Annotated in this window: 55 protein-coding genes, 1 pseudogene and 1 riboswitch (1 of these 57 only partly in view); of the genes and pseudogenes, 17 read left to right on the top strand and 39 right to left on the bottom strand. The window is 72.8% G+C overall.

Annotation, left to right across the window (positions count from 1 at the left end; genetic code table 11):
* Positions 1-579: 579 nt before the first annotated feature.
* The gene (gene tyrS / locus AB0B39_RS28730; protein WP_357575925.1) at positions 580-1,872 is read right to left on the bottom strand and encodes a tyrosine--tRNA ligase; all 1,293 of its coding nucleotides are present in this window, start codon (positions 1,870-1,872) and stop codon (positions 580-582) included.
* 106 nt (positions 1,873-1,978) lie between these two features.
* On the opposite strand from tyrS, the gene AB0B39_RS28735 reads away from it, so the two are divergent.
* The gene (locus AB0B39_RS28735; protein WP_234588831.1) at positions 1,979-2,362 is read left to right on the top strand and encodes a PaaI family thioesterase; all 384 of its coding nucleotides are present in this window, start codon (positions 1,979-1,981) and stop codon (positions 2,360-2,362) included.
* A 96-nt stretch (positions 2,363-2,458) separates the two neighbouring features.
* Here the strand turns inward: AB0B39_RS28735 and AB0B39_RS28740 are convergent, their stop codons facing one another.
* The 3 genes from AB0B39_RS28740 to AB0B39_RS28750 all read right to left on the bottom strand — a co-directional run bounded on the left by AB0B39_RS28740 (position 2,459) and on the right by AB0B39_RS28750 (position 5,081).
* Positions 2,459-3,802, bottom strand: coding sequence for a hemolysin family protein (locus AB0B39_RS28740; protein WP_357497796.1), 1,344 nt, complete (start codon positions 3,800-3,802; stop codon positions 2,459-2,461).
* A 127-nt stretch (positions 3,803-3,929) separates the two neighbouring features.
* Complete coding sequence (locus tag AB0B39_RS28745; protein ID WP_234588825.1) at positions 3,930-4,571, bottom strand: YgjV family protein; 642 nt, start codon at positions 4,569-4,571, stop codon at positions 3,930-3,932.
* Between the two features lie 9 nt (positions 4,572-4,580).
* Entirely contained in the window at positions 4,581-5,081 is a 501-nt protein-coding gene (locus AB0B39_RS28750; RefSeq protein WP_234588824.1) for a GNAT family N-acetyltransferase, read from the bottom strand.
* A 159-nt stretch (positions 5,082-5,240) separates the two neighbouring features.
* Between AB0B39_RS28750 and AB0B39_RS28755 the strand changes: the two genes are divergently transcribed.
* Positions 5,241-6,137, top strand: coding sequence for a universal stress protein (locus AB0B39_RS28755; protein ID WP_357575874.1), 897 nt, complete (start codon positions 5,241-5,243; stop codon positions 6,135-6,137).
* A 72-nt stretch (positions 6,138-6,209) separates the two neighbouring features.
* Positions 6,210-7,091 carry a universal stress protein gene (locus AB0B39_RS28760; RefSeq protein ID WP_357575875.1) on the top strand — a complete coding sequence of 294 codons (882 nt, stop codon included), beginning with the start codon at positions 6,210-6,212 and terminating at the stop codon, positions 7,089-7,091.
* On the opposite strand, the gene AB0B39_RS28765 is transcribed toward AB0B39_RS28760, so the two are convergent.
* From AB0B39_RS28765 to AB0B39_RS28785, 5 genes are all read right to left on the bottom strand, one after another.
* Entirely contained in the window at positions 7,021-7,719 is a 699-nt protein-coding gene (locus AB0B39_RS28765) for an FMN reductase (RefSeq protein ID WP_357575876.1), read from the bottom strand. The two genes, AB0B39_RS28760 and AB0B39_RS28765, sit on opposite strands and share 71 nt — an antisense overlap.
* Positions 7,716-8,858: an LLM class flavin-dependent oxidoreductase gene (locus AB0B39_RS28770; RefSeq protein ID WP_357575877.1), complete on the bottom strand. Its 1,143-nt coding sequence runs from the start codon at positions 8,856-8,858 to the stop codon at positions 7,716-7,718. Before AB0B39_RS28770 ends, AB0B39_RS28765 begins: the two co-directional genes overlap by 4 nt.
* Before the next feature lie 123 nt (positions 8,859-8,981).
* Entirely contained in the window at positions 8,982-9,257 is a 276-nt protein-coding gene (locus tag AB0B39_RS28775) for a ubiquitin-like small modifier protein 1 (RefSeq protein ID WP_357575878.1), read from the bottom strand.
* Positions 9,258-10,343: an exo-alpha-sialidase gene (locus tag AB0B39_RS28780; protein ID WP_357575879.1), complete on the bottom strand. Its 1,086-nt coding sequence runs from the start codon at positions 10,341-10,343 to the stop codon at positions 9,258-9,260.
* A gap of 89 nt (positions 10,344-10,432) precedes the next feature.
* Positions 10,433-11,074, bottom strand: coding sequence for a DNA-3-methyladenine glycosylase (locus tag AB0B39_RS28785; protein ID WP_357575880.1), 642 nt, complete (start codon positions 11,072-11,074; stop codon positions 10,433-10,435).
* A gap of 93 nt (positions 11,075-11,167) precedes the next feature.
* Between AB0B39_RS28785 and AB0B39_RS28790 the strand changes: the two genes are divergently transcribed.
* Positions 11,168-11,641, top strand: coding sequence for a DNA-binding protein (locus AB0B39_RS28790; RefSeq protein ID WP_357575881.1), 474 nt, complete (start codon positions 11,168-11,170; stop codon positions 11,639-11,641).
* 193 nt (positions 11,642-11,834) lie between these two features.
* Positions 11,835-12,188, top strand: a complete 354-nt coding sequence (locus AB0B39_RS28795; protein WP_234588815.1) for an MmcQ/YjbR family DNA-binding protein — start codon at positions 11,835-11,837, stop codon at positions 12,186-12,188.
* A gap of 43 nt (positions 12,189-12,231) precedes the next feature.
* Here the strand turns inward: AB0B39_RS28795 and argH are convergent, their stop codons facing one another.
* From argH to argC, 8 genes are read right to left on the bottom strand one after another with little or no spacing between them, the layout of a single operon-like run.
* On the bottom strand, positions 12,232-13,695 hold the full coding sequence (argH, locus tag AB0B39_RS28800; protein WP_357575926.1) for an argininosuccinate lyase: 1,464 nt from the start codon (positions 13,693-13,695) through the stop codon (positions 12,232-12,234).
* A 17-nt stretch (positions 13,696-13,712) separates the two neighbouring features.
* Complete coding sequence (locus tag AB0B39_RS28805; RefSeq protein WP_357575882.1) at positions 13,713-14,915, bottom strand: argininosuccinate synthase; 1,203 nt, start codon at positions 14,913-14,915, stop codon at positions 13,713-13,715.
* Positions 14,912-15,427, bottom strand: a complete 516-nt coding sequence (locus AB0B39_RS28810; protein ID WP_234588813.1) for an arginine repressor — start codon at positions 15,425-15,427, stop codon at positions 14,912-14,914. The genes AB0B39_RS28805 and AB0B39_RS28810 overlap by 4 nt, the downstream gene beginning before the upstream one ends.
* The gene (gene argF / locus AB0B39_RS28815; protein WP_357575883.1) at positions 15,424-16,359 is read right to left on the bottom strand and encodes an ornithine carbamoyltransferase; all 936 of its coding nucleotides are present in this window, start codon (positions 16,357-16,359) and stop codon (positions 15,424-15,426) included. The genes AB0B39_RS28810 and argF overlap by 4 nt, the downstream gene beginning before the upstream one ends.
* Positions 16,356-17,606, bottom strand: a complete 1,251-nt coding sequence (locus AB0B39_RS28820) for an acetylornithine transaminase (RefSeq protein ID WP_357575884.1) — start codon at positions 17,604-17,606, stop codon at positions 16,356-16,358. Before AB0B39_RS28820 ends, argF begins: the two co-directional genes overlap by 4 nt.
* Positions 17,603-18,508: an acetylglutamate kinase gene (gene argB / locus AB0B39_RS28825; protein ID WP_357497773.1), complete on the bottom strand. Its 906-nt coding sequence runs from the start codon at positions 18,506-18,508 to the stop codon at positions 17,603-17,605. Before argB ends, AB0B39_RS28820 begins: the two co-directional genes overlap by 4 nt.
* Positions 18,505-19,677: a bifunctional glutamate N-acetyltransferase/amino-acid acetyltransferase ArgJ gene (argJ, locus tag AB0B39_RS28830; protein WP_357497771.1), complete on the bottom strand. Its 1,173-nt coding sequence runs from the start codon at positions 19,675-19,677 to the stop codon at positions 18,505-18,507. Before argJ ends, argB begins: the two co-directional genes overlap by 4 nt.
* A 40-nt stretch (positions 19,678-19,717) precedes the next feature.
* On the bottom strand, positions 19,718-20,719 hold the full coding sequence (gene argC, locus AB0B39_RS28835; protein WP_357497769.1) for an N-acetyl-gamma-glutamyl-phosphate reductase: 1,002 nt from the start codon (positions 20,717-20,719) through the stop codon (positions 19,718-19,720).
* Positions 20,720-21,368: 649 nt separating this feature from the next.
* Between argC and AB0B39_RS28840 the strand changes: the two genes are divergently transcribed.
* Genes AB0B39_RS28840 through AB0B39_RS28865 form a run of 6 tightly spaced genes read left to right on the top strand, consistent with a single transcriptional unit; the run spans position 21,369 to position 26,491 of the window.
* A complete protein-coding gene (locus AB0B39_RS28840; RefSeq protein WP_357575885.1) occupies positions 21,369-22,535 on the top strand; it encodes a glycosyltransferase in 1,167 nt (388 codons plus the stop codon).
* Positions 22,532-23,851, top strand: coding sequence for an aromatic ring-hydroxylating dioxygenase subunit alpha (locus tag AB0B39_RS28845; RefSeq protein ID WP_357575886.1), 1,320 nt, complete (start codon positions 22,532-22,534; stop codon positions 23,849-23,851). The genes AB0B39_RS28840 and AB0B39_RS28845 overlap by 4 nt, the downstream gene beginning before the upstream one ends.
* Positions 23,848-24,357 carry an aromatic-ring-hydroxylating dioxygenase subunit beta gene (locus AB0B39_RS28850; protein ID WP_357575887.1) on the top strand — a complete coding sequence of 170 codons (510 nt, stop codon included), beginning with the start codon at positions 23,848-23,850 and terminating at the stop codon, positions 24,355-24,357. The genes AB0B39_RS28845 and AB0B39_RS28850 overlap by 4 nt, the downstream gene beginning before the upstream one ends.
* 7 nt (positions 24,358-24,364) lie before the next feature.
* Positions 24,365-25,576, top strand: coding sequence for an MFS transporter (locus tag AB0B39_RS28855; protein ID WP_357575888.1), 1,212 nt, complete (start codon positions 24,365-24,367; stop codon positions 25,574-25,576).
* Positions 25,573-25,965, top strand: a complete 393-nt coding sequence (locus AB0B39_RS28860) for a carboxymuconolactone decarboxylase family protein (RefSeq protein ID WP_357575889.1) — start codon at positions 25,573-25,575, stop codon at positions 25,963-25,965. The genes AB0B39_RS28855 and AB0B39_RS28860 overlap by 4 nt, the downstream gene beginning before the upstream one ends.
* Positions 25,955-26,491, top strand: a complete 537-nt coding sequence (locus AB0B39_RS28865; protein ID WP_357575890.1) for a hypothetical protein — start codon at positions 25,955-25,957, stop codon at positions 26,489-26,491. The genes AB0B39_RS28860 and AB0B39_RS28865 overlap by 11 nt, the downstream gene beginning before the upstream one ends.
* On the opposite strand, the gene AB0B39_RS28870 is transcribed toward AB0B39_RS28865, so the two are convergent.
* The 10 genes from AB0B39_RS28870 to AB0B39_RS28915 all read right to left on the bottom strand — a co-directional run bounded on the left by AB0B39_RS28870 (position 26,434) and on the right by AB0B39_RS28915 (position 35,593).
* Positions 26,434-27,090 (bottom strand): NAD(P)H-dependent oxidoreductase, encoded by a 657-nt coding sequence (locus AB0B39_RS28870; RefSeq protein ID WP_357575891.1) that lies wholly within the window; start codon positions 27,088-27,090, stop codon positions 26,434-26,436. The two genes, AB0B39_RS28865 and AB0B39_RS28870, sit on opposite strands and share 58 nt — an antisense overlap.
* A 270-nt stretch (positions 27,091-27,360) precedes the next feature.
* Positions 27,361-29,910 carry a phenylalanine--tRNA ligase subunit beta gene (pheT, locus tag AB0B39_RS28875; protein WP_357575892.1) on the bottom strand — a complete coding sequence of 850 codons (2,550 nt, stop codon included), beginning with the start codon at positions 29,908-29,910 and terminating at the stop codon, positions 27,361-27,363.
* Positions 29,911-29,950: 40 nt separating this feature from the next.
* On the bottom strand, positions 29,951-31,018 hold the full coding sequence (gene pheS / locus AB0B39_RS28880) for a phenylalanine--tRNA ligase subunit alpha (RefSeq protein WP_357575893.1): 1,068 nt from the start codon (positions 31,016-31,018) through the stop codon (positions 29,951-29,953).
* Between the two features lie 217 nt (positions 31,019-31,235).
* The gene (locus tag AB0B39_RS28885) at positions 31,236-32,033 is read right to left on the bottom strand and encodes an RNA methyltransferase (RefSeq protein ID WP_357575894.1); all 798 of its coding nucleotides are present in this window, start codon (positions 32,031-32,033) and stop codon (positions 31,236-31,238) included.
* Between the two features lie 83 nt (positions 32,034-32,116).
* Positions 32,117-32,509 (bottom strand): 50S ribosomal protein L20, encoded by a 393-nt coding sequence (gene rplT / locus AB0B39_RS28890; protein WP_091087503.1) that lies wholly within the window; start codon positions 32,507-32,509, stop codon positions 32,117-32,119.
* A 32-nt stretch (positions 32,510-32,541) separates the two neighbouring features.
* Positions 32,542-32,736, bottom strand: a complete 195-nt coding sequence (gene rpmI, locus AB0B39_RS28895; RefSeq protein ID WP_007458415.1) for a 50S ribosomal protein L35 — start codon at positions 32,734-32,736, stop codon at positions 32,542-32,544.
* Between the two features lie 20 nt (positions 32,737-32,756).
* A complete protein-coding gene (gene infC, locus AB0B39_RS28900) occupies positions 32,757-33,404 on the bottom strand; it encodes a translation initiation factor IF-3 (RefSeq protein WP_357497747.1) in 648 nt (215 codons plus the stop codon).
* Positions 33,405-33,794: 390 nt separating this feature from the next.
* Positions 33,795-34,268 carry a PH domain-containing protein gene (locus AB0B39_RS28905; RefSeq protein ID WP_355136426.1) on the bottom strand — a complete coding sequence of 158 codons (474 nt, stop codon included), beginning with the start codon at positions 34,266-34,268 and terminating at the stop codon, positions 33,795-33,797.
* A gap of 170 nt (positions 34,269-34,438) precedes the next feature.
* A complete protein-coding gene (gene hisG, locus AB0B39_RS28910) occupies positions 34,439-35,284 on the bottom strand; it encodes an ATP phosphoribosyltransferase (protein WP_234589783.1) in 846 nt (281 codons plus the stop codon).
* A gap of 45 nt (positions 35,285-35,329) precedes the next feature.
* Entirely contained in the window at positions 35,330-35,593 is a 264-nt protein-coding gene (locus AB0B39_RS28915; protein ID WP_234589761.1) for a phosphoribosyl-ATP diphosphatase, read from the bottom strand.
* 133 nt (positions 35,594-35,726) lie between these two features.
* On the opposite strand from AB0B39_RS28915, the gene AB0B39_RS28920 reads away from it, so the two are divergent.
* From AB0B39_RS28920 to AB0B39_RS28930, 3 genes are read left to right on the top strand one after another with little or no spacing between them, the layout of a single operon-like run.
* Positions 35,727-36,587: an ABC transporter substrate-binding protein gene (locus tag AB0B39_RS28920; RefSeq protein ID WP_357575895.1), complete on the top strand. Its 861-nt coding sequence runs from the start codon at positions 35,727-35,729 to the stop codon at positions 36,585-36,587.
* Positions 36,584-37,429, top strand: coding sequence for an amino acid ABC transporter permease (locus tag AB0B39_RS28925; RefSeq protein WP_234589748.1), 846 nt, complete (start codon positions 36,584-36,586; stop codon positions 37,427-37,429). The genes AB0B39_RS28920 and AB0B39_RS28925 overlap by 4 nt, the downstream gene beginning before the upstream one ends.
* A gap of 2 nt (positions 37,430-37,431) precedes the next feature.
* A complete protein-coding gene (locus AB0B39_RS28930; RefSeq protein WP_357497742.1) occupies positions 37,432-38,175 on the top strand; it encodes an amino acid ABC transporter ATP-binding protein in 744 nt (247 codons plus the stop codon).
* Positions 38,176-38,202: 27 nt separating this feature from the next.
* Here AB0B39_RS28930 and ribH read toward each other — a convergent pair whose 3' ends face one another.
* The 7 genes from ribH to rpe form a co-directional block, all read right to left on the bottom strand.
* The gene (gene ribH, locus AB0B39_RS28935; RefSeq protein WP_234589790.1) at positions 38,203-38,703 is read right to left on the bottom strand and encodes a 6,7-dimethyl-8-ribityllumazine synthase; all 501 of its coding nucleotides are present in this window, start codon (positions 38,701-38,703) and stop codon (positions 38,203-38,205) included.
* Between the two features lie 2 nt (positions 38,704-38,705).
* Positions 38,706-39,971, bottom strand: coding sequence for a bifunctional 3,4-dihydroxy-2-butanone-4-phosphate synthase/GTP cyclohydrolase II (locus tag AB0B39_RS28940; protein ID WP_234589746.1), 1,266 nt, complete (start codon positions 39,969-39,971; stop codon positions 38,706-38,708).
* A complete protein-coding gene (gene pnuC / locus AB0B39_RS28945; protein WP_234589744.1) occupies positions 39,968-40,657 on the bottom strand; it encodes a nicotinamide riboside transporter PnuC in 690 nt (229 codons plus the stop codon). Before pnuC ends, AB0B39_RS28940 begins: the two co-directional genes overlap by 4 nt.
* The gene (locus tag AB0B39_RS28950; protein WP_357575896.1) at positions 40,657-41,295 is read right to left on the bottom strand and encodes a riboflavin synthase; all 639 of its coding nucleotides are present in this window, start codon (positions 41,293-41,295) and stop codon (positions 40,657-40,659) included. Before AB0B39_RS28950 ends, pnuC begins: the two co-directional genes overlap by 1 nt.
* A gap of 1 nt (position 41,296) precedes the next feature.
* Positions 41,297-42,358 (bottom strand): bifunctional diaminohydroxyphosphoribosylaminopyrimidine deaminase/5-amino-6-(5-phosphoribosylamino)uracil reductase RibD, encoded by a 1,062-nt coding sequence (ribD, locus tag AB0B39_RS28955; RefSeq protein ID WP_234589740.1) that lies wholly within the window; start codon positions 42,356-42,358, stop codon positions 41,297-41,299.
* A gap of 161 nt (positions 42,359-42,519) precedes the next feature.
* A riboswitch (FMN riboswitch) is annotated at positions 42,520-42,690 on the bottom strand.
* Positions 42,691-42,768: 78 nt separating this feature from the next.
* The gene (locus AB0B39_RS28960; RefSeq protein ID WP_357497735.1) at positions 42,769-43,725 is read right to left on the bottom strand and encodes a response regulator; all 957 of its coding nucleotides are present in this window, start codon (positions 43,723-43,725) and stop codon (positions 42,769-42,771) included.
* Between the two features lies 1 nt (position 43,726).
* Entirely contained in the window at positions 43,727-44,407 is a 681-nt protein-coding gene (gene rpe / locus AB0B39_RS28965; protein WP_357497733.1) for a ribulose-phosphate 3-epimerase, read from the bottom strand.
* A 253-nt stretch (positions 44,408-44,660) separates the two neighbouring features.
* Between rpe and AB0B39_RS28970 the strand changes: the two genes are divergently transcribed.
* Positions 44,661-45,551, top strand: coding sequence for a septum formation family protein (locus AB0B39_RS28970; RefSeq protein WP_357497731.1), 891 nt, complete (start codon positions 44,661-44,663; stop codon positions 45,549-45,551).
* 84 nt (positions 45,552-45,635) lie between these two features.
* On the top strand, positions 45,636-46,526 hold the full coding sequence (locus AB0B39_RS28975; protein ID WP_234589718.1) for a septum formation family protein: 891 nt from the start codon (positions 45,636-45,638) through the stop codon (positions 46,524-46,526).
* A gap of 117 nt (positions 46,527-46,643) precedes the next feature.
* Here AB0B39_RS28975 and AB0B39_RS28980 read toward each other — a convergent pair.
* The 5 genes and pseudogenes from AB0B39_RS28980 to AB0B39_RS29000 form a co-directional block, all read right to left on the bottom strand.
* A pseudogene (locus AB0B39_RS28980) lies at positions 46,644-48,005 on the bottom strand (transcription antitermination factor NusB); the annotation flags it as partial.
* A 71-nt stretch (positions 48,006-48,076) separates the two neighbouring features.
* The gene (fmt, locus tag AB0B39_RS28985) at positions 48,077-49,003 is read right to left on the bottom strand and encodes a methionyl-tRNA formyltransferase (RefSeq protein ID WP_357497727.1); all 927 of its coding nucleotides are present in this window, start codon (positions 49,001-49,003) and stop codon (positions 48,077-48,079) included.
* A 5-nt stretch (positions 49,004-49,008) separates the two neighbouring features.
* Positions 49,009-49,569 (bottom strand): peptide deformylase, encoded by a 561-nt coding sequence (gene def / locus AB0B39_RS28990; protein WP_266249922.1) that lies wholly within the window; start codon positions 49,567-49,569, stop codon positions 49,009-49,011.
* Between the two features lie 45 nt (positions 49,570-49,614).
* Complete coding sequence (locus AB0B39_RS28995; RefSeq protein ID WP_357575897.1) at positions 49,615-50,883, bottom strand: cytochrome P450; 1,269 nt, start codon at positions 50,881-50,883, stop codon at positions 49,615-49,617.
* Between the two features lie 83 nt (positions 50,884-50,966).
* Positions 50,967-53,450, bottom strand: coding sequence for a tetratricopeptide repeat protein (locus tag AB0B39_RS29000; RefSeq protein ID WP_357497723.1), 2,484 nt, complete (start codon positions 53,448-53,450; stop codon positions 50,967-50,969).
* Between the two features lie 247 nt (positions 53,451-53,697).
* Between AB0B39_RS29000 and AB0B39_RS29005 the strand changes: the two genes are divergently transcribed.
* Positions 53,698-54,603 carry the 5' portion of a hypothetical protein gene (locus AB0B39_RS29005; RefSeq protein WP_357575898.1) on the top strand. Its footprint extends 375 nt past the window's final position, so 906 of the gene's 1,281 nt are visible here — the first part of the coding sequence; the start codon lies at positions 53,698-53,700; the stop codon falls past the right edge of the window.

A 54,603-nucleotide genomic window follows, 5' to 3' on the forward strand; every position in this document is an offset into this window, starting at 1 on the left:
CCACAAAGATTCGACCAGTCCGGGGTATAAATCATAATTGGCACTGGCTTTACAAGCACCCTGTTGAGTTCTCAAAGAACAACCACACACCGATCAGAAGACCCAACCAGTGGGCCACCATCCCGGGGCTTTTCGTTCCGGTGCTCAGCGCTTTCCAGCGCCAGGCACTTTTACTACGTTACCCGCTGGTTTCTGCCGTGTCAAACCGGTGTTTCGCGGTTCGTCGTGCTTTCTACCGTGTTGCGGGCACCATGTCTCGACCGGCTTGCGCCGCTCTCGTCACGGTGGTGGCAGGCCGGCCGCAGCGGTTTCCCGCTTGCTCGCCCGTTTCCCTGCCGGCTAACTACCTTACCCGGTCGGTTCCGCCGCACCAAATCCGCCTCGCGGCGTTTCCGTGGGCACCACCCGGCGGGATCCGGCCGGCGAACCAGCCCGACCCCGAGGTCGTCGCCGCGCTCCGGCCGCTTCAGGCTTTCGCCTGTTTCGTCCGGTCCGCGCTGGCAGAGAGAAAGTTACGCGTCCGGCCCGATGATCGTCAAATCAGCCGGACGCGTCCCCCGTCACATCGTCGACAACCGACTATTCGCCCAGCTCAACGCCTGCGAACGACCGCTTCCCCCGGCGCAGCACCAGGTACCGACCGTGCAGCAGGTCGTCCGTGGACACCGTGGCGTCCACCTCGGTCACCCGGTTGTTGTTCACGTAGGCACCGCCCTCGGCGATCACGCGCCGCGCCTCCTTGAGCCCCGTCACCAGCCCGGAGTCCCGCAAGAGGCCCGCCACATCCGGCAGCTCGCCAGGGATCCGCACCAGACCGGCCTCGGTCAGCGCCGCGCGCAGCGTCTCCGGGGCCAGATCGTCCAGCGAACCGCGCCCGAACAGCGCCTGGCTGGCGGCGACCGCCTGCCGGGTCTCCTCGGGGCCGTGCACCAGGGTGGTCAGCTCCTCGGCCAGCGCCCGCTGGGCCAGCCGGGCCGCCGGCCGCTCGGCCGTCGCCTTCGCCAGCTCCTCCAGCTCGTCGCGGGAGCGGAAGCTGAAGTACCGCAGGTAGCGGTCGACCTCCCGATCGTCGACGTTGAGCCAGAACTGGTAGAAGGCGTACGGGCTGGTCAGGGTGGGATCGAGCCAGACGGCGCCGCCCTCGGTCTTGCCGAACTTCGTGCCGTCGGCCTTGGTGACCAGCGGCGTGGTGAACGCCTGGACCGGCCCCGCACCCCGGCGCCGGACGTAGTCGACGCCGGCGGTGATGTTGCCCCACTGGTCGGACCCACCGAACTGAAGTTGGCAGCCGTGCCGGCGGTGCAGCTCGAAGAAGTCGTTGGCCTGCAGCAGCTGGTAGCTGAACTCGGTGAAGCTGATCCCCGTCTCCAGCCGCGCGCGCACCACCTCCCGGGCGAGCATCTTGTTGACCGGGAAGTGCTTGCCCACGTCGCGGAGGAACTCGACGACTGACATCTCGCCGGTCCAGTCCAGGTTGTTGACCAGCTGCGCCGCGTTCTCACCCGTGTACGACACGAAGGGCGCGAGCTGCTCGCGGATCCGCTCGACCCAGCCGGCGATCACCTCAGGCGGGTTGAGCGTCCGCTCGGCGCTCTCCTTCGGGTCGCCGATCTGCCCGGTCGCCCCGCCCACCAGGAGCAACGGGCGGTGACCCGCGAGTTGCAGACGGCGGGCAGTGGTGACCTGCATGAGCGAGCCGACGTGCAGGCTCTGCGCGGTGGGGTCGAAGCCCACGTAATAGGTGGTGGCCTCCCCGCCGTCGAGCAGCTCGCGCAGCTCGTCGAGGCCTGTCGAGTCCTGGATCAGGCCACGCCAGAGCAGGTCGTCGGTCAGGGAGTACCGCGTCGGCGGCGGGAGGCTGCTGTCGGTCACGGTCACCGATTCTCCCCCATCGCCGGCACCGACCCGTACCGGGTTTGGCGCAACCCGCTCCGGTTAGGCTTGCGCCCCGTTGATCGAGGAGGGTTTCGCCGTGGAGATGCCGGATCTGACGGGTGGTTTCGTCGCCCTGCTCGGCCTGAAGTTCGAGGAGGCGACCGCCGACCGGGTCGTCATCAGCTGGCAGGTCCGCCCGGAGCTGCACCAGCCGTTCGGCATCCAGCACGGCGGGGTGTACTGCTCGGTGGTGGAGACCGCGGCCAGCGTCGGGGGGTCGCTCTGGCTGGCCGACCGGGGCACGGTGGTCGGCGTGTCGAACCAGACCGACTTCCTGCGGGCCGTCCGGGACGGCGAGCTGCGGGCGGTCGGCACCCCGGTGCACCGGGGTCGCAGCCAGCAGCTCTGGCAGGTGGAGATCAGCGACGCCGACGAGCGGTTGGTCGCCCGGGGTCAGGTCCGGCTGCAGAACCTGTCCCGCGACTGACCGTCGGGCCCGGCCGCGGCGACCCCGGCGATCACCACGCCGACCCCACAGCCTGCGCGGCGGGCGGCGTGGTGCGCTCGCTCGCCCGACGGGTGCTCAGCTGCGGGCCTCGTCCAGCAACGGCTCGATCGACTGGTCGGCGTCGTCACCGTTGTCGTCGCCGTCCTCGGCGGGGACCCGGCTCACGCGTACCTCGGTGATGGCCCGGTGGTCGATGCCGGCCACCGTCAGCACCCAGCCGTCCAGGGTGACGTCCTCCCCGGCGACGGTGGGGATGTGCCCGAGGCGGGCCAGCACCAGCCCGGCGACTGTGGTGTAGTCACCGGCCGGGCGCGAGGGCAGCTCGACGCCGATGTCCGGAAGGTCGTGCACCGGGAACGTGCCGGGCAGCACCACCGCGCCGTCCGGCTCGCGACGCACCGAGTAGCCGTCCCGGTCGGTCTCGTCGTAGATCTCCCCGACGATCTCCTCCAGGATGTCCTCCAGCGTCACGATGCCGTCGACCGCGCCGCGCTCGTCCACGACCAGCGCGATGTGCTGCCGCTCGGCCTTGAACTGGCGCAACGCGTCCACGACCGGCAGCGAGTCGGGCAGCAGCATCGGCGGGCGGGCGATCTCGTCGACCGGCCGGTCGTCGGGCACGCCGACCAGGTCACGCAGGTGGATCACACCGGCGGTGTCGTCCAGGCCGCCGTGGCGCACCACCGGCGCCCGGGAGTGCCCGGTGGCGGCCAGCACGAGCCGCGCGGCCTCCGCGGTGGTCCCGCTGTCGAGCGTGAACACCTGCAACCGGGGTACGAGCACAGCCCGCAACCGCCGGTCGGCGATCTCCACGGCGCCCGCGATGATCGTGCGCTGCTCCTTGGTGAAGCCGTGGTTGCCGGCGACGATGTCGCGCAGCTCGTCCGGGCCGATCTCCTCCGGCTGGTGCTTCGGGTTGAGCCCGAACAGGCGTACGACCAGGTCGCTGGTGGCGCCGAGGGCCCAGACGGCCGGGCGGGTGAGACTGGCGAGCAGGTCGAGCGGGCGGGCCACCAGCAGTGCCCACCGCTCGGCGGACTGCATGGCGATCCGCTTGGGGGCCAGCTCGCCGAAGACGAGGGTGACGAAGGTCAGCGCGAGGGTCACCACCACGATCGCCACCGTCTCGGCGGCGCTCCCGAACATCCCGAGCAGCGGGACGAGGGGCTTGGCCAGGGAGACGGCCGCGGCGGCGGAGGCCAGGAAGCCGGCGAGGGTGATGCCGATCTGGATGGTGGCCAGGAAGCGGTTCGGGTCCTTGGCGAGCCGGGCCAGCACCCGCCCCGCCCGGCTGGTGCGCTCCAACCGCTGGATCTGGCTGTCCCGCAGCGACACCAGCGCCATCTCACTGCCGGCGAAGAGCGCGTTGATGACGACCAGGATCCCGACCAGGGCCAGTTGGCTCCCGTAGCTCTGCACGCCCGGTTCGCTCCCTCGGAGGTGGTGGCACCGGCGAGTACGCACGGCGCCCGCCGGTCGGTGAGCCCGCCCGGCGTACGCGCTTCTGTGCCCCGTGCGGCCTTGGCCGAATCCTGCTCGGGTGACGCTACGCGGAATCGGTGGCCGGTGACGCGGGCAGGTCGAGGACGTACGAGTCGCCCTGGGGGCGGAAGCCGAGCCGGTGGTAGTAGGGAGCGACCATGCCCGGCGGGCTGACCACCCGGTGGAAGCCCCGCTCGGTGAAGAGGCGGCTGCGTCGGTAGACGAACTCGCCGGGGGTGAAGTCGCGGAACTTCGGGGTCACGTAGTCCAGGTCGATCTGGGCGACCCCGCGCGCCTCGGCGTGCGACAGCACCACCCCGACCACCTCGTCAGCGGTGACCACGAGGAAGGCCGACCGGTCGGCGGCGGCCGGATCCCAGTGGAAGTCGGGGTTGAACCGGGCGATGTCCGGTGCGTGGATCCGCAGCGTGTGCGCCAGGAACTGGTCGCCGACGCCGACCTCCACCACCTGGTAGGTCTGCTCGTCGTGGCGGGTCGCGAGCATCCCCCGCAGGTACCAGATGTTGATCACCGCGAGGACGATGTTGAGCCCCACCATGGGCCAGACCTCGAGAGCGGCGTTGTAGCCGATCAGCACGACGCAGCCGACGAGGTTGAGCGCGCGCAGCCGCAGGATGCGCGACTGCAACAGCGACCACACCAGCACCGCGGAGCCGGCCCAGCCGACCAGATCCAACCAGTTCACCCCGCGAGACTAGTGCCCGCCCAGGTCAGGGGCGTCGGCGGGCAGCTCCAGCAGCCACTCCTGCACCTCGGCGCCGCGGCCGTTGGCGTACCCCGAATCCTCGCCGACCACCACGAACCCGCACTTGCGCAGCACCGCGAGGGAGGCGGCGTTGTCCTTGGCGGCGCGGGCGTGCACCGGCCGGGGCAGCTCGCGCAGCAGGGCGGCGAGGGCCGCGGTGGCGTGGCCCCGGCCCCAGCGGGCCGGGTCGATCCAGTAGCTGACCTCGGTCTGGTCGTCGACCGGGAAGGCGCTGACGTAGCCGACCACCTCGCCGTCGGCCTCGACGGTGCGGACCCGGTTCGCCGGGTTGGTGAGCACCCGGGCCCAGTGCCGGGCGAACTCGCGGTGGTCGGACGGGTCCTTGGGGCCGAACGCGGCCATCCGGTTGGCCTCGGGGTCCTGCTGGTGCAGGAAGAACTCCACGAGATCGTCCTCGTGGACCGGCCGCAGCCGCACGTCGGAGGTCATCCGGCGAGGGTACGCAGCGACTGCGACAGTGTCGCGACCCCCGCGCCGTGGGGGCCAGAGGCCGGATGGACGGGCCCAACGGCCCCCCGGCGGCCGCCGTCCGCCTCTGATCCCGCGGATGCCGCCGGATGAGGATGAAGACGGACGAAGGAGGACGTGATGACCATCAGATCTGGTGCCCCCGTGGTGGTGGCGGTGGACGGTTCGACGACGGCGCTGGACGCGGTGCGGGTCGCCGCCCGCGAGGCCGCCACCCGCGGCCGCCCACTGCGAGTGGTGCACGCGTTCGTCTGGCCGCTCTACGACATGCCGCTGATTCCCGTGCAGGGCCCGGTGCTCGACGCCGGACTTCGCGAGCAGGCCGAACAGATCGTCGCCGACGCCGTGACCGAGGCCCACAAGACCGCCTCCGACCTCGCCGTCACCGCCGCGGTCGTCGACGGCCCGGCCACGCCGGTCCTGCTGCGCGAATCCCGGGACGCGGCGCTGCTGGTGCTCGGCAGCCGGGGACTCGATGGCTTCGCGGAGCTGCTGATGGGCTCGGTGGCCGTGCAGGTCTGCGCCCGCGTGGACTGCCCGGTGCTGGTCGTCAAGGGCGAGGTCCGGGCCGACGGGCCGGTGGTGGTCGGCGTCGACGGTTCGGACCTGTCCGCGCAGACGCTGGGCTTCGCCTTCGAGGAGGCCTCGCTGCGAGGCGCCGAACTCGTGGCCGTACACGCCTGGATCACCCCCACCCCCACCATGCCGGGCGACATCCTGCCGCTGGCGTACGGCGTCGAGACGCTTGCCGAAGACGAGGAGCGGGTGCTCGCCGAGTCCCTCGCGGGGTGGTCGCAGCGGTACCCGGACGTGCCGGTGCGGCACCACGTGGCGTACGGCGCGGCGGCGTCGGTGCTGGTCCGCGAATCGGCCACCGCCCAGCTCACCGTGGTCGGCGGGCACGGCCGGGGCACCCTGGCCGGCATGCTGCTCGGCTCGGTGAGCCACGCGGTCCTGCACCAGTCGCACGGTCCGCTGGCGATCGTCCGGCACCACCGCGAGGAAGGCGGGCACTGACCGGCTGGCGCGTTCGGCGCCACCGCCGGCCCCGCGCCGCAGACAATGAGTCGACCGACCCTGGGAGAGCCGATGAACCGACCTGTCGTGGTGGGTGTGGACGGATCGCCGTCCAGCCTCGTCGCCGCGGAGCACGGGGCCCGCGCCGCCCTGCTCCGCTCCCGGCCGCTGCTCCTGGTGCACGGTTACCTGCACCCGCTCGGCTACGGCGTGCCCCTCAACCCGTACGACCTCGGGGTGCCGGCGCCCACCGAGGAGTCGCGCCAGATGTTGGAGAAGACGGCGGCCGACCTGGTCGACAGGTGGCCCGGCCTCGACGTCGAGGCCCGTCAGGTCGCCGGCGGCCCCGGCGCGACGATGGTCGAGGAGTCACGACGGGCGGATCTCGTCGTGGTGGGCAGCCGCGGTCTGGGCGGGTTCACGGGTCTGCTGCTCGGTTCGGTCGGCGCGCAGGTGGCCGCGCACGCGCACTGCCCGGTCCTGGTGATCCGACCGGACGAGCAGCCGATCGACGCGGACGCGCCGGTGCTGGTCGGCGTGGACGGGTCCGAATCGTCCCGGCTGGCCGTGGGCTACGGCGCCACCGAGGCGGCGCTACGAGACGTCCCGCTGGTGCTCGTGCATGTCAGCCCGCTGGACGGGGGCCGGCCGCTGCCGGACGAGGTCGACGAGGCGCAGGCCGCGTACCAGGCGGAGGCGGTGCGGCTGTTGGCCGAGGCGTCCGCGGCCGTCCGGGCCGAGCACCCCGATCTGGTGGTGCGGGAGCATCCGATCCGGGCGGCCGGCGCGGCCCAGGGGCTCATCGAGGCGAGCGGCACGGCGTCGCTGCTGGTCGTGGGCACCCGGGGCCGGCACGGGTTCACCGGTCTGCTGCTCGGCTCGGTCAGCCAGGCTGCGATTCAGCACGCGCGCTGCCCGGTGCTGGTCGCGCATCCGTACGACCCGCCGAGGTGACCGGAGCGTCGTCGCCCCCGCCGAGCATCTGCAGGAAGTCGGTGGTGAGGGCGAACGGGTCGGCGGGGCCGCTGGCGGGCAGCCGGCGCTCGACCTGGTCGGCCAGCTCGCCTGCGGCGCGACGGATGCGGCCGCGCAGGGCGCCGTCGATGGTGCCACCGGACCAGTCCTCCGGGGCGGCGAAGACCGATGTCGGGACCACCACCGCCCGCAGGTAGCTGAACATCGGGCGCAGGGCGTGCTCCAGGGCGAGGGAGTGCCGGGCGGTGCCGCCGGTGGCCCCGATGAGCACCGGCCGGTCGACGAGCGACTCGGCCTCCAGCACGTCGAAGAAGGACTTGAACAGCCCGTTGTACGACGCGTTGAAGATCGGCGTGACGGCGATGATGCCGTCCGCACCGGTCACCGCGTCGATGGCCTCGCGCAGCGCGGCCGGCGGGAACCCGGTGAGCATGTTGTTCACCACGTCGTGGGCGTACTCGCGCAGGTCGACGACCCGCAGCTCCACCTCGGCGCCCCGCCGGACCAGCTCGTCGCGGGTCGCCCCGGCGAGCTGGTCGGCGAGCAGTCGGGTGGACGAGGGCTGACTCAGCCCCGCCGAGACCACGGCGAGCGTACGGCGGGTCATCGGGTCGCCCCCTCCGGCGCCTTGCCCGTCACGTCGTCGACGGCGTGCACGGTGCTGTCCTTCGCGCCACCGGCGGCGGCGACGAGCGAGGCGTGCGTGGGCGCGTCCGGCACGTGCGCCGGGCGCAGGGCGGCGAACTCCTTGCGCAGCACCGGCACGACCTCCTCGCCGAGCAGGTCGAGCTGCTCCAGCACCGTCTTGAGGGGCAGGCCCGCGTGGTCCATCAGGAACAGCTGCCGCTGGTAGTCACCGACGTACTCGCGGAAGCCGAGCGTGCGGTCGATGACCTGCTGCGGGCTGCCCACGGTCAGCGGGGTCTCCCGGGTGAACTCCTCCAGCGACGGCCCGTGCCCGTAGACCGGGGCGTTGTCGAAGTACGGCCGGAACTCCCGGACCGCGTCCTGCGAGTTGCGCCGCATGAACACCTGGCCGCCGAGGCCGACGATGGCCTGGTCGGCGGTGCCGTGGCCGTAGTGCGCGTACCGCTGGCGGTAGAGCCCGACCATCCGCTGGGTGTGCTCCTTCGGCCAGAAGATGTGGTTGGCGAAGAAACCGTCGCCGTAGTACGCGGCCTGCTCGGCGATCTCGGGGCTGCGGATCGAGCCGTGCCAGACGAACGGCGGCACGCCGTCGAGCGGGCGGGGCGTCGAGGTGAAGGACTGCAGCGGGGTGCGGTACTTGCCCTTCCAGTCGACCACGTCCTCGCGCCACAGCCGGTGCAGCAGGTCGTAGTTCTCGATCGCGAGGGGGATGCCGGCGCGGATGTCCTTGCCGAACCACGGGTACACCGGGCCGGTGTTGCCGCGACCCATCATCAGGTCCACCCGGCCGTCGGACAGGTGCTGGAGCATCGCGTAGTCCTCGGCGATCTTCACCGGGTCGTTGGTGGTGATCAGCGTGGTCGCGGTGGACAGCAGCAGCCGTTCGGTGCGGGCCGCGATGTGACCGAGCATGGTGGTCGGGGACGACGGGACGAACGGCGGGTTGTGGTGCTCACCGGTGGCGAAGACGTCGAGCCCGACCTCTTCGGCCTTGCGTGCGATGGCGACCATCGCCTTGATCCGCTCATGCTCGGTCGGCTCCCGACCGGTGGTCGGATCGACCGTGACGTCACCGACGGTGAAGACTCCGAACTGCATGACCAGCTCCTCGCGTGTCAACCGGGTGCCGTCGTGGTACCCGGACGCAGCTCACAACTTATTTGACGAGTCAACTATTCCGTCGGCGGCCGGTCTGGCAGTGGCGCCGGTCACCCTCGGGAATCAGCCCCCGGCGACCGAGGGAAGCACCTGCACCTGGGCGCCCTTCCCGACCGGCGTGGCCAGCCCGCCGGAGTGCCGGCAGTCCTCCCCGTCGACGTAGACGTTGACGTACCGGCGCAGCTCGCCGCGCTCGTCGCGGATCCGCCGAGCCAGCCGGGGATGATCGGCGGCGAGCTCGTCGAGGACCGCGCCCAGCGTGCCGCAGGCGTCGACACTGAGCCGGCTGGCGCCGCCGGCCTCGCCGCGCAGCGGGCCGGGCAACAGCACGGTGACCACTCAGACCACCGCCGCCCGGACGCACAGCACGTCGGGCAGGTGCGCGGCCACCTGCGACCAGGAGTCGCCCTCGTCCCGGCTGGCGTAGACCTCGCCGGAGCGGGTGCCGAAGTAGACGCCTCCCGGTGTGGCGTCGTCGGCGCACATCGCGTCGCGCAGCACCGCTGGATAGAACGGGCCCTCGGGCAGGCCCACCGACAGCGGCTCCCACTTGTCACCGGCGTCGGCGGAGCGGTACACCCGGCAGCGGTGGTCGGTGGGGAACCGCTCGACGTCGGCCACCAGCGGGAACGTCCACACCATGCCGGGCCGCCCGGGGTGCGACACCATCGGGAAGCCGAAGTCGCTGGGCAGCCCGTCGGCGATCGACGACCAGGTGCGGCCGTCGTCGTCGGAGCGGTAGACACCGAAGTGGTTCTGCGCGTACAGCCGCTCGGGGTTGCCGGCGTCCCGCGCGACCTTGTGCACGCACTGGCCGAACTCCGGCCACTCGTCGGCCAGGCCGGCGGCGCGGATGCCCACGTTGCCCGGGGCCCAGCTCGCCCCGGCGTCCTGCGAACGGTAGACGCCGCCGGTGGACATGGCGACCAGCACCCGGGCCGGGTCGCGCGGGTGGGGCAGCACCGTGTGCACCGCCTGGCCACCGAACCCGGCCTGCCAGTGCGGGCGGTGCGGGTGGTCCCAGAGGGCGCGGACCAGCTCGAAGCTGCGGCCACCGTCGGTGGAGCGGAACAGCGCCGACGGCTCGGTGCCGGCCCAGACCACGTCCGGCTCGTCGGCGCCACCCGGCGTCAGCTGCCAGACCCGCCCCAGGCTCGCGCCGGTGTCGGCCGGGAAGGCGACAGGCGCATGGTCGGGCTCGTCCCAGGACGCGCCGAGGTCGTCGCTTGTCGCGACGCTGGGGCCGAAGTGTGAGCTGGTCACCCCGGCGAGCAGCCGCGGGGTGCCGGGGCGGGTGGCGATCGCCACCGCGTAGACGCTCGTGCGCGGGTGGTGCGGACCGCTGACCTCCCAGGTGCGCCGGTCGTCGGTGCTGGTGGCGAGGAACAACCCCTTCGCGGTGCCGATCGCGAGCAGCGTTGCCATGGAGGTCCTCCGAGCCGTCGGTGGGCAGGTGGGGTGATTATGGCCACATCCCCCGACAGACCCTGACGGCCACACGCCGGGAGCCGCCCTCAGCGCCGGACGCGGGGCACGTGGCGCCGGTACGCGCTGACCGTCGGATCACCGTCGAGCCAGAACCGCCAGGGCAGATCGTGCGCGCCGGTCACGCCGACCCGGGGTCCCGCCACCACCGCCTCGGCCGCCACCGGCCGGACCGGCGGACGCAACCGGACCGGGCCGTCGCCGAGCAGGTACGCGCCGTACGCCGCGCGGTCGATGCCGAGCGTGGCGCAGAGCCGGGCCGGGCCCCGGGCCAGGTCCACGTCCCGCCGTACCGCCGGCCGGCGGGCCCGCGCGGCGTCCAGGCCCTCGACTACCTCACCGGCGCGCAGCAGCACGGCGGCGGCCTCCCCCTCGAACCCGGTGACCACGTTCATGCACCAGTGCATGCCGTAGGTGAAGTAGACGTAGGCGTGCCCGGCAGGACCGAACATCACGACGTTGCGGGCGGTGCGGCCCCGGTGGGCGTGCGAGGCCGGGTCACCTGCCGTGCCGGCGTACGCCTCGACCTCGGTGATCCGGACGGTGACCCCGCCGGCGGACAGCCGGCAGCCCAGCAGGCCCCGCGCGGCCGGCAGCAGTGGACCCGCGAGCAGGTCCGCGAGCGCGCCGAGGTCCGGGTTGGCGGCGTGATCATCCGGAAGGACGTCCATGCCCGAACGGTACCCAGGCCACATCCTGGTCATCCCGTCGCCGAGCTTCAACAATCTGTTGACAATGTTGCGTTGATGGGGTGTGCTCGGAGCATGACGACCGAGGAGCTGTTCAGCGCGCCCGACCCGGCCCGGGCCCGCGCCCACCGCACCCACGAGGCGCTGCATCGCATCAGCGAACGCCACGCGGGCTCCGATGCCCGGCGAGGACGCTGGGCCCACCCGTACGTGCTGGACCCGTGGGAGGCGGTGGCCCTGGTCACCGCCCTCGCCGCCGGCGGCGCCGAGCGGGAGCCCACCGAGGAACCGGTGGACGCCGCCGACCTCACCGCCGCGCTGACCCTGCTGCCGCACGTGCGCGCCGAGCTGGACGCCCTGGAGGCCGGGCTGCTGACGCTGGCCCGCGACCGGGGGCTGACCTGGCAGTCCATCGCGTACGGGCTGGGACTGGGCAGCGCGCAGGCCGCCCGCCAACGCTACGAACGGGTGGCCGCCCGCTCCGCTGAGCCGACACCCAACCCGCACGAGGCGCCCGAATCACCAGACCACGCCCGAACAGCGAAGTAATGACCGCGACGCGCAACCGAACCACGACAACACCGTCGCGCCCCGTCGATCGGCAACCACCCCGCGATCTTGCACTTTCTGTCGCGGCATAAGGGGCATACCTCACGATTCGGTGACCGAAAGTGCAAGATCGGCGAGGGCGTGCCTGCGGGCGCCCGGGCGGGCAGACTGTGCGCACGACGAGGAGGCACCCATGGACCGCGCGGAGATGCTGACGTACTGCCTGGCGAAGCCGGGAGCGTGGCTGGACCGGCCGTGGGAGGGCGACGAGGTGGTGAAGGTGGGCAGCCGGATCTTCGCGTTCCTCGGCAACGGCGACGGAAAACCCACTGTCGGCATCAAGTGCGGCCAGACCCGGGAGATCGCCGACGAGTGGCTGCACCGCCATCCCGACGACGCCCGCCCGATGGCCTACATCGGCCGGTCCGGCTGGAACACGTTGCGCCTCGACGGCGGGATCGACGGCGACGAGCTGACCGAGGCGGTCGACGCGTCGTACGACATGGTGGTGGCGAAGCTCCCCAAGCGGGAGCGCCCGACGGCCTGAACCGACAGTGGCGCCGGCGGCTGGCGCCGACGCCACGGCGACCTCAGCGGGGTACGACCCGCTCGGTGGCCCAGTCCCGCCAGCCGGCCAGCCGGTCCGCCGCGGCGGCGAGCTGGTCGGCGACCGGGCCGGGGCCGGTCGAGCCGGGGGTGGTCCGGGCCGCGAGCGCCGACCGCACCGACAGCACGTCGCGCACCGACGGGTTGAGGTGTTCGCTGACCGCGGCCAGGTCGGCGTCGGAGACGTCCTCCAACTCGCACTCGCGGGCCGCGCAGAGCGCCACCAGCCGGCCGGTGATCTCGTGCGCGTCGCGGAACGGCACGTTGCGCCGGACCAGCCAGTCGGCGACCTCGGTCGCGAGGGAGAAGCCGACCGGGGCGGCGGCGACGAGACGGTCCACCCGGACCGTCATCGTGGAGATCATCCCCGCCAGGGCCGGCAGCAGCAGCTCCAGGGTGTCGACCGCGTCGAACGCGGGCTCCTTGTCCTCCTGCATGTCCCGGTCGTACGTCATCGGCAGGCCCTTGAGCATGGTCAGCACCGTCATCAGGCCGCCGACCAGCCGCCCGGACTTGCCCCGGGCCAGCTCGGCGATGTCCGCGTTCTTCTTCTGCGGCATGATCGACGAACCGGTCGCGAAGGCGTCGTCCAGCTCCACCCAACCGAACTCGTGCGAGGTCCAGAGCACCACCTCCTCGCCGAGACGGGACAGGTGCACCCCGATCAGCGCGGTGGTGAACAGGAACTCCGCCACGAAGTCCCGGTCGGCGACCGCGTCCATCGAGTTGGCGAACGACGTCCGGAAGCCCAGTTCCTTGGCCACCGCCACCGGGTCCAACGGAAGCCCGGACCCGGCGAGGGCGCCCGCGCCGAGCGGGCTGATCGCCGCCCGGTGGTCCCAGTCGCGCAGCCGCTCCAGGTCCCGCAGCAGCGGCTGCACGTGGGCGAGCAGCCAGTGCCCGAAGGTGACCGGCTGGGCGTGCTGCAGGTGGGTCATGCCGGGCGCGGCGGTGTCGATGTGCCGCTCGGCCTGCTCGACCAACGCCTCGGCCAGCTCGACGAGGCGACTGGCCACCCCCCGCGCGTGGTCGCGCAGGTAGAGCCGCAGGTCCGTGGCGACCTGGTCGTTGCGGGACCGGCCGGCGCGCAGCTTGCCGCCGAGGCTGCCCAGGCGCTCCAACAGGCCCCGCTCCAGCGCGGTGTGCACGTCCTCGTCGTCGACCGTGGGCCGGAACGCCCCCGAGGCGCAGGCCGCCTCCAGGTCGTCCAGGGCCGCCAGGATCCGTCCCAGTTCCTCCGGGTCGAGCAGGCCGGCGCCGGCCAGGACCCGGGCGTGCGCCCGGGAACCGGCGATGTCGTACGGGGCCAGGCGCCAGTCGAACTGCACGCTCACCGACAGTCGGGCGAGCGCCTCCGCGGGGCCGCCGGCGAACCGGCCACCCCACAGGCTCGTCCGGTTGGTGCCGGCGCTGTTCTCGGTGAGGCTCTTGTCGTCCACGCCGCCCATTGTGGTCCCCATGGTCGTCAGCCACCCAGCCGGGCGTCGCGGGCCGCGGACATCCGACTCGGAAGGCCCCACAGCTGCACGAAGCCCTTCGCGAGGGTCTGGTCGAAGGTGTCGCCGGTGTCGTAGGTGGCCAGCCCGAAGTCGTACAGGCCCTCGTCGGAGCGCCGGCCGGTGACGGTGGCCCGGCCGCCGTGCAGCGTCAGCCGCACCTCGCCGCTGACGTGCCGCTGCGCGTCGTCGATGAACGCGTCCAACGAGTCCTTCAACGGCGAGAACCACAGGCCGTCGTACACCAGCTCACCCCAGCGCTGGTCCACGCTCTTCTTGAACCGGGCCAGGTCCCGCTCGACGGTCACCGCCTCCAGCTCCTGATGGGCGGTGATCAGCGCGATCGCGCCGGGCGCCTCGTACACCTCGCGGCTCTTGATGCCCACGAGGCGGTCCTCGACCATGTCGAGCCGGCCCACGCCCTGGGCGCCCGCGCGCCGGTTCAGCTCCAGGATCGCCTGGTACGGGGTGACTGTCTCACCGTCGATCGCCACCGGCACGCCGCCGTCGAAGGTGATCACGATTTCGTCGGCGTCGCGGGGCTCCGCCGGGTCGGCGGTGTACGAGTAGAGGTCCTCGATCGGGGCGTTCCAGATGTCCTCCAGGAAACCCGTCTCCACCGCGCGGCCCCACAGGTTCTGGTCGATCGAGTACGGGGACTTCGCCGACACGTCGATCGGCAGCCCCTTCTCCTCGGCGAACGCGATCGCCTTGTCCCGCGTCCAGGCGAAGTCGCGGGCCGGGGCGATGATCTTCAGCTCGGGGGCGAGCGCGCCCAGGCCCACCTCGAACCGGACCTGGTCGTTGCCCTTGCCGGTGCAGCCGTGCGACACGATCGTCCCGCCGTGCTTGCGCGCGGCCGCCACCAGGTGCTTGACGATCAGCGGCCGGGACAGCGCCGACACCAGCGGGTAGCGGTCCATGTAGAGGGCGTTCGCCCGGATCGCCGGCACGCAGTAGTCCGCGGCGAACTCGTCGCGCGCGTCGACGACCTCGGACTCGGCGGCGCCGCAGTCCAGGGCGCGCTGCCGGATCGCGTCGAGGTCCTCACCGCCCTGCCCGACGTCGACCGCCACCGCGATCACCTCGGCGCCGGTCTGCTCGGCCAGGTAGGGAATCGCCACGGAGGTGTCCAACCCCCCGGAGTACGCGAGGACGACCCGCTCGGTCATGACGTGGTGTTCCCTTCAACGGTGTCGTCCCGGCGGGCCCAGCCGGCGAGCTTGTCACCGAGCGCGGCCCCACCGACGGCCTCGCGGGCCACGACGAGGATGGTGTCGTCGCCGGCGATGGTGCCGACGATCTCGGGCAGGCCCGCCCGGTCCAACGCGCTGGCCAGGTACTGGGCCGCGCCCGGCGGGGTGCGCAGCACGGCGATGTTGCCGCTGGCGTCCACCCCGTTGAGCAGTTCGCGCAGCAACCGCACCAGCCGGGCCGGCGCCGCCTCGGCATCGCGCAGCGGCCGCTTTCCGTCCTCGGGGATCAGGTAGACGGCCGGGCCGTCACCGCCGCGCACCTTCACCGCGCCCAGCTCCTCCAGATCGCGCGAGAGGGTGGCCTGGGTGACCCCGACGCCGTCGGCGGCGAGCAGGTCGGCCAGCTCGGTCTGCGAGCGCACGGGCCGGTCCCGGATCAGCTCCACGATCCGGGCGTGCCGGGCGGCGCGGGTCAGCGGGGCGGTCATCGCGTCGTCCCGGACGCCGCGAGCAGGAACGTCAGCAGCGCCTTCTGGGCGTGCAGCCGGTTCTCCGCCTGGTCGAAGACCGCGCTCTGCGGGCCGTCCAGCACCTCGTCGGTGATCTCCTCACCCCGGTGGGCGGGCAGGCAGTGCAGCACTATCGCGTCCGGTGCGGCCTGGCCGAGCAGCTCCTTGTTGACCTGGTACGGCAGGAACGGGGTGACCCGGTCCAGTCCGTCGGCCTCCTGGCCCATCGACGTCCACGTGTCGGTGGCCAGCACGTCGGCGTCGCGGACCGCCTGGGCCGGGTCGGTCAGCACCCGTACCGAGCCGCCTGTGCCGGCGGCGATCCCGGCGGCCTGCCGCACCACCGCCTCGTCCGGCGCGAACCCGGCCGGGCCGGCGATCCGCACGTGCATCCCGGCCGTCGCACCGGCCAGCAGGTACGACTGCGCCATGTTGTTGGCGCCGTCGCCCACGTAGGTGAGGGTGCGGCCGGCCGTGCCACCGCACCGCTCGGAGATGGTGAGCAGGTCGGCCAGCAGCTGGCAGGGGTGGAAACCGTCGGTGAGCGCGTTGATCACCGGGACGCTCGCGCCGCTCGCCACCTCGGCGATCCGGTCGTCGCCGTGCGTGCGCAGGACGATCGCCGCGACGTAGCGCGACAGCACCCGGCCCGCGTCGGCGAGCGTCTCGCCCCGCCCGAAGTGGGTGACCTGGGTGTCCACGACCAGGGGATGCCCGCCCAGCTCGGCGATGCCGGCGTCGAACGAGATCCGGGTCCGCAGGCTCTGCTTGTCGAACAGCACCGCCACCGAGCGGGGGCCAGCCAGCGGCTGGTGGCCGAAGCGGTCGGCCTTCATCCGCGCCGCCAGGTCGAGCACGCTGGACTGCTCGGCGGGCGAGAGGTCGTCGTCGCGCAGAAAATGCCGGATCATGCGGTCGTTCCCGTCGTGGTGGTGGTCGGCGTCGTGGAGGTGGCCGGCGTCGTCGTGGTGGCCGGCGTCCGGTCGCTGCCGGCGGCCGTCGCGTCCAGGGCCGCCGGGAGCGCGGCGAGGAAGGCGTCGACCTGGTCGGCGGTGAGGATCAGCGGCGGAGCGAGCCGGAGTACCCCCGGCTGCACCGCGTTGACCAGGAAACCGGCGTCGCGCAGCGTCTCGGCGAGCACCGGCCCCACCGGCGCGGTGAGGGTCACGCCGAGCAGCAGCCCGGCCCCGCGTACGCCGTCGATCAGCGGATGGCCCAGCGCCTCGACGCCCCGACGCAGCCGTTCGCCGACGCGCTTGACGTGGTCCAGCAACCCCTCGTTGGCGATCGTGGCCACCACGGCGAGCGCGGCGGCGCAGCTCACCGGGTTGCCGCCGAAGGTGGTGCCGTGCGAGCCGGGGGTGAGCAGGTCGGCGGCACGGCCGAAGGCCAGCGTCGCACCGAGCGGCAGCCCGCCACCCAACCCCTTGGCCAGGGTCACCACATCGGGCTCCACGCCCTCGGCCTGGTGGGCGAACCAGTGCCCGGTGCGGCCGATGCCGGTCTGCACCTCGTCGAGCACCAGCAGCGCGCCGTGCCGGTCGGCGATCCGCCGCGCTGCCGACAGGTAGCCGGCCGGCGGGACGACCACACCGTTCTCGCCCTGGATGGGCTCCAGGATGACCATGGCGGTGGCGTCGGTGACCGCCTCCTCGAGGGCGGCGACGTCGCCGAAGTCGACGTGGGTCACCTCGCCGGGCAGCGGCCGGAACGGGTCGGCCTTGGCGGGCTGACCGGTCAGCGCGAGGGCACCCATGGTGCGACCGTGAAAGGCCCCGTTGGTGGCGACCACGTGGCTGCGCCCGGTGCGCCGGGACAGCTTGAACGCGGCCTCGTTCGCCTCCGCGCCGGAGTTGGCGAAGAAGACCCGGCCGGGCCGGCCGGCGAGCGCCAGCAGCAGCTCCGCGAGGGCGACCGGCGGCTCGGCGATGTAGAGGTTGGAGACGTGCCCGAGCGTCGCGACCTGCCGGGACACCGCAGCCACCACCGCCGGGTGGGCGTGACCGAGGGCGTTGACCGCGATCCCGCCGACCAGGTCCAGGTATTCGCGGCCCGTGTCGTCGACCACCACGGCGCCCGCGCCGGAGACCAGCGCCAGCGGCGGCGTGCCGTAGTTGTCCATCATGGACTGCGTCCACCGTTGCGCCAGACTGCTCATGCCCCGACCATCCCGTCCTGAAGCACCACCATCGTTCCGAACCCTTCCGAGGTGAAGACCTCCAGCAGCGTGGAGTGCGCCACCCGGCCGTCGACGACGTGCGCGGCGGGCACACCCCCGCGCACCGCCCGCAGACAGGCCTCCATCTTGGGCACCATCCCCGACTCGAGACTGGGCAGCAGCTTCGCCAGGTCGTCCGCGGTGATCTCGGAGACCAGGCTGGTGGTGTCCGGCCAGTCCGCGTACAGGCCGGCCACGTCGGTGAGCACAACCAGCTTGCGGGCCCGCAACGCGACGGCGAGGGCGGCGGCGGCGGTGTCCGCGTTGAGGTTGTGCAGGACCCCGTCCGCGTCCGGCGCGACGGTGGAGATCACCGGGATCCGGCCGGCGTCGATGAGGTCGGTCACCGCGGACACGTCCACCGACTCGACGTCGCCGACCTGCCCGACGTCGACCGGCAGCCCGTCCACGTACGCCGGGCGGCGCACCGCCGTGAACAGCCGCGCGTCCTCGCCGGAGAGCCCGACGGCGAACGGACCGTGCGAGTTGATCAACCCGACCAGCTCCCGGCCCACCTGCCCGACCAGCACCATCCGGACCACGTCCATCGCCTCGGCGGTCGTCACCCGCAGGCCACCCCGGAACTCGCTGGCGATGCCGAGCCGGCCCAGCATGGCCGAGATCTGCGGGCCGCCGCCGTGCACCACGACGGGCTTGAGACCGGCGTAGCGCAGGAACACCATGTCGGCCGCGAACGCCCGTTGCAGCGCCGGCTCGGTCATGGCGTTGCCGCCGTACTTGACCACCACGGTGGAGCCGGAGAACCGCGCCAACCAGGGCAACGCCTCGATCAGCGTCTCCGCCTTGACCTGGGCGCGGGTGAGATCACCGCTGAGACTCATGTTGAGTACGCCGAATTCTCGTGCACGTACGCGTGGGACAGGTCGTTGGTCCAGATCGTCGCCACCGCGTCACCGGCGTGCAGATCGATGCGGATCGTCACGTCCCGCCCGGTGAGGTCGACCTTCGAGCGGTCCTCGGCGGCGGCGCCACCCCGGCACACCCACACTCCGTTGACCGCGACGTCCACCTCGTCCGGCTCGAACGCGGCGGCGGTGGTGCCCACGGCGGCGAGGATCCGGCCCCAGTTGGGGTCGTTGCCGAACAGCGCGGTCTTGACCAGGTTGTTGCGGGCCACCGAGCGGCCGACCTCGACCGCGTCGTCCTCGTCGGCGGCGCCGACCACGTCGATGGCGACCTGCTTGGTGGCACCCTCGGCGTCGGCGATGAGCTGCTGGGCGAGGTCGTGGCAGGCCGTCGTGACCGCGGCGGCCAGCTCGGCCGGGGTGGGCTCGATGCCGCTCGCGCCACTGGACAGCAGCAGCACCGTGTCGTTGGTGGACATGCAACCGTCGGAGTCGACCCGGTCGAAGGTCACCCGGGTGGCCGCGCGCAGCGCCTCGTCCAACGCCGCCGGCCCGGCCACCGCGTCGGTGGTGAGCACGCAGAGCATGGTGGCCATCCCCGGCGCGAGCATCCCGGCGCCCTTGGCCATCCCGCCTACCGTCCAACCGCTGCCCCGCGCCACAGTGGTCTTCGGCCGGGTGTCGGTCGTCATGATCGCTTCGGCGGCCGCCGGACCGCCGTCGCGCGACAGACCCCGGATGGCCGTACGGACGCCGGGCAGCAGCTTCGACATCGGCAACCGCTCACCGATCAGGCCGGTGGAGCAGACCGCCACCTCACCGGCGCCCAGGAGCAGCCGCGGGCTGACCGCGCTCAACGCGGAGGCGGTGTGCTCGGCCGTGGCGTGCGTGTCCTGGAAGCCGGCCGGGCCGGTGCAGGCGTTGGCGCCACCGGAGTTGAGCACCACCGCCCGGACCACACCGCCCTGCACGACCTGCTGGCTCCAGCGCACCGGAGCGGCCTTGACCCGGTTGGTGGTGAAGACACCGGCGACACCGGCGTCCGGGCCGTCGTTGACCACCAGGGCGACGTCCGCGCCCCCGCTGGCCTTCAGACCGGCGGCCACCCCGGCCGCCCGGAAACCCCGAGGGGTCGTGACACTCACGGCGCCTGCCTTTCCGTCGCGACTGCTGCACCCCTCGCGCTCACGGGCTCACTCCCCAGATCGACAGGCCCGTCGTCTCCGGCAGGCCGAGCATCAGGTTGGCGTTCTGCACGGCCTGGCCGGCCGCGCCCTTACCGAGGTTGTCCAGTGCGCTGAGCACGATCAGGCGACCCGAGTCGACGTCGACGGTGGCCTGCAGGTGACACGAGTTGGAACCCAGCGTGGCGGCGGTGTGCGGCCAGCGTCCCTCCGCCAGCACGTGCACGAACGGCGCGTCCGCGTACGCCTGCGCCAGCACCTGCTGCGGGTCGACGCCGCGCGCCGGCACGGCGGTGACCGTGGCCAGGATGCCGCGCGGCATCGGCGCGAGGACCGGGGTGAACGACAGAGCGGTCGCCCCGGACGCCTGCTTGATCTCGGGCACGTGCTGGTGGGTGCCGACCCGGTACGGCGACAGGTCGCCCTGCACCTCGCTGGCCAGCAGGTGCGGCTTCGCCGCCCGGCCCGCGCCGGACGTGCCCGAGGCGGCGACCACCACGACGTCGGCGGGGCTGGCCGCGCCGTCGGCGATCAGCGGCGCGAGCGCCAGGGTGATCGCGGCGGCGTAGCAGCCGGTGTTCGCCACCCGGGTGGAGCTGGCGATCAGCTCCCGCTGGCCGGGCAGCTCGGGCAGCCCGTAGGTCCACTGCCCGGCGTGGGTGCCGCCGTAGTACTGCGCCCAGGCGTAGGGGTCGGCCAGCCGGTGGTCGGCGCCCAGGTCGACGATGCGTACCTCGGGCGGCAGTTGGGCCGCGAGGGCCGCCGACTGGCCGTGCGGCAGCGCCAGGAAGACCAGGTCGGCGTCGGCCAGGGTCGACGGGTCGGTCTCGCCGAGCACCAGGTCGAGCCCGGTGAGCTGCGGGTGGACCACGTCGACGCGGTGCCCGGCCTGGCTGTGCGCGGTGGCGGCGACCAGGTCGAACTCCGGGTGCCCGGCGATCAGGCGCAGCAGCTCGCCTCCGGCGTACCCGCTCGCTCCGGCGACCGCGACTCGGATCCCCATACTCACCTCCGCATGACTATGCAGGAAAGATTAACAAGGACGACTCATGAGTGCAAGTTCATGCAGAGTAGTGCATGCTAATGAACAGGGGGACCCCTACTTCCGGCTCCTTCGGGCCGCCGGCAGAGCCGGGACCGGGCGCACCGGGGTGCACTCTGGGCCGGATTCGAGACGTTGAGCCTGCACCGGGCGCCCGAGCCCCTGGTGGGGCCGGGCGCAAGCCGGTCGCGCTCCTGGGCGCCCACCCTCTGCACACCGAGCAGGTCCGGCGTGGAACGGCAACGGAACGGGCGGAGGCTCCCGTAGTCGCCACGGATTGCACGTCGACTTCCCCTCTCACCCTTTCCGCCGTATAAGGCATTTACCACCATCGACGCCGAGCCTCGGAATCGACCGTCCACAACAGCCGAAAACAGACCGGCCACTCCAACCACTCAGACTCACCTTAAACGCTCAGGTGACAAACATTCCGCAACCTCGGAGAAACCCATTGCCGGTCGTCGGTCAAAGACGATAAGCAGTCACTAGGCATTGACATCGATCGTGTCGCCGGGCAGGCTTTGCAAATCGATGGCTCCCTTCACTCCGCAGGGCTCTTATCGTCCGCCCGCGGCGGATTGCGGCCGTTTCCCGATGGATCGGAGAGCTGATGCGCGTCGCCCTTCTCACCACGACGCAGCATGGTCATCTCAACCCGTACGTTCCGGTGGTCAACGCCCTCCGAGCCGCCGGAAGCGAGGTCACGCTGTTGTTGCTGTCCGCCGACGGGGGCGTGCTCGACGAGCAACGCCGCCAAGCCCTCGGCAAGGCGCGGGTCCACCTGATCGGGCAGGTCGAGATGGGGCCGTGGAGCGGCGATCCGGCGAACATCGGCCCGATGCTCCAGGCGTCACCGGTGGCAAAACAGACGAGTGAAGCGCTGCGCGCGACGGCAGCGGATTTCGTGCTCGTCGACTCGCTGCCGGTCACCGCGTCGGCCATGGTCGGCACCGAGGCTTCCGGAATCCCGTACGGAATGATCTGGGCAAACCTGGGGGGAGTGTGCCCGCGCGAGCACCGACGGGGCCGCTGGGCGTACGACGAGCAGGTCGGCGAGTATCTGACCCGGCACGGGGTGGGGTGGTCGACCCGGACCCATTCGGCGCGTTCACCGATTCTCAATCTGATGCCGACGATTCCCGCCCTCGTCCGGGCCGACGCGGTCACTGACGACGGTGTGCGGCTGGTGGGACTGCCCGGTGCGGCGGGGACGCGCGGCGACGAGGTCGACTTCCCGGCGCTGGATCGGATCGACCCCGACCGACCGCTGGTGTACGTGTCCTTCGGCACGATCTTCTACCGGCGGCCGGACCTGCTGCGCACGGTCGTCACCGGCGCGGCGGCGACCGGCGCGCAGGTGATCGCCGCGGTGGGCGATCTCGCCGCGGAACTCGCCCTGCCCGACGACGTGCTCACCGCTGGATATCTGCCGCAACGTGCGGTGCTGGAACGCGCCGACGTCTTCGTCACCCACGGCGGTTACAACTCCGTGGCGGAGTCGATCCGGGCGGCGACACCGATGCTGGTGATCCCGCTGGCCGTGGACCAGCCGATTCAGGCGTACTTCGTGGAGAGGGCGGGCTTCGGGACGGCGCTGGAGCCAGCCGGTGTCACCGCGCAGGCGGTCGCCGGCGCCGTCACCGACCTGCTCGATCCGGCCCGGGGCTACCGGGCGCGGCTGCGCGCCGCGCAGCCGGAGTGCGGCGATTCCGCGGCACGGACGGCGGAGCTGGTCGTCGGCACGGTCAGGACGCTACGGCGAGAGGACGTGCGGTGAGTACCGAACTGCGGTGGCCGGTGGGTGACCCGATCGTGCTCGACGATCGCGAGCGCCTCTCGTTCCGGGTGGATCGCCGCGCCTACACCGACGACGACCTGGCCGAACGGGAGATGACCAGGATCTTCGACCGTTGCTGGTTGTACGTCGGGCACGAGTCGGAGGTTCCCGCGCCGGGTTCCTACGTCGCGCGTGACGTCGGCGGGCGTCCGGTGGTCATGGCGCGCGGATCCGACGGGGTGATCCGGGTGTTCGCGAACAGCTGCCCGCACCGGGGGGCGCTGATCTGCTCGCAGCCGGCCGGGCGGGCCAGGTCGTTCCGGTGCCCGTACCACGACTGGACGTTCTCCAACCGGGGCGACCTGGTCGGGGTTCCGATCCCGGACGGGTACGGGCCGAGCTTCCGCAAGGCCGACTTCGGCCTCGCGCAGCACCGCAGCGACGGTTACCGCGGCTTCGTGTTCGTCACCTTCGACCCCCGGCAGCCGCGCACCCTGACCGAGTACCTGGCGGGCGCGACGGAGTACCTCGATCTGATCGACGACCAGTCCGAGGTCGGGATGGAGGTGATCCAGGGCGCGCAGCTGCACGGGGCGCGGGCGAACTGGAAGCTCATGATGGAGAACAGCGTCGACATCTACCACTTCCGGGCCCTGCACAAGCGTTACGTCGGCTACATGGAGTCGCTGGGATCGGTGCCGCCACGACGTCGGGGCGGCTTCGGCCGCGCGCTCGGGTGGGGCCACGGCGCCAACGAGCTACCGCCGGCGGCGGCCCGCCCGCTCGCGTACTGGACGCCGATGTTCGGCGCCGAGGTCCGGCCACGGATCGAGGCGACCGCCGCACGGTTCGTCGACCGGTTCGGTGCCGAACGCGCCGAGCGGATCACCGGCACCAACCGCGCGCTGCTGATCTTCCCCAACCTGATGATCATCGACGCGATCGCGATCACCATCCGCAAGATCGACCCGATCGGCGCCGGCCAGATGGCCATCACCTCGGTCGCCCTGGCCCCCAAAGACGAGGATCCGGACATCCGGGAGCTCCGCAAGAGTCACTACCTGACGTTCCTCGGCCCCGCCGGCTTCGCCACCCCCGACGATATCGAGATCATCGAATCGTGTCAGCGGGGCTATCTCAACCGCGCGGTCCGCTACTCGGACCTGTCCCGCGGCATGAACAAGGCCGTCCCGGAGACGACCGACGAGCTTCCGGCCCGTGAGTTCTGGCGGCAGTGGGACCGGCTGATGTACGGCGACGACGAGCACCCCGAGGTCGTTCAGCGGGCGCAGCGGCAAGGGGTGGAGGTGCGATGACCATCGAGCTGACTGTCGACGACACGGCCCAGGTGCGGTTGTGGCACCGGGTGAGCCAGTTCCTCTTCCGCGAGGCGCGGCTGCTCGATGAGTGGCGCCTGCTCGAGTGGTACGACGAGATGCTGACCGACGACATCCGCTACTCGGTCCCCGCCACCGACGTACGCGACGAGGCCGACGCGCTCGGGCTCATCGACGACGACGCCGCCCGGCTGCGCCAGCGGGTCGAACAACTCCTTGCCGGTGAGGTGTGGTGCGAGAACCCCCGCTCGCGGACGCATCGGATGATCAGCAACGTGGAGGTGCTCATCGATCGGGGCACGCACCTCGACGTGGTGGCGAATGTCGTCGTCCACCGGTTCGGGCACCGGCGCTCCGACGTGTACGTCGGGAAGTACCGGTTCGCGCTCGTCGTCGACGGGGAGTCGTTCCGGATCCGGAGACGGGTCGTGGTGCTCGACCACGAGACGTTGGTCGAGCATGGAAAGCTCAGCATCATCCTGTGACCGGCCTGTGAAGGCGGCCGGCACCGGCAGCGCCCCACCCGTCGCCGCCCCACCGGGTCTCCCGCGCGAGGTCTACGTCCTCAGCGTCGTCGGCGGGTGCGTCATGCTCGGCCTGGGGCTGGTACTCCCGGTGCTTCCGGTGTACGCGGCGACGTTCGGGGCCGGGCCCACCCGGATCGGACTACTCGTCGCCCTGTTCGCGATGATGCGGCTGGCCACCAGCCCGTTCTGCGGCCGGCTGGCGGTTCGGTTCGGGGAGCGGCGGGTCCTGGTCGCCGGCCTGATGCTCTGTGCGCTCTCCTCGGCCCTGACGGCGTTCGCCGGGTCCTACGGGCAGCTACTCGTGTTCCGCGCGCTCGGCGGCGCCGGCTCGGTGCTGTTCTCGGTGTCCGCGCTGGCGATGCTCCTGGCCATCGCGCCGCCCGACCAGCGGGGCCGGGCCAGCGCCGTGTTCGAGGCGGGCTTTCTGCTCGGCGGGATCTGCGGACCGGCGCTGGGCGGGCTCCTCGCGCTCGTCGCCCTGTCCACGCCGTTCGTGGCGTACGCGGCGCTGTTGCTGGGCGCCGCGGTGCTGACCCTGGCGGTGCTCGACACCGGCCGGAGCACCGGGGCGGCGCTCGGCCGTACGGTGGTCGACCTGCCGGTCCTGTTGCGGGATCGGCGCTACCTGGTGGCCTGCCTCGCCGCGCTGGCGCAGGGGTGGGTCCTGTTCGGGCTGCGCAGCGCGCTGGTCCCTGTGGTGGTGGTGGCGTGGCTGCGTGACGTGGCGTGGGTCGGGTGGGCCTTCACCATCTCCGCCGCCGTCCAGGCGCTGCTGATCGTGCCGGCCGGCCGGGTGGTCGACCGGGCCGGCCGCCGACCCGCCATGATCGCCGGCACCGGTGTGGCCGCGGCGGCGATCACCGCCCTGGTGTTCGTGGACCGGTACGCCTGGCTCGTCGCCCTGCTCTGTGTGTACGCGGCGGGCTCGGCGCTGCTCAACGCCGCACCTGCCGCGCTGGTCGGTGACGTCGTCGCCGGCCGGGCCGGCAGTGGCGTCGCCGCCTTCTCGATGTGCACCGACGTCGGCGCCGTGGTCGGACCGGTGGTCGTGGGGCTCGTCGCCGAGCGGGTCGGTGTTCCGGCCGCCTTCGCCAGCGGCGCGGTGCTGCTGGTCGTCGCCTTCGTGGCGTCGTGCACGTTGACAACTGCTCGACCATCCGAAGGAGTTGATCGATGATTCAGCCGTCGGCCCGACACCAGCGTGGTGAGGCCATGTTTCAGCAGGTCTTCGGCCGCGAGCCGCGCCCGGGTTCCTACCCGGAGTTCCTGCGGATCACTGTCGACCACCTGTTCGGTGAGATCTGGACGCGTCCGCACCTGAGCGTCGAGGAGCGCGAACTCGTCGCGTTGACAGCGGTCACGCTGGCACGGACCGACTGGGAGTTGCGCGGCCACATCGGCGCGGCGCTGCACCTCGGGATGTCGCGGGAGAAGATCGTCGAAGTCATCATCCAGCTCGCCTACTACGGTGGTTGGCCGGTCGCCAACAACGGGCTGCGCGTCGCCCAGGAGGTCTTCGCCGAACTGGACGGCGACAACGGGACGGCCGCCGACGATGACCGGTGAGCCGCTCCCCCTCGACCCGGCCGAGAAGGTCGACCTGTGGCGCCAGCGGTTCTTCGAGGCCCAGGCGGCAGCGGAGGAGTTCATCCTGGGAGAGCACGGCGAGGAAGGCCTGGCCGCCTGGATCCGGGCGAACTCCCGGATCACCGCCAAGCTGCTGCGAGAGCAGCGGCCCGCCGGGGTCTCCGCCACCGACCACTTCATGACCCGGCTTCAGCGTCAACTGCTGCTGTACGACTCGGCGGTGACCAGGGAGCCGGAGCCCTCGGGCACCGTCCTGCGCAACGCCGACTGCGGCATCCTGCGCTACCGCCGACAGGCCGCCCGTGCCGGCGTCGTCCTGACGTTCTCGTCACCGTGCTCGTACTGCCAGGAACTCCACACCGCCATCGCCGCCCGCTACGTGGAGCCGGACGTCACGGTGTCGTGCGATCAGGCGGGCGACGGGTGCACGTGGCGCGCGGAGTCTCGTCACGCGGCGGGAGAGGGCACGACCGGGTCACCGCAGCGCGGACGTGACGGTGGCTGAACCAACGGCAGCGCCGGGCGGTCGTCGCCCGGCGACCGGCTGCCGGCGAGCGACATGCCGAGTTGCCTGCCCACTGCCACACACAGGTCGAACGCAGCGGTGCGGGTCAGGTCGGGGTGATCGTTCTGGGTGAAGCAGGCCGAGGCGACGTTCTTGTTCCGGAGCCGCAGATACCACGGGAACAGCGCGCCCAGGGCGGGCTCGGTCAGCATCGTGCGCGAATGGACGATGGTCCCCACCAGCAGGTTGCCGAGCGGGCGGTGCCGGGCGTTCATGGAGCTCTTCAGACGTTCCTGGAAGATCTTCAGCACCGCGGGCACGTTGCCCGCGTACACCGGCATGGCGAGCAGCATCCCCCGCGCGCCCTCGGCCAGCTCGACGACCCGTTCGAAGTCGTCGTCGATCGTGCACCGGCCCACCTCGGGGTCGAGGCAGGTGTCCTCGCCCTCACACATCGCGATGCGGTGGTCGATCAACCGGATCCGCTGGATCTCCGCGTCATCGATCTCCCGAACGACGCCGGTGACCGCCGCCTCCAGCAGCGCGTCGGTCAGCGACGGCAGACGCTTCTGGGTGCAGGACAACGCAACGATCTTCATTCGAGGGGCCTCCCCGGTCCGCTGGACGTCACTCGGCACCGGCCGCCGGACGACGCCCCGGGTGGCCGCACCCGGAGACGGAATTGACGATTGTCAAAGCATAGCGGCAGGCCACCGGATCCCCCGGGCACCTGCACCGCAACCTACCGGCTGCCGAACCGCCGCAGCCTTACCCGAAAAAGGCCCCGACCCGGTGTGAACCACCAGGTCAGGGCCTTGATCGTTGGTGCGCCGGCAGAGCGATCGCGGTGTGGGGACGGGCCGATCCCGTTACGCGCCGCGCAACGTCGCGCCGAGGCGCTCCGCCGCGACGGCGACCGCCGCGTCCCGTGCCGCGACCGCCTCCTCGACGGTCAGCGTCCGGTCCGGCGCCCGGAACGTCAGCTTGTACGCCAGCGACCGGCGACCCTCGCCGAGCTGCGCGCCGGAGTACACGTCGAACAGCCGGACGTCCTCCAGCAGCTCACCGGCGCCCGCCTCCAGCGCACGACGCACCTGCTCCGCCGGCACCGAGTCGTCCAGCACCAGGGCCACGTCGATCAACGCGGGCGGGAAGCCGGACACCGTCGGCGCGGGCGTCACCGGGGTCGGCGGCAGCGCGTCGAGGTCGAGTTCCAGCGCGCAGGTGCGCCGGGGCAGCTCCAGCGCAGCCACCACCGTCGGGTGCAGCTCGCCGGCGTGCCCGACGACCGCGTCGTCGACGCGCACCTCGGCGCAGCGGCCGGGGTGCCACGGCGCGTACTCGGCCGCCCGCACCTCGACCCGCTCGCCGGTGACACCTGCGGCGTCGAGCACGTCGCGGGCTGTCTCGATGGCGTCCGCCCAGCCGGCCGGTCGACCCGCGCCCCACCAGCCGGCAGGGTCGAGGTCACCGGTGAGCACCGCCGCGACGTGCACCGGCTGCGCCGGCACCACCGCGTCGGCGGCGGCGAACTCCGCGTCGGTCGGGCGGCGGTCCACCCCCATGGCGGGCGGGCTGCCGGCGCCGAGGCGCGGGTGGAAGACCGCGCCGATCTCGTAGAGGGCGAGGTCGCGGTGACCCCGGCCGAGGTTGCGCTTGAGGATGCCGAGCAGCGGGCCGAGCAGCGTGGTGCGCAGCAGCGGCTCCTCCTCGGACAGCGGGTTGGCCAGGCGCACCGCGGGCCGGCGGCTGTCGTCGGCCGGCAGGCCGAGCTGGTCGGCCAGTTCCGGCGACACGAACGGGTGCGCGAGCACCTCGACGTACCCCCGCTCGGCCAGCGAATTGGCGACGGTCCGGCGGCGACGCTGGCGCGGGGTCAGGCCGCGACCGGGGGGCGCGGTGGGCAGCACCGACGGCACCCGGTCGTACCCGTCGAGGCGCACGACCTCCTCGACCAGGTCGGCCGGGTCGGTCAGGTCGGGTCGCCAGGTCGGCGGGGTGACGCTCAGCGCCACCTGCGCGCCGCTGGCCACGCCCACGGCGCCCGGGTCCTCGGACAACCGGTCCGCGCCCTGCGCGACGGTGCAGCCGACCCGCTCCAGCAGGGCGACGACCCGCGCCGGCGGGTACTCGACGCCGACCCGGCGGGTCGGCAGGTCCGCCGGCAGGGTGATCGGGGTACGCGGCCGGACGTGGTCGATGTCCAGGATCTCGGCGCTCGGCGTGCCGCCGCCGTGCTCGGTGAGCAGCCGCACGGCACGTTCCAGCGCGACAAGTGCCACGGCCGGGTCGACGCCCCGCTCCCAGCGCTTCGCGGCCTCGCTGAACAGCTTGTGCCGGCGGGCCGTGCGCCCGACCATCGCCGGGTCCCAGTGGGCCGCCTCGAAGAGCACGTTCGTGGTGCCGCCGGTGACGACCTCGCTGGTCTCGCCACCCATCACCGCGGCGAGGGAGATCGGACCCGTGTCATCGCAGATGACCATGTCGTCGGCGGTGAGCACCCGGTTGACGCCGTCCAGGGTGGTCAGCTTCTCCCCCGCCTCGGCGCGGCGGACCACCAGCGGCCCGGCGATCCGGTCGGCGTCGAACGCGTGCATCGGCTGGCCCAGTTCCAGCATCACGTAGTTGGTGATGTCGACGGGCAGCGAGATGCTGCGGATGCCGGCGGTGACGAGACGCTGAGCCATCCACGACGGGGTGGGCGCGTTCGGGTCGACGCCGCGGACCAGGCGGGCGGTGAACCGGTCGCAGCCGACCGGGTCGCGGACCTCCACCGGGTACGCCGGCGTCGGCGTGCCGCCCGGCGCGGGCGCCATCCCCGGGTCGTGCAGCGGCACGTCGAAGGCGTGCGACAGCTCCCGGGCCAGGCCGCGCAGGCTCAGCGCGTACCCCCGGTCGGGGGTGATCTCCAGCTCGAACACGACGTCGTCGAGCCCCACGACGGGCCGCGCGTCGTCGCCGGGCTTGGCGGACCCGTCCGGCGGCAGCACGATGATGCCCGAGTGGTCGTCGCCCAGGCCCAGCTCCTTGGCCGAGCAGATCATGCCGGCCGAGTTGTGCCCGTACGTCTTGCGGGCGCCGATCGCGAACCCGCCGGGCAGCACACCGCCGGGCAGGATCACCACCACCCGGTCACCGACGGCGAAGTTGCGCGCCCCACAGACGATCTCCTGCGGGTCGCCGGTGCCGTTGGCGGCGCCCACGTCCACCCGGCAGAAGCGGATCGGCTTCTTGAAGCCGGTCAGCTCCTCGATCTCACGCACCTCGCCGACGACGAGCTGGCCGGTGACACTCTCGCGCAGGTCCACCACGGACTCGACCTCGATGCCGAGGTCGACCAGGGCCTGCTCCAGGTCACCGGTGGGCAGGTCGGCGGGGAGGTCGACGTACTCCCGCAGCCAACTGACAGAAACTCGCATGACTTCAGACCACCGTTCCCGTGTCTCGTACCCGCATCGCCTACGCCCCGGTCCCGAGCGCGCGGCTGAACCGCACGTCGCCCTCGAAGAGATGGCGGATGTCGCTGACCCCGTGCCGGACCATCAGGGTCCGGTCGATGCCCATGCCGAAGGCGAATCCGGAGTAGACCTCCGGGTCCACGCCGCAGGCGCGCAGCACCCGCGGGTTGACCATGCCGCAGCCACCCCACTCGACCCACTGCGGGCCGTCGCGGTGCTCCGGGAACCACACGTCGAACTCCGCCGACGGCTCGGTGAACGGGAAGTAGTGCGGCCGCCACCGGGTCTTCGCCTCCGGCCCGAACATCGCCCGCGCGAAGTGGTCCAGCGTGCCCCGCAGGTGCGCCATCGTGATGCCCTTGTCGACCACCAGACCCTCGGCCTGGTGGAACACCGGGCTGTGGGTGGCGTCGATCTCGTCGGTGCGGTAGACGCGGCCGGGCACGATCACGTAGATCGGTGGCTTGCGGCTGAGCATCGTGCGGGTCTGCACCGTCGACGTGTGCGTACGTAGCACCAGGCCGGAGCCCTCCGGTGCGATGTGGAACGTGTCCATCAGCCCGCGCGCCGGGTGGTCGGCGGGGATGTTCAACGCGTCGAAGTTGACCCACTCCAGGTCGACCTCGGGCCCCTCGGCCACCTCGTAGCCCATCCCGACGAACAGGTCGCTGATCGACTCCATCAGGGTGCTCAACGGGTGCCGGGCGCCCCGCGGACGCCTGTTGAAGGGCAGCGTGACGTCCACCCGCTCCTCGACGAGCACCCGCTCGGCCTGCTCGCGCTCCACCACCTCGGCGCGGTCGGCGTACGCGGCCTCGATCGCCCGGCGGGCCTCGTTGACCCGCTTACCGGCGTCGGACTTCGCGGCCGGCGGCAGCGCGCCGATCTCGCGGCGCGCGAGGGAGACCGGTGACCGGTCCCCCAGGTGCACCGACCGCAGCGCGGTCAGCGCGTCCGGGTCGGCGGCGGCCGTGAACGCCTTCGTGGCGTCGGCGACGGCCTCGGCCAGGGCGGCCGGGTCGAGCAGGGCGACCTGCTTCGGGTCGTACGGATCGTTGCGGTAGCTCATGGCGTACGGGCACTCCCTCACGGCGGCGCCAGCCCTCCACGGGCGGCTAGGCGAGTCTACGGACGCGCGGCTGTGCCGCAGCCCGCCGGTAGGAGTTGCGCAGGGAGCAGGTCAGGCCCGCCGCCCGCCGACACCGGCGGGCTGGCTAAACGAACGCCGTGTCGCGTTCATGGGCGGATGCTCTCCCCTGCTGTCAGTCGCGCCGACAAGGTCACCGTCAGCGCTGCGCTCTCGCTGAAGCGTACAGGCAGACCGCCGCGGCGGCAGCCAGGTTGAGGCTCTCCGCGCGCCCGTACAGCGGCACCCGCACCCGGGCGTCGGCGGCGGCGGTCAACTCCTCGGGCAGGCCGTGCGCCTCCGAGCCGAACAACCACGCGGTGGGCGCGACAAGCCGGCCGTAGTCGGTCAGGTCGTCCAGGTCGTCGTCGCCGTACCCCGTGGTGGCGAAGATCGACAGCCCGGCGGCGCGCAGCGCGTCGACCACCGCGACCGGGTCGGGCGCGCGGACCACGTCCACGTGGAAGAGGCTGCCGGCCGAGGCCCGCACACACTTGCCGTTGTACGGGTCGACGGCGTCTCCGGCGAAGACCACCGCACCCGCGCCGGCGGCGTCGGCGGTGCGCAGCACCGTGCCGGCGTTGCCCGGGTCGCGGATCTCGGCGAGCACCGCCACCAGCCGGGGGCCGCCGGCGAGGGCCTGCTCCAGCGACACGTCGAGGTGCCGGCAGACGGCGACCAGCCCCTGCGGGGCGACGGTCTCGGCCAGCGCGGCGAGCGCGTCGTCGGTCACCTCGGAGACCGGCACGTCGGCGCGGGCCGCCGTCGCGGCCAGCTCCGGGTACCGGTCCAGCGCGGCGGGCGTACCGAACAGCTCGGTGACCACGCCCGGCCGGGCCAGGGCCTCGCGGACCGCCTGCGGGCCCTCGGCCAGGAAACGGCCGGCGGCGTCGCGGTCCCGGCGGCGTTGCAGGCGGCGGGCGGCGACAACCCTGGGGGTACGCGGGGTGAAGGCCATGGTGTGTGTTCCTCCGGCACGATTGAGGCGCCCCCCGGACGGCGGTGCCGACGCGGGAGACGCCTCGCTCTGGTGCGTGGGGATCAGGCGGCCTGGGCCGCCGCGCCGCCGGTGCCCTCGGCCGCGACCGCGGCCCGGGCCAGCTCGACGATCGCCGCGAACGAGGCGGCGTCGTTGACGGCCATGTCGGCCAGGATCTTGCGGTCAACCTCGATGCCGGCCAGACGCAGGCCCTGGATCAGACGGTTGTAGGTCATCCCGTTGGCCCGGGCGCCCGCGTTGATCCGCTGAATCCACAGCTGCCGGAAGTCGCCCTTGCGGTCGCGACGGTCCCGGTAGGCGTACTGCATCGAGTGCAGCACCTGCTCCTTGGCCTTGCGGTACAGGCGGGAGCGCTGACCGCGGTAACCGCTCGCGGTCTCCAGCAGGGTACGACGCTTCTTCTGGGCGTTTACAGCCCGCTTGACGCGTGCCATCTCAACTCCTTCTTACGTAAAGGTGGCGCGCGTCAGCGGCCGAGCAGCTTCTTGATGCGCTTGACGTCGGCCTTGGCCAGCACGACCGTGCCGGTCAGCCGGCGGGTCTGGGTGGAGGGCTTCTTCTCCAGGTTGTGGCGGAGGCCGGCCTGCTGGGCAACGATCTTGCCCTTGCCGGTCACCTTGACCCGCTTACCCATACCCGTGTGGCTCTTCATCTTCGGCATGTGGAACGTCTTCTCCCCTGTTACTCGCCGCTGGTCTCGGTGGCGGTGCCACCGTCAACGGCTGCTGCGGTCTCGCCGGCCGCCGCGGTCTCATCGGTGACCGGCGCGGACTCGTCCGCCCCCCGGTCCCGAGGTGCACCGCGGGACGCCGTAGCGGCGACCGCGGAGGCCTTGACGGCCCGATGCGGAGCGAGAACCATGATCATGTTTCGACCGTCCTGCTTCGGAGCGGCCTCGACGTATCCCAGGTCCGTGATCTCGGATTCGAGCCGGCGCAGGAGCCGGTAACCCAGCTCCGGGCGGCTCTGCTCGCGACCGCGGAACATGATCGTCACCTTGACCTTGTCGCCCGCCTTGAGGAACCGCACCACGTGACCCTTTTTGGTCTCGTAGTCGTGCGGGTCGATCTTCGGACGGAGCTTCATTTCCTTGATGACGGTCTGCTGCTGATTACGCCGCGCTTCGCGCGCCTTGAGTGCGCTCTCGTACTTGAACTTGCCGAAGTCCATGAGCTTGCACACCGGCGGGCGCGCCATCGGCGCAACCTCGACCAGGTCCAGATCGACGTCCGCGGCCAGCTGAAGGGCGCGCTCCAGCGGGACGATGCCCACCTGCTCACCCTCGGGGCCGACCAGTCGGACCTCACGTGCCCGGATCTGCTCGTTCACGCGTGGTTCGACGCTGATGGGGCCTCCTCGAGTCGTTTCTGCTCTGTCGCCGACCCCTGCGGCTCCCGGGTGGGAACCGACCCGGAAAGCAGAAGGCCCCGGCGCATGCCAGGGCCCGCTCGACCGGTCGGCGCGATCACAGGATCACACGTCCGGAACCGGGACGTGCCCGGAACCGGTGACCGGACCCGGCCACCGTGGCGGCGACTCGGGTGGGAGCAGGCGCTCCGCTTTCAATGCTGTCTGCTCGCATGCGGAGACAGCCTGGTCGACTCGACAACAATACACCGCCGCCTCGCTCGCCCCCAAACCGGGCACCCGGCCCGTGAGCAGCGCCGACAGTGGCGCGTCTGGAGCAGGGCCGACGGTGGCGGGCGCCGAGCGGCGGGGTCAGCTGCCGGCGGCGCGCTGGGCGAGGCGGTTGAGGTGGGCTTCGTGCAGCCGGCGCAGGGCACGGACCCCGTCGACTGCCAGCTCCTTGTCGGCCGCCTGCAGGGCGACCATCGGCAGGAGGTCGTCGTCGTGCAGCTCCAGGCTCGCCCACGGCGCACCCCTGTCGAAACGGACACCCCGGACAACCTCCCAGGGCAGCTCGTACGAGCTGATCACGTTACGCACCCGGATGCCCCGCGCGTCCGCCTCCACCCGGGGGCGGGTGAACAGCAGGAAACCCAGCGCCCCGAAGATGCCCAGGCCGATCATGGCGATCTGATCGCCGCGCTGGAAGCTGCCGTAGCCGTCGCCGGTCGGCCCGCTCAGCGAGGTGGCGACGACGGCGAACACCACCACCAGCGCGACCGCCGCCGACCAGCACACCACCCGGATCCGGCGGGGCTTGAGACGGACCAGCTCGGTGTCACTCACCCCACCAGTCTGCCACCCGTGCTCGCCCCGCAGACGCACCACCCGCCGAGCCACCACTCAGCATCCCGCGACGCGCCAGTGCCGGCGCGGCGCGGGTGATCCACTCGAGATCGACGAAACGGGGGTGTCCCGGGCGGGCGGACACCCCCGTTCCAGCGGTCCCGGGGCGCTCAGAGGCGACAGGCGTGGATGTTGGTCACCAGGATGGCGCGGGCGCCCAGGTCGTACAGCTCGTCCATGATCCGGTGCACGTCGTCGCGGAGCACCATGGCCTGCACGGCCACCCAGCCCTCCCGGTGCAGCGGCGACACGGTGGGCGACTCGATGCCAGGGGTCAGCCCGCTGGCCCGGTCCAGCAGACCGGCCGGGACGTCGTAGGCGAGCATCACGTAGCGGCGGGCCACCAGCACGCCGTGCAGGCGGCGCAGCAACTGCTCGGCCTGCGCGTGCGCCGGTGCGCCGGCGCGACGGACCAGCACCGCCGACGAGCGCAGCAGCGGCTCGCCGAACACCACGAGGCCCGCCTGACGCAGGGTCGCGCCGGTCTCCACCACGTCCGCGATCACGTCGGCGACACCGAGGCGTACGGCGTTCTCCACGGCGCCGTCGAGGCGGATCACCTCGGCCTTGACGCCCACCTCGTCGAGGTGCCGCTCGACCAGCCCCGGGTACGCGGTGGCGATCCGGTGCCCGCCCAGCTCCCGCACCGAGGCGATGTCGTCGGGGCGGGCGGCGAAGCGGAAGGTGGCCCGGCCGAAGGCGAGGTCGACGACCTCCTCGGCGGGCGCGGCCGAGTCGATCAGCAGGTCCCGGCCGGTGATGCCGAGGTCGAGGTCACCGGAGCCGACGTAGGTGGCGATGTCCTTGGGACGCAGGTAGAAGAATTCGACGTCGTTGGCCTCGTCGCGGCAGACGAGGTCCTTGGGGTCGGTGCGCTGGCGGTAGCCCGCCTCACGCAGCATCTGGGCGGCCGGCTCGGCCAGGGTGCCCTTGTTGGGGATGGCGACACGCAACATGACGGAGTGCTCCTTCGATCGGGTCTGATCAACGACGGGGCGCACTCACAGATGTCGGTAGACGTCCTTCAGTTCGAGACCACTGGCGAGCATCAGCACCTGGACCTGGTAGAGCAGCTGGGAGATCTCCTCGGCGGTGCGCTGCGGCCCCTCGTGCTCGGCGGCCATCCACGACTCGGCCGCCTCCTCGACAACCTTCTTGCCGATGAAGTGCACGCCCTTGTTCAGCGCGGCGACGGTGCCCGAGCCCGGGGTGCCGGCGGCGGCCTTGGCCTGCAGCTCGGCGAACAACTCCTCGAACGTCTTCACGGGAGGCGATTCTTCCAGCCGCCGGGCCGGCGCCCCGAGTCCGGGTCCACCGCGACCCAGCAGGCGGACAATTCCCTACCATCATGGTGGGAAAATCTTCGATCGACGCCCATGGACCTCTACGCTGTCCGCCATGGCCAGCCGCTCACACCTTGTCGCGCTCACCCTCGCCGGCGCCGTCGTCGCCACCGCCGGATGCGCGCCACAGGACGAGGAACCGACACCCACCGTCACCGCCTCGGCGTCCTGCACGAAGGACAGCCTGCCCACCCGTACGCCGGGCAAGCTCACCATCGCCACCGACCAGCCGGCCTACGAGCCGTGGTTCCGCCAGGACAAGCCGGACAGCGGCGAGGGCTTCGAGGCCGCCGTCGCGTACGCGGTGGCCGACAAGCTGGGCTACGCCCGGGGCGACGTCACCTGGACCCGGGTCAAGTTCGACACCGCGATCGCGCCCGGCCCCAAGAACTTCGACTTCGACATCAACCAGTTCTCCGTCACCGAGGAGCGCAAGCAGGCGGTGGACTTCTCCGCCCCGTACTACCTGGTGCGGCAGACCGTCATCGCGCTGAAATCCTCCAAGATCGCCGGCAAGACGTCGCTCGCCGACCTGCGCGGCGCCCGGCTCGGCGCCCAGGTCGGCACGACCAGCTACCAGGCGATCACCGACGTCATCAAGCCGACCGCGAAGCCGCAGGTCTACAACAGCAACGACGACGCCAAAAAGGCTCTGCAGAACGGTCAGATCGACGGGCTCGTGGTGGACCTGCCGACCGCCTTCTACATCACCGGCGCGGAGGTCACCGACGCGACGATCGTCGGTCAGGTGCCGCAGGTGGGCGTACCGGAGGCGTTCGGGCTGCTGCTGGACAAGAACTCGCCGCTGACCCGCTGCGTCAGCGGCGCCGTCGGTCAGCTCAGCGAGGCCGGCACGCTCACCGAGCTGGAGCAGAAGTGGCTCGCGCAGGTGGCGGGGGCGGCCGAGCTGAAGTGACGCCGCGGGAGCACACCCCGTCGGCGGCGCAGCTGCGCCGGTCGGCGTACCGGCGTCGGCAGAGCCTGCGCAGCGTGCTGATCGCCGCCTTCTCCACGGCGGCGCTCGGCACGTTGCTCGTCGTCGCCGTGACCGGCGCTCCGGGCTGGGACCGGGTCCGGCAGTCGTTCCTGGACCCGGAGATCGGCGCCGACGCGCTGCCGGCAGTGCTGGACGGGCTCTGGCTCAACGTCCGGCTGCTGGTCTGCTGCGCGGCCGGCGCGCTGCTGCTCGGGCTGGTGATCGCCGTGCTGCGGACCCTGCGCGGCCCGGTCTTCTTCCCGGTGCGGGCGCTGGCAGCCGGCTACACGTACACCTTCCGTGGTCTGCCGCTGATCATCGTGCTCTACCTGCTCACCCTCGGCGTGCCCGGGCTGCGGTTGCGGGGCATGCCGTCGGTGCTGGTGCTCGGCGGGCTCGCGCTGGTGCTCACCTACGGCGGCTACCTGGCCGAGGTGTTCCGGGCCGGCATCGAGTCGGTGCACCCCAGCCAGCTCGCCGCGGCCCGCTCGCTGGGCCTGACCTACCGGCAGACGATGCGGCACGTCGTCCTGCCGCAGGCCGTGCGCCGGGTGGCCCCGCCGCTGCTCAACGACGTGGTGGCCCTGCAGAAGGACGTCGGGCTGGTCTCGCTCGCCGGCCCGATCGACGCGGTCCGCGCCGCGCAGATCGCCACCGCCCAGTCGTTCAACTACACGCCGTACGTCGTGGCCGGGGTGCTGTTCGTGCTGCTCGCGATCCCGCTGATCGCCGTCACCGACTGGGTGACGCTGCGCTCGGCCCGTCGCCAGTCGGGAGGCTGACCATGGCGCTGCTGCGCTGCCGGGGTCTGCGCAAGGAGTTCGCCGGGCACGTGGTGCTGGACCGGCTCGACCTGACAGTCGACGAGCACCGGGTGGTGGCCCTGATCGGGGCGTCCGGGTCGGGCAAGTCCACCCTGCTGCGGTGCGTGAACCTCCTGGAGGAGGTGGACGACGGCACCATCGAGCTGGACGGGGAGGACATCTCCGACCCTCGGGTGGACGCCGACCGGGTCCGCCGGCGGATCGGCATGGTGTTCCAGGCGTACAACCTGTTTCCGCACCTGAGCGTGCTGGACAACATCACCCTCGCCCCCCGGCGGGTGCACGGGCGGGCCCGCGCCGAGGCCGAGGCCCAGGCCCGCGACCTGCTCGACCGGGTGGGGCTGGGCGCGAAGGCGCACGCCTACCCGGACGCGCTCTCCGGCGGGCAGCAGCAGCGGGTGGCGATCGTCCGGGCGCTGGCGAACGCGCCCCGCCTGATGCTGCTCGACGAGGTCACCTCGGCCCTGGACCCGGAACTCGTCGGCGAGGTGCTGACGATGATCCGGGACCTGAAGGCCGACGGGATGACCATGGTGCTGGCCACCCACGAGATGGGTTTCGCCCGGGAGGTCGCCGACGAGGTGTGCTTCCTCGACGCGGGGCGCGTCGTCGAGAGCGGCCCACCGGAGCAGGTGCTCGGCGAGCCGACGCAGGCCCGGACCCGTCAGTTCCTGCGCCGCATCATCGAGGCCGGCCGCCTGTGAGGTTCGCCGGCACCGGAGCCGGCGGCGTCAGCCGCCGAAGCCGACCCGCTGGGCGTTGCCGGCGGCCACGGTCCGGACGGCCAGGGCCGCGTCGAGCGCCGCCACTGTCGCCGCCCAGCCCTTGTCCTCCGCCGATCCGGGCAGCCCGGCCCGGTCCCGGGCCTGCTCGATGGTCTCCACGGTGAGCACGCCGTGCGCCACCGGCTTGCCCTCGTCCAGGGCCACCCGGGTCAACCCGTCGGTGACCGACCGGCACACGTAGTCGAAGTGGGCGGTGGCGCCCCGCACGACCACGCCGAGCGCGACCACCACGTCGCAGCGGCGGGCGAGGGCCTGGGCGACGACCGGCAGCTCGACGGAGCCGGCGACGCGCGCCACCACCGACCGCGCCCCGCACGCCTCGGCGGCGGCGACCGCACGCTCCAGCATGTGGTCGGTCAGGTCGCCGTGCCAGCGTGCGGCCACCACCCCGACGGTCAGCCCCGCGGCGTCGACCGCCTCGACTCCCGGCTCGCCGAAACCCGCCATCGTCATGCTCCGATCTCGTCGTCGGCGACCGGACGCCCCAGCGGCGCCTCGGACACCTCGTCCAACTCGTCCAGCAGGTGACCCATCCGGTCCCGCTTGGTGCGCAGGTAGCGCAGGTTCTCCGGGTGCGCGCCGGCCGGCAGGCTCTCGCGGCCGGTGACGGTGAGCCCGTAGCCCTCCAGCCCGGCCCGCTTGGCCGGGTTGTTGGTCAGCAGCCGCATCGAGCGCACGCCCAGGTCGTACAGGATCTGCGCGCCGGTGCCGTAGTCGCGGGCGTCGGCCGGCAGACCCAGGTCGAGGTTGGCGTCCACGGTGTCGCGTCCCTGGTCCTGCAACTGGTACGCCTGCAGCTTGTGCAGCAGGCCGATGCCGCGTCCCTCGTGCCCGCGCACGTAGAGCACCACGCCCCGGCCCTCGCGGGCGACCCGGGCGAGCGCGGCGTCCAGCTGCGGCCCGCAGTCGCAGCGCAGCGAGCCGAACACGTCCCCGGTCAGGCACTCGGAGTGGACCCGGACCAGCACGTCCTGACCGTCGCCGAGGTCACCGAGCACCATCGCGACGTGCTCGGCCGGGTCGTGCTCGGCGCGGTAGCCGAGCGCCCGGAACACCCCGTGCCGCGTCGGCATCCGGGCGTCGGCGACCAGCTCGACCTGCTTCTCGGTACGCCGCCGGTAGGCGATCAGGTCGGCGATGGTGATCAGCGTGAGGCCGTGCTCGGCGGCGAACTTCTCCAGGTCCGGCAATCGCATCATGGTGCCGTCGTCGTTGACCAGCTCACAGAGCACGCCCGCCGGGCGCAGACCCGCGAGCCGGGTCAGGTCGATCGCCGCCTCGGTGTGCCCGGGTCGGCGCAGCACCCCGCCCTCGCGGGCGCGCAGCGGCACCACGTGCCCGGGCCGGGCCAGGTCGGTCGGGTCGGTCGCCGCGCCGGCGAGCAGCCGGCTGGTGTGCGCGCGGTCGGCCGCCGAGATGCCGGTGCTGATCCCCTCGCGGGCGTCCACCGTCACCGTGTACGCGGTGCCGCGCCGATCCTGGTTGGTGTGGTGCATCGGCGGCAGGTCGAGCCGGTCGGCCTCGCTCTCGGTCACCGCCACGCACACGTACCCGGAGGTGTGGCGCACCATGAACGCCATCAGCTCCGGTGTGGCCCGCTCGGCCGCGAAGATGAGGTCGCCCTCGTTCTCCCGGTCGGCGTCGTCGACCACGACGACCGGCCGCCCGGCGGCGATCTCGGCGATCGCCTCGTCGATATCGGCGAAGCTGCTCATGCGACGGCCTCCGTGTAGGTGGGCGGGAGTGCGGCGGCCGGGCGGGTGGCGCGCGAGGTGCGCCACCAGGCGGCGAAGCCCCAGGCGCAGAAGGCGCCGTAGACCAGGTACATGGCCGCCGACGGGTAGAACCCGCCGCGCAGCAGCAGCGGCACGCCGACCGCGTCCACCGCGATCCAGACCAGCCAGAACTCGACCCAGCCGCGGGCCATGCCGTAGGTGGCCAGCAGGCTGCCGGTGAGGATCCAGGCGTCCGGCAGCGGGCCCCACGAGCCCAGCGCCTTGAGCACCGGGTACGCGACTGCGGTGCCGACGACGGCGGCCAGCAGCAGCACGAGCCGCTCCCGCCCGGTGGCCCAGCGCGGCAGCACCGCGGCGTGGTCGGCGTCCAGGCGGCTGTTGCGGCGCCACCGCCACCAGCCGTAGACGCTGACTGCGAAGAAGAACACCTGCCGGCCGGCCTGCCCGTACAGGTCGTGGGCCTGCGGGGTGGCGAACACCCCGCCGAGGAAGACGGTGAACAGCAGCGCGTTGCCGATCATGCCGACCGGCCACGCCCAGACCAGCCGGCGCAGCCCGAGCAGCGCGGAGACCAGCCCGAACACGTTGCCGACGATCTCCCGGGCCAGCACCGGCGAGCCGGCCACCTGCACCTGGGCGTCGAGCAGCCAGCCGAGGGGGCCCATCAGGCCACCCCGGGTGTGCTCGGGGTCGCCCCGGAGGCGTCGGTGAGCCGGGCGCCGAGCAGCCGCTCGACGTACTTGGCCACCACGTCGACCTCCAGGTTGACCTGGTCGCCGACGCCCTTCGCGCCGAGCGTGGTCAGCTTCAGGGTGGTCGGGATCAGCCCGACGGCGAACTCGTCCGCGCCGACCTCGGCCACGGTCAGCGACACACCGTCGATGGTGATCGAGCCCTTCTCCACCACGTACCGGGCCAGGGCGGCGGGCAGGCGGAACCGCACCGTCTCCCACTGCTCGGCCGGTTCCCGCGAGATCAGTTCGCCGACGCCGTCGACGTGGCCCTGCACGAGGTGACCGCCGAGTCGGCTGCCCAGCGCCGCCGCCCGCTCCAGGTTGACCGGGTCGCCGGGGCGCAGCGCGCCCAGCGCGGAGCGGCGCAGGGTCTCGCCCATGACGTCGGCGGTGAAGACGCCGTCGGTCGCGTCCACCACCGTCAGGCAGACACCGTTGACGGCGATGGAGTCGCCGTGGCGGGCGTCCGAGGTGACCAGCGGACCGCGCACGGCGACCAGCGCCGAATCGTCAGCCGTGGCGGTGACCCGGACGATCTCCCCCAACTCCTCGACAATGCCGGTGAACATGTCAGCCCTCCCTTTTGCGGGGCAAAGCGGTGATCCGGAGATCCGGACCGACCTGCGTAACGTCGACGAACTCCAGATCGATTGCCTCAGCGATGGTCGTCACTCCCGCGTCGACCAGGGCGGTGGGGCCGGCGCCGAGCAGCCGGGGCGCGACGTACCCGACGATCTTGTCGACCAGGCCGGCGGCCAGGAACGCGCCGGCCAGCCGGGGGCCGCCCTCCAGCAGCACCGCGCGGACCCCACGCTGGTGCAGCGCCGCGAGCAGCGCCGACAGGTCGACCCGGCCGTCCGGGCCCGCGCCCACCTCGGCCGCGGTCGCGACCCACGTCCGCGCGGCGCCGTCGCGGACCCGGGCGTCGGCCGGGGTACGCCCCGAGCTGTCCACCACCACCCGCAGCGGCTGCCGGATGGCCAGGCTGCCGTCACGCAGGTTGCGGGCGGTCAACCGGGGGTCGTCGGCGAGCACGGTGCCCACCCCGGCGACGACCGCGTCGACGGTGCCGCGCAACGCGTGCACGTCCATCCGGGCCGCCTCGGAGGTGATCCACATGCTGGTGCCGTCCGCGGCGGCGGACCGGCCGTCGACCGTGGCGGCGTACTTCCAGATGACGTACGGCCAGCCCCGGCGCATCGAGGTCAACCACGCGACGTTGCCGGCCTCGGCCTCGTCGCCGCGTACCCCCAGATCCACCTGGACCCCGGCGGCGCGCAACGTGGCGGCGCCACCGGAGGCCACCGGGTTCGGATCGGGTACGGCGATGACGACGCGGGACACCCCGGCCTGGACGAGCGCGGTGCTGCAGGGGCCGGTGCGGCCGGTGTGGTCGCAGGGTTCCAGAGTGACGACCGCGGTGCCGCCCTCGGCGCGCGGGCCGGCCTGGGCCAGCGCGACGATCTCGGCGTGCGGCCCACCGGCGTAGGCGTGGAAACCCTCCCCCACGACCTCGCCGTCGGCGTCGAGCAGCACGCACCCGACCACCGGATTGGGGCTGGTGGTGCCCAGCCCGCGAGCCGCCAGCTCGATCGCACGCCGCATCGCCTCATCGACGGAGACGCTGGCCATCGCCCTTTCCCTGCCCTCTCACTCGCCGGTCCGCGCGCGGGCGGTCAGGGAGGCGGCATGGGCCGCGGGCAGGCGGCGGCGGAGTCCGGGTACGGCACAGCCGACCCGGATGGGCGGCACGGCACGCTGAAGCCAGCGGCCGGCTCGGACCCGTCCGTCCCGCGCGCTGTCTCCCATCCGGACTGTCTGGGCGCGGACGAACCGCCCCCAACCGTCGGCCCCGGATTTTCACCAGGTCCACCGGGCGGCAGAGCCGTCCGGGTCGCGGGCTGACCACGGTTGGACCGTGGATCACCGCCGGTTCGGAATTTCACCGAGTCCCGCCAGCGCGTGGTGGGTACTTCGCAGTCTTACACGCCGAACGCGGTGTGTCCTTATCCAGGCGAGCTACTTCACAGCGGGATCACGCGTCAGGTGACGCCGCGCCGCCGGTCCACCGCCACGTACGACCCGGGTTGGCTCTTGGCGACCGTCTTCATCTCCGAGGCCACCGCGATGGCCTCCAGGGGGTCGGTGAACCGCTTGCCGGCGTCGGAGAGGGAGACCCCGATGGACAGCGTGACCAGGGCCGCCCGGCGGATGGTGCCCCGCCGGTCCTTCAGCTCGACGAAGCCCCGCTCCCGGTCGGTCGGGTCGTAGAGCGTGTCGGCGGACTTCTCGAAGTCGACCACCGCCCGGGAGGTCAGCGGGCGGACCTGGTCCGGCGCGCAGACGATCACGAAGTCGTCGCCGCCGACGTGGCCGAGGAAGGCCGGCGGCAGACCCACCGCCACCACCGCCCGGTGCAGGCTGCGGGCCAGCGCCGAGATGAAGTCGTCGCCGCGGACGAAGCCGTACCGGTCGTTGACGCTCTTGAACCGGTCGATGTCGATGTAGCCGACCGCGTAGTCCACCCCGTGCCGGACCCGGTCGCTGATCTCCCGACGGATCCGGCTGTTGCCGGGCAGCCCGGTCAGCGGGGAGACCTCCCGGAACTCCTTGTTGCGGCGCAGCGTCGAGGACACCCGGGCCACCAGCTCGGCGGTGTCGAACGGCTTGACCAGGTAGTCGTCGGCGCCGGCGCTGAGGCCGTGGACCTTGTCCACGGTCATCCCCTTCGCCGTCAACATGATCACCGGCAGGGCGGAGGTCATCGGGTCGGCGCGCAGTCGTCGGGTCAGCTCCAGACCGTCGATGCGGGGCATCATGAGGTCGACCACGGCCAGGTCCGGCCGTTGCCGCTCGATGACCTCCAGGGCCTCCTGGCCGTCACTGGCGTGGATCACCTCGAAGCCGTGCAGCCGCAGGTTGAACTCGACGAACCGGGCGATGTCCTCGTCGTCGTCGACGACGAGGATGATGTCCTTGCGGTCGACCTCGGGTTCCACCTCAGGCCCCGGGCGCCGCGCGCTCCGCGAGAGCCCGCAGGTGCCGGACCGCCTCGGCCGGGTCGGCGGCGCCGTAGACGGCGGTGCCGGCCACGAACGCGTCGGCCCCGGCGGCGGCCGCCTGCTCGATGGTGTCCGCGGCGATCCCGCCGTCCACCTCGATGCGCAGCTCCAGATGGCCGGCGTCGACGTGTCGACGGGCGGCACGGACCTTGTCCAACAGCTGCGGGATGAACCGCTGCCCGCCGAAGCCCGCCTTGATCGTCATGATCAGCAGGGTGTCGAAGCTGGGCAGCAGCTCCAGGTACGGCTCGATCGGGGTGTCCCGGTCGATGGCCAGCCCGGCCTTCGCGCCGGCCGAGCGCAGGTCCTTGGCCAGGGCCACCGGGTCGTCGGCCGCCTCGACGTGGAACGTGACGTTGTACGCCCCGGCGTCGGCGTAGCCCGGGGCCCACCGGCGCGGGTCGGAGATCATCAGGTGCACGTCGAACGGCATCGTGGTTGCGGCTCGCAGGCTCTGCACCACGGGCAGCCCGATGGTCAGATTGGGCACGAAATGGTTGTCCATCACGTCCACGTGCAACCAGTCCGCGGCGTCCTCGACGGCACGGACCTCTTCGGCGAGGCGGGCGAAATCGGCGGCCAGGATGCTCGGCGCGACGATCGGCGGCGGTACGGTCACGGGGCCAGTGTACGAACGCGGCCACCCGCCGCCCGCAGCACGGCACCAACTCCGACACGCTGTGACCCAGCAGTGACCAGTAGTGCAGAATGAGCCGGTCCGGGCCATCGATTCGGACGAACAGACATCAGTGGCTGGCCGATCGACCCAAACGGGACGACACTCCAAGCGGGACGGTGCCGTAGGCTGCACGCCCGCCGGGGTCGCGCCGCGGGGCGCGGTGACCGGTCGCCAGCTCGCGGGAGGGCGGACGATGCGACGGTGGCTTCCAGCGCTGGCGCTGATCGGCATCACGACGATGCTGCTGGCCGGCTGCGGGCCGGCGCGAGGCGCGGACGGTGACCTCACCGACGACTGGCCGGCACTGCGGGTTCCGCGGCCGTTCACCCCCGCCACCGACACCTGCCTGCCCCGGATCACCTCGGTCGTGCAGGCCAGCACGTACGAGACCGTCGACTGCGCCCGCAGCCACCTCGCCGAGGCGATCCACGTCGGCACGTTCACCGGCACGGCCGCGCAGGCCGGCACCCGACCGGGTTCGGGCTCGACAGCGCTGCGCGCCGCCCGCTCCGAGTGCGACCAGCGGGCCCGGGAGGTGCTCGGCGGCGACTGGCACACGGCCCGGCTCACCCTGACGCTCTCGCTGCCCAGCGGCCCGGCCTGGACCGGCGGGGCGCGCTGGTTCCGCTGCGACCTCAGCGAGACCGACAGCATCGACAACACCCGGCCGGTGAACCGCGTCGGCAGCCTGCGCGGCGCGTTGATCGGCGACACCCCGCTGACCCACGGCTGCTTCGACCCGAAGCTGATCGGCGACAACCTCAACTACATGGCCCCGGTGCTCTGCACCGAGCCGCACCGCGCCGAGTTCGTCGGCGTCTACTCCGAACGGGACATGAGCTGGGCCGAGTTCACCCGCTCGGGCGAGCAGGCGCACCGGCGCTGCATGGCGTTGATCGCCACGTACGCGGCCGTGCCGAACAACAGCGACCTGCCGTACCGGGCCGGGTCCATCTACTACCCACCGTCGCAGCGCGAATGGGAGGAGGGTGACCGGGGGGTGCGCTGTTTCCTGTGGAGCGACGACCGCAAACTCACCCGTTCGATGCGCGGCGTCGGCCCCGAGGGACTGCCGGCGATCTGAGTCACGGTGCCGTATGCTGCTGCGCCGTGGCGCTACCGGCCGGCTGGGGGCCGTCCGGAGCTCACCAGCGGCGGGAGGTCGACGATGCGACGGTGGTTGACGGCGATTGCCGGGGGCGCTGCGGTGGCCCTGGCGCTCACCGGCTGTGGCGCACCCGCCGGAGTCGACAGTGACCTCATCGACGACTGGCCGGCGCCCGTGGCGGCGCAGCAGTTCGTCCCCACCGCCGGCGTCTGCCACCACTCCTCCCAGCAGGTCGGCTTCCTGAGCGGCTACAACCCGATGGAGTGCGCCGAGTCGCACCGGGTGGAGACCCTGCACGTCGGCACGCTCACCGGCCCCGGCACCGACCGCGGCACACCTCCGCCGCCCGGCTCGGTGGGCATGCGGGCCGCGCAGGCCGGCTGCGAGACGGAGGTCAACAAGGCCCTCGGCGCCAACTGGCGCTCCGGGCGCCTCGGGCTGGCCGTCGTACTGCCCTCGCCGGCCGCCTGGGCCGGCGGGGCCCGCTGGTACCGCTGTGACGTCACCGAGATCGCCAGCATCGACGACACCGCCGTCGACCTGCGCACCGGCAGCCTGCGGGGCGCCCTGACCGGCGCGTCGCCGCTGGCGTACCGCTGCTTCAACCCCAAGCTGGACAAGGACAAGATCGAGGAGATGGTGGCGGTGTCCTGCACCGCCAAGCACCACGCCGAGTTCGTCGGGATCTGGCAGGCCCCGGACATCAGCTACGCGGAGTTCAACCGCACCACCAAGCGCACCCACCGCGCGTGCCAGTCGGTGACGGCCAAGTACGCCAAGGTGCCCGACAACTCGCAGCTCGACTTCCGCGCCGGAACGATCTACTACCAGCCGTACGAGCAGGAGTGGCGCAACGGCAACCGCGGCGTGCAGTGCTTCCTCTGGATCAGCGACCGGAACCTGACCCGCTCGATGAAGAACGCCGGAGACAAGGGCCTCCCGGTCACCTGACCCCGACCGACACGACCGCACCCGGCCGACTCGGCCGGGTGCGGTGTCGCGTTCAGCCCGTACGCGGGCCGGCGGTCAGCCCTCGCGCAGGACGGGTCAGCCCTCGCGCAGGACGGGTCAGCCCTTGCGCAGGACGGCGAGGAACATCGCGTCGGTGCCGTGGCGGTGCGGCCAGAGCTGCACGGTGGGGCCGTCGCCCAGGCCGGGCATGCCGGCCGGCAGCAACGGTCGGGCGTCGACGAAGTCCACCGACACGCCGCTGCGGCGAGCCGCCTCGGTGACCGTCACGTGCGTCTCCACGGTGTGCGGCGAGCAGGTGACGTACGCGACCAGCCCACCCGGTCGGACCGCCCGCAGCGCCGCGCCCAGCAACTCCCGTTGGAGCCGGGTCAGCGGCGGCAGGTCGGACGGCTGGCGGCGCCAGCGCGACTCGGGCCGGCGACGCAGCGAGCCCAACCCGGTGCACGGGGCGTCCACCAGGACCCGGTCGAAGTGGCCCTCCGGCAGCTTCGGGTCGGCGCCGACCTCACGACCGTCGGTGGCCACCACTGTCACCGGCAGACCCCGGGTCGCCTGGGACACCAGCCGGGCCCGGTGCTCGGCCACCTCCACGGCGGTCAGGCGGGCGCCGCGCTGCGCGGCCAACGCGCCGAGCAGACCGGCCTTGCCACCCGGACCGGCGCACAGGTCCAGCCAGCGCCCGTCCGGGCCGTCCAGCGGCGCGTCGGCGAGCGCGGCGGCCACGAGCTGGGAGCCCTCGTCCTGGACGTGGGCGCGACCGTCGACCACCGCCGGCACGTCGCCCGGCGCACCGCCGGGCAGATAGACGGCGTACGGCGAGAAGGCGCCGGGGGCGCCGCCGACCTGGTCGGCAAGCTCGATCGGGTCGATCAGGCCGGGACGGGCGCACAGGTGCACCGGGGGACGCTCGTTGTCCTCGATCAGGAGCCGGGCGGTCTCGCCCAGGTCGCCGTCGAGCGCCTCGGAGAAGGCCCGCACGATCCACTGCGGGTGGCTGTACGCCAGCGCCAGGTGCCCGACCGGGTCTGTCTCGATCGGCGGGGCGAGCTTGGCCACCCACGCGTCGATGTCGCGGGTGGACACCTCGCGCAGTACCGCGTTGGCGAACCCGGCGGCGCCCGGCGCGACCGAGCGGACCAGGTCCACCGTCGACGACACGGCGGCGTGCGGGGGCACCCGGGTGTGCAGCAGCTGGTACGCCCCGATCCGCAGCGCGTCGCGCGCCGGCGGGTCGATGCGGGCCACGTCCCGCCCGGACGCGTCGCTGAGGATCGCGTCGAGCGTGCCGACGTGGCGCAGGGTGCCGTAGGTCAGCTCGGTGGCGAACGCGGCGTCGCGGCCGTACAGCCCCTCCTCGCGCAGGATGGTGGGCAGCACCAGGTTGGCGAAGGCGTCGTCGCGGTGCACGGCCGCCACCGCCTCGTACGCCACGCGTCGTGGCCGGTCCAGTGGTGGCCGGGTCGGCCGGCGGTCGCCGCCGCGGCCGGCGGACGAACCGCCGCGGAACGGACGCGTCCCCTCCGGGGCCGTCACGCGAGGCCCTCGCCGGCGCTGACGCGGACGCCGCGCGCCCAGTCGGTGGCCGCCATGGCGCGCTTGCCCGCGGCGCGGACCTCACCGAGGCGCACCGGCACGGTGGCCGTGCCGGCCAGCACCCGGGTCTTCTCCACCAGCAGCTCCCCCGGTTTGAGGTCCGGGCCGTCGGGCACCGGTGCGACCGGGCCGAGCTTGACCCGCTCGTCCCGGAAGGTCGTCCACGGGCCCGGGGCGGGCGTGCAGGCGCGGATCCGCCGGTCCACGGCGAAGGCCGGGTCACTCCAGCGCACCCGGGCGTCCTCCACGGTCAGCTTCGGCGCCAGCGACACCCCGTCGGCGGGCTGCGGTTCGGCCCGCGCGGTGCCGTCGGCGATCGCGTCGAGCACCGCCACCAGCAGCCCGGCGCCGGAGTCGGCGAGCCGCTCCAGCAGGTCGCCGGAGGTGTCGCCGGGGCGGATCTCGTCGGTGAGGGTGCCGAAGACGGGGCCGGTGTCCAGGCCCTGCTCCAGTTGGAAGACGCTGGCGCCGGTCAGCTCGTCGCCGTGCAGCACCGCGTGCTGCACGGGCGCGGCGCCCCGCCAGGCGGGCAGCAGCGAGAAGTGCAGGTTGATCCAGCCGTACCGGGGGATCTCCAGGGCCGCCGGCGGCACCAGCGCGCCGTAGGCGACCACCGGCACGCAGTCCGGGGACAGCTCGCGCAGCCGGTCGAGGAACTCCGGGTCGCGGGGGCGGGCCGGCGTGAGCACCTCGATGCCGTGCTCGTCGGCCCACGCGCCGACCGGGGAGCGGGACAGGCCACGGCCCCGCCCGGCGGGCGCGTCGGGCCGGGTGACCACGGCGACCAGCTCGTGCCGGGAGGCGGCGACGGCGGCCAGGGCGGGTACGGCCACCGCCGGCGTACCGGCGAAGATCACACGCATCCCGGTCACCGACCCAGACCGAACGGGCTGCCGCCGGCGTGCGGGTTGACCTTGACCACCGGCGGCGCGGCGGCGTCGTACCACTCGGCCTGGCGGATGGCCTTCATGGCCTCCTTGCGACCGGCGGCGTCGAGACGGTCGAGGAAGAGCACACCGTCGAGGTGGTCGGTCTCGTGCTGCACGCAGCGGGCCATCAGCCCGGTGCCGACGATCTGCAGCGGGTCGCCGTAGCCGTTGAAGCCCTTGGCGATGACGTTCTGCCGGCGCTTGGTGTCGAAGTAGAGCCCGGGGATGGACAGGCAGCCCTCGGGGCCGTCCTGCTCCTCCTCGTCGGGGAACTCCAGCACCGGGTTGACCAGGTGCCCGAGCACGTCGTCGACGTCGAAGGCGAACACCCGCAGGCTGACACCGAGCTGCGGCGCGGCCAGGCCGGCGCCGTTCTGCCCCCGCATCGTGTCGGTGAGGTCGGCGATGAGCCTTCGCAGCTCAACGTCGAAGTCGACCACCGGATCGGCCGGCGTGCGCAGCACCGGATCCCCAAAAAGACGGATGGGCTGGACGGTCACGCGGGACGGCTCCTTCGGCAGGTGGGCGAGCGGTGCCGTACCAGTCTACGGAGTGCCTCCGAGTGACCCGGCCGGCGTACCTCGATCGGCCACCGCCGGTGTGCCCAGCGTCACCGGCAGGCTCTCGTAGCCGCGCAGGGTCAGGCGGGTCCGGTGCCGGGGCGGCCCCGCCAGGGCCAGCTCGGGCAGGCGGCGCAGCAGCATCGGGAACGCCAGCTGCGCCTCCTGCCGGGCCAGACCGGCGCCGAGGCAGTAGTGCGGGCCGGCGCCGAAGGACAGCGGATGCGCCTGCTCGCGGGTCGGATCGAAGCGCCCCGGCTCGGGGAACCGGCGCGGGTCGCGGTTGGCCGCGCCGAGCAGCAGCAGCGCCGTGCTGCCGGCCGGCAGGTCGAGCCCGCCGCAGCGCACCGGCGCGGTGCTCGTCCGGGTGGTCAGCTGCACCGGGGAGTCGTAGCGCAGCAGCTCCTCGACGTACGCCGGGGCGAGCCCGGGGTCGGCGCGCAGCGCGTCGGCGGCCCCGGGGTGGCGCAGCAGCACGACCAGGCCGTTGCCGAGCAGGTTGGTGGTGGTCTCGAAGCCGGCGACCAGCAGCACGACCAGGTTGGCCAGCAGTTCGTCGCCGGTGAGCCGGGCGCCGTCGGCGTCGTGCACCTGGACCAGCGCGGTGGTCAGGTCGTCGGCCGGTGCCCGGCGTCGGGCGACGATCAGCTCGACGAAGTAGTCGCGCAGCTCGGCGGCGCCCGCGTCGGCGACGGCCAGCTCCTCGGTGGTGATCTCCGGCTCCAGCACCCCGGTCAGGTCGCCGGCCCAGCGGCGGAACAGCGGCCGGTCGGCCGCCGGTACGCCGAGCAGCGCGCAGATCACCCCGACCGGCAGCGGGTACGCGAAGTCGGCCAGCAGGTCGACCGGCTCGCCGTCCGAGGCGCGGGCAATCATCGCGTCGAGCAGTTCCTCGGCCTGGGCGCGCACCACGTCGCGCATCCCGGCGATCCGGCGCGGGCTGAACGCGCCGGCGGCGAGTCGGCGCATCCGGCTGTGATCGGGCGGGTTGGTCCGCAGCATGGACCGGGCGATCGACGTGATCGCCGGGCTCTGTCGCCAGTTCGGCCAGACCTGGTCCCGCAGCGCGTCGTCGAGCACCCCGAGCCGGGGGTCGCGCAGCAGCTCGTCGACCTCCGGGTAGCCGGTCACCACGTACATGCCGGGCAACGCCTGCACCACCGGGCCGTGCGAGCGCAGCCGCTCGTACGTCGGGTACGGATCGACGCGTCCCTGCGGCGACATGAGCAGTGTGAGCGCCTCGGCAGCATCCATGACTGGCCTCCCCCGTCGATGCGTCGGAGGCTCCATCATCCCGGTGCCGCCGGCAGCCGGCATCCCCCCGCCCGGCACGCGCGTCAGCCCGGGGTGGCCGCCGCCCGGCTCAGCAGGGCGCGGACCCGCTCGCCGTCGGGGTGACCGAGGTCGTCGAGGATGCCCAGGGCACGCCGCCAGGTACGCGCCGCGCCGGCCGGGTCGCCCGCCGCGTGCCGGCTCTCGCCCAGCCGGGAGAGGGTGTCCGCCTCGTCGTAGCGGTCGCTGATCCGCCGGTACAGCCGCAGCGCCCGCCCGTAGCAGCGGATCGCCTCCCGGTGGTCGCCCAGGCGCGCGTGGATGAAGCCGAGGCTGTCCCAGGTGTTCGCCTCACCGTGCCGGTCGCCGGTCCGGCGCAGCAGCGCCAACGCCTGCTCGCAGTGGGTGAGCGCCGGGCGGTACTGGCCGAGCTGGGCGTGCGCCCAACCCACCGCGTTGCGGGCGCTGGCCTCCCCGGCCAGATGGCCGGCGTCCCGGTACAGCGCGAGAGCCCGCCGCACGTGGTCCAGCGCCTCGGCGTACCGGCCGAGGCCGTCGAGCATCGCGCCGAACGCCCGGTGGGTACGCGCCTGCCCGGTGTGGTCACCCAGCGCCCCGAAGAGCGCCAGGGCCTGCCGGTAGTTGCTCGCCGCCTCGTCGACCCGGCCCAGCCGGGACAGCACCCGGGCGAGGTCGCGGTGGGCGTTGGCCTGCCCGAGTCGGTCCCCCGCCTGCCGCGCCCCGGCCAGGGCGGTCCGTTGGGCGACGGCCAGGTCCGGCCACCGTCCCCGGCGTTGCAGGAAGTCCACAAGCGTCCACGCGAGCTGCCAGGCGTGGCCGTCGAACCCGGCGCGTTTCGCGTGCCCGACGGCCGCCAGCAGCACCGGGTACTCGACGGTGAACCAGGCGAGCGCCTCAGCGTGGTCGGTGATCTCCTCGGGCACCACGCCCGGTGGGGCCGCCGTCAGGGTGACCGGATCGCGACCCGGCTGCAGCAGCAGCGCCGCCGCGTGGGCGGTGTGCAGGTAGTGGTCCAGCCCGCGCCGGATCGCGGCCCGCCGCGCCTCGGCCGGCTCACGCCGCTCGGCCTGCTCGGCGGCGTACGCCCGGAGCAGGTCGTGCGCGCCGAACCGGCCGGGAGCGTGCTCGCTGACGAGATGGGCGTGGGCCAGCTCCGTCAACAGTCGGGGCACCTGTTGCCGGGGCAGCCCCGCCAGGCTGGCCGCTGCGGCGACCCCGATGTCCGGGCCGGGGTGGCAGCCGAACAGCCGGAACAGCCGGGCCGCCGCGGGCGTGAGGCTCCGGTACGACCAGGAGAGGACGGCCTGTACGTCGGTGCCCGCGTCGCCACCGTCGAAGGAGTCCAGCGGACGCGGCGCCCCGCGCAGCTCGGCGGCGAGGGTGGCCAGGGGGAACGCGGGATTCGCCGCACTCCTCGCGGCGAGCACCGCCAGGGCCAGCGGCAGCCGCGCGCACCGCTCGATGATCTCGTCCACGGCCTGCGGCTCGACCGCCAACCGCTCGGCCCCGAGTCGCCGGGCCAGCAGCTGCCAGGCCTCGGCGGCGCTGAGCAGGTCGACGCCGACCGGCCGGGCGCCCTCGGTGGCGACCAGGCCGGCCAGCCGGTTGCGACTGGTGACCAGGACCAGGCAGGTCGGGCTGCCGACCAGCAGCGGCCGGACCTGGTCGGCATCGCGGGCGTTGTCCAGCAGCACCAGCATCCGGCGACCGGCGAGCAGGCTGCGATAGAGACCCACCTGCGCGGGCAGGTGGGTGGGGATCCGTTCGGGCGGCACCTCCAGGGCCTCCAGGAAACCCCGTACCGCCTCGACGGCCGTCACCACCGTTCCGGTGGAGTCGAATCCGCGCAGGTCGACGTAGAGCTGGCCGTCCGGGAACCGGTCGGCGACCCGGTGCGCCCAGTACACCGCAAGCGTCGTCTTGCCCACCCCGGCCGTGCCGGACAGCGTCACCACCGTCGCCGGCGCCCGGCCGCCGTCGCCGGCGCTGTCCGGGTCGGCACAGGCGAGATCGAGCTGCGCGAGCTGGGCGGCACGTCCGACGAATCCGGGCAGCGCCGGGGGCAGTTGGCGGGGCACCGGGAAGCGGGCCGGAGCCGGGGCGGCCCGCGTCCCGCCGCTGCGGCCCCGTACGGCCCCGGCTCCCGCCCGGCCGGTGGCGGCGTGGTCCCGGGTCGCACGTCGACGTCGCTCCTCGATCCGGTCCCGCGCCGTGGCCAGCACCCCCTGCTCGGCGGGGGTCGCGCCGAGCAGCCGGATGAGCGCGTCGAACCGCTCCGGCGGAGGCAGGATGTTGCCGGCGAAGTACTCCCCGATGATCCCGCGCGACCAGCCGGTCTTCGCCGCCAACTGCCGGTACGTCAGCTGCGTCTCCCCCTGCTGCCGGGCTTCGCGGCGGCGCAGCTGGCGCAGCAGGCCGGCCAGCTCCGGCAGGGTCTGCGCCTCGACGCCGCCGCGGGCCACGTCGAACGCCGCGGGCGGCCCCTGCGGTGCTCGACGAACGCCGGACGGTACCCGTTGGTCGGACATGCGGCCCCCACCCCCTACCGGTCACCCGGCCGCCCCGGGTGCCGACACGGGCAGGCTAGTTGCGGTCACACTCCGCTAGATAGGAGGCAGCCGATGTCTGACAGTTCACATCGGACCTTTGCCCCCGTCCGGCGGTGTCCGACCGTGTCCAGTCCCGTCCAGGATCGCCGTGCTGAACCGACGTCTCGTGCCACCGTCCCTGGTGCGGGTTCGGCCCGCGCCACGAAACCCTGGGGAAGGGGTACAGATGATCCGTCCACACCCGACCGCCCGACGGTCCACGACGATGCTGCGTCGCATCGCCGTCACCGCGTGCGGCCTCACGCTGCTCGTCGCGGGCGTGAGCGGCGCACCGGCCACCGCCGCGCCGAAGGGCAAGGCCACCACCGCCGGATCGTTCGTCGACAGCACAGCGGTGCCGGGCGGCTTCGCCTCCTGGTCCGAGCTGCTGGAGTTGCAGCAGCGGATGAACACCGCCGCCGCCCAGATCACCAACGCCGCGCAGCGCAGCGCGAACTCCGGCTTCGCCGGTATCATCGCCGATCCCACCACCCGCCAGCTCCAGGTCTACTGGAAGGGCGAGCCGCCGGCCCGCCTCGTGGCCAACGCCCGGGCCACCGTCGCGACGACGGTGCTGCCCGCCGCGTACTCGCAGCGGGAGCTGATGGTCGCGGCCGACCGGCTGCGGGCCTCGGCCGGCGACAGGATCACCACGGTGGGGCCGCGCGCCGACGGCGCCGGCCTGCTCGTCGGTACGCAGAGCGGGCTGCTCGGCGCGACGGCTCTCGCCGGCGTTCCGGTGACCGTGCAGACCGGCGTCGCCGCCGCTCCCGCCACCCGCTGGGACGACAGTCCGCCCTGGTGGGGTGGCGCCGCGTGGCGCAACACCGCCACCGGCGGCGGCTGCTCGACCGGCTTCGGCGTCTTTGCGGGCGGGGTGTCGCGGGTGCTCTCCGCCGCGCACTGCGCCAACCTGAACGTGGTGGCGGCCGACCCGACCGGGCAGACCATCGGCACCGTCATCAGCCGCAACGTCAGCAGCGACACCCTGCTCATCGCGGGCAGCTCCGGCGGCCGGGTCTTCAACAACAGCACCGACGCGGCCGGCGCGGTGGTCAGCGAGTTCAGCAACCAGGTGATCGGCGCGCAGGCC

This window comes from Micromonospora sp. NPDC049114 (assembly GCF_040648635.1).
In the GTDB taxonomy this organism is placed as follows: Bacteria; Actinomycetota; Actinomycetes; order Mycobacteriales; family Micromonosporaceae; genus Micromonospora.

What these genes read in the sequence shown, in the direction of transcription:
- AB0B39_RS28735 (WP_234588831.1), top strand. Translation starts at nt 1,979, where the DNA reads ATGCCGGATCTGACGGGTGGTTTCGTCGCCCTGCTCGGCCTGAAGTTC.
- AB0B39_RS28750 (WP_234588824.1), bottom strand. Translation starts at nt 5,081, where the DNA reads ATGACCTCCGACGTGCGGCTGCGGCCGGTCCACGAGGACGATCTCGTG.
- AB0B39_RS28755 (WP_357575874.1), top strand. Translation starts at nt 5,241, where the DNA reads ATGACCATCAGATCTGGTGCCCCCGTGGTGGTGGCGGTGGACGGTTCG.
- AB0B39_RS28760 (WP_357575875.1), top strand. Translation starts at nt 6,210, where the DNA reads ATGAACCGACCTGTCGTGGTGGGTGTGGACGGATCGCCGTCCAGCCTC.
- AB0B39_RS28765 (WP_357575876.1), bottom strand. Translation starts at nt 7,719, where the DNA reads ATGACCCGCCGTACGCTCGCCGTGGTCTCGGCGGGGCTGAGTCAGCCC.
- AB0B39_RS28770 (WP_357575877.1), bottom strand. Translation starts at nt 8,858, where the DNA reads ATGCAGTTCGGAGTCTTCACCGTCGGTGACGTCACGGTCGATCCGACC.
- AB0B39_RS28780 (WP_357575879.1), bottom strand. Translation starts at nt 10,343, where the DNA reads ATGGCAACGCTGCTCGCGATCGGCACCGCGAAGGGGTTGTTCCTCGCC.
- AB0B39_RS28785 (WP_357575880.1), bottom strand. Translation starts at nt 11,074, where the DNA reads ATGGACGTCCTTCCGGATGATCACGCCGCCAACCCGGACCTCGGCGCG.
- AB0B39_RS28790 (WP_357575881.1), top strand. Translation starts at nt 11,168, where the DNA reads ATGACGACCGAGGAGCTGTTCAGCGCGCCCGACCCGGCCCGGGCCCGC.
- AB0B39_RS28795 (WP_234588815.1), top strand. Translation starts at nt 11,835, where the DNA reads ATGGACCGCGCGGAGATGCTGACGTACTGCCTGGCGAAGCCGGGAGCG.
- argH (WP_357575926.1), bottom strand. Translation starts at nt 13,695, where the DNA reads ATGGGCGGCGTGGACGACAAGAGCCTCACCGAGAACAGCGCCGGCACC.
- AB0B39_RS28805 (WP_357575882.1), bottom strand. Translation starts at nt 14,915, where the DNA reads ATGACCGAGCGGGTCGTCCTCGCGTACTCCGGGGGGTTGGACACCTCC.
- AB0B39_RS28810 (WP_234588813.1), bottom strand. Translation starts at nt 15,427, where the DNA reads ATGACCGCCCCGCTGACCCGCGCCGCCCGGCACGCCCGGATCGTGGAG.
- argF (WP_357575883.1), bottom strand. Translation starts at nt 16,359, where the DNA reads ATGATCCGGCATTTTCTGCGCGACGACGACCTCTCGCCCGCCGAGCAG.
- AB0B39_RS28820 (WP_357575884.1), bottom strand. Translation starts at nt 17,606, where the DNA reads ATGAGCAGTCTGGCGCAACGGTGGACGCAGTCCATGATGGACAACTAC.
- argB (WP_357497773.1), bottom strand. Translation starts at nt 18,508, where the DNA reads ATGAGTCTCAGCGGTGATCTCACCCGCGCCCAGGTCAAGGCGGAGACG.
- argC (WP_357497769.1), bottom strand. Translation starts at nt 20,719, where the DNA reads ATGGGGATCCGAGTCGCGGTCGCCGGAGCGAGCGGGTACGCCGGAGGC.
- AB0B39_RS28840 (WP_357575885.1), top strand. Translation starts at nt 21,369, where the DNA reads ATGCGCGTCGCCCTTCTCACCACGACGCAGCATGGTCATCTCAACCCG.
- AB0B39_RS28850 (WP_357575887.1), top strand. Translation starts at nt 23,848, where the DNA reads ATGACCATCGAGCTGACTGTCGACGACACGGCCCAGGTGCGGTTGTGG.
- AB0B39_RS28860 (WP_357575889.1), top strand. Translation starts at nt 25,573, where the DNA reads ATGATTCAGCCGTCGGCCCGACACCAGCGTGGTGAGGCCATGTTTCAG.
- AB0B39_RS28865 (WP_357575890.1), top strand. Translation starts at nt 25,955, where the DNA reads ATGACCGGTGAGCCGCTCCCCCTCGACCCGGCCGAGAAGGTCGACCTG.
- AB0B39_RS28870 (WP_357575891.1), bottom strand. Translation starts at nt 27,090, where the DNA reads ATGAAGATCGTTGCGTTGTCCTGCACCCAGAAGCGTCTGCCGTCGCTG.
- pheT (WP_357575892.1), bottom strand. Translation starts at nt 29,910, where the DNA reads ATGCGAGTTTCTGTCAGTTGGCTGCGGGAGTACGTCGACCTCCCCGCC.
- pheS (WP_357575893.1), bottom strand. Translation starts at nt 31,018, where the DNA reads ATGAGCTACCGCAACGATCCGTACGACCCGAAGCAGGTCGCCCTGCTC.
- AB0B39_RS28885 (WP_357575894.1), bottom strand. Translation starts at nt 32,033, where the DNA reads ATGGCCTTCACCCCGCGTACCCCCAGGGTTGTCGCCGCCCGCCGCCTG.
- rplT (WP_091087503.1), bottom strand. Translation starts at nt 32,509, where the DNA reads ATGGCACGCGTCAAGCGGGCTGTAAACGCCCAGAAGAAGCGTCGTACC.
- rpmI (WP_007458415.1), bottom strand. Translation starts at nt 32,736, where the DNA reads ATGCCGAAGATGAAGAGCCACACGGGTATGGGTAAGCGGGTCAAGGTG.
- hisG (WP_234589783.1), bottom strand. Translation starts at nt 35,284, where the DNA reads ATGTTGCGTGTCGCCATCCCCAACAAGGGCACCCTGGCCGAGCCGGCC.
- AB0B39_RS28920 (WP_357575895.1), top strand. Translation starts at nt 35,727, where the DNA reads ATGGCCAGCCGCTCACACCTTGTCGCGCTCACCCTCGCCGGCGCCGTC.
- AB0B39_RS28930 (WP_357497742.1), top strand. Translation starts at nt 37,432, where the DNA reads ATGGCGCTGCTGCGCTGCCGGGGTCTGCGCAAGGAGTTCGCCGGGCAC.
- ribH (WP_234589790.1), bottom strand. Translation starts at nt 38,703, where the DNA reads ATGGCGGGTTTCGGCGAGCCGGGAGTCGAGGCGGTCGACGCCGCGGGG.
- AB0B39_RS28940 (WP_234589746.1), bottom strand. Translation starts at nt 39,971, where the DNA reads ATGAGCAGCTTCGCCGATATCGACGAGGCGATCGCCGAGATCGCCGCC.
- pnuC (WP_234589744.1), bottom strand. Translation starts at nt 40,657, where the DNA reads ATGGGCCCCCTCGGCTGGCTGCTCGACGCCCAGGTGCAGGTGGCCGGC.
- AB0B39_RS28950 (WP_357575896.1), bottom strand. Translation starts at nt 41,295, where the DNA reads ATGTTCACCGGCATTGTCGAGGAGTTGGGGGAGATCGTCCGGGTCACC.
- ribD (WP_234589740.1), bottom strand. Translation starts at nt 42,358, where the DNA reads ATGGCCAGCGTCTCCGTCGATGAGGCGATGCGGCGTGCGATCGAGCTG.
- AB0B39_RS28970 (WP_357497731.1), top strand. Translation starts at nt 44,661, where the DNA reads ATGCGACGGTGGCTTCCAGCGCTGGCGCTGATCGGCATCACGACGATG.
- AB0B39_RS28975 (WP_234589718.1), top strand. Translation starts at nt 45,636, where the DNA reads ATGCGACGGTGGTTGACGGCGATTGCCGGGGGCGCTGCGGTGGCCCTG.
- fmt (WP_357497727.1), bottom strand. Translation starts at nt 49,003, where the DNA reads ATGCGTGTGATCTTCGCCGGTACGCCGGCGGTGGCCGTACCCGCCCTG.
- AB0B39_RS28995 (WP_357575897.1), bottom strand. Translation starts at nt 50,883, where the DNA reads ATGGATGCTGCCGAGGCGCTCACACTGCTCATGTCGCCGCAGGGACGC.
- AB0B39_RS29000 (WP_357497723.1), bottom strand. Translation starts at nt 53,450, where the DNA reads ATGTCCGACCAACGGGTACCGTCCGGCGTTCGTCGAGCACCGCAGGGG.